Source organism: Flagellimonas iocasae (genome assembly GCF_042682725.1).
Taxonomy (GTDB): Bacteria; Bacteroidota; Bacteroidia; order Flavobacteriales; family Flavobacteriaceae; genus Flagellimonas; species Flagellimonas iocasae.
Window position 1 is genome coordinate 57,672 of sequence record NZ_JBHUHU010000001.1, and the last position, 57,671, is coordinate 115,342.

Here is a 57,671-nt window from a genome sequence, read left to right on the forward strand (position 1 = left end):
GCCACTGGCCGTATTGTATTTACATGTGAGGATGGGCATCTTATCGCCCAAGCCATTCAAAAAACTATTGCCACAGGGGAGGGGCAGACCCTTTGGATGAAATCCGTAGGTATCAATGAAGACGGGTTAGAGGTTTCCACCTTTCATTTCGAATGGACAATTCTATTAAAAAAGTAATGGATAATATCTGTCATTGTCACCCTGAGCGCAGTCGAAGGGTTGAACGGACGGTGAAGGTGAAGGGCTAAGATTATAAAAAGTAAAAATTAGAACTCTCTTTTCTCATATTTCTGTAACAAAACCCCAAACACATCAACATATAAACACTTCAACAAAAAAACGAACAACATGAACGCACACGAAATAGACTACCACATTTACGGCGAGGAAATGCAATATGTGGAGATTGAACTGGACCCGCAAGAAGCTGTTGTGGCCGAGGCCGGCAGTTTTATGATGATGGATTCCGATATAAAAATGGACACCATCTTTGGTGATGGCTCCAATCAAGATTCCGGGGTTTTGGGCAAACTCTTCTCTGCAGGGAAGCGCTTGCTTACAGGAGAGAGCCTTTTTATGACCGCTTTCTTGAATATTGGCCAAGGTAAAAAGCAAGTAAGCTTTGCTTCGCCCTATCCTGGTAAAATTATTCCCATTGACCTTTCAGAAAAAGGTGGGAAGTTCATCTGCCAAAAAGATGCATTTCTCTGTGCCGCCAAAGGCGTTTCCGTGGGGATTGAATTTTCCAAACGTTTGGGTCGCGGATTTTTTGGTGGTGAAGGTTTCATCATGCAAAAACTGGAAGGGGACGGCATGGCCTTTGTGCATGCGGGTGGAACCATGGCAAAAAAAACATTGGCTGCCGGGGAGACGTTGAAAGTGGATACCGGATGTATCATTGGATTTTCACAAACCGTGGATTACAATATTGAATTTGTAGGCGGAATTCGAAATACCGTTTTTGGTGGTGAAGGTTTGTTCTTTGCAACTTTGCGAGGTCCAGGAACCGTTTATATTCAATCGTTGCCCTTTAGCAGATTGGCCAGCAGGGTATGGGCCGCTGCTCCTAAGGGAGGTGGAAAAGATAAGGGTGAAGGCAGTATTTTAGGTGGTTTGGGCGATTTATTGGACGGTGATAATAGATTTTAATTCGCAACCCACAAAATCACTTTTTTGTAAGATCTAGTTAAAAATGTGTACAACACACAATTCATTTGTCCTGACAATTATTAATAGCTATATTGATTGAAAATTAACTTTCATCAAATAGATTAATGGCAAACTTTAACATCGACGCCAAGAAAGACGTAACCTATGATGCCATAGTCATTGGCTCAGGCATCAGTGGCGGATGGGCAGCGAAAGAATTGTGTGAAAAAGGCTTGAAGACCCTTGTCCTTGAACGCGGAAAGATTGTGGAGCATGTTGTGGATTATCCCACCATGAACCTAGACCCGTGGGATATGGAACTCCGTGGTGGACTCACCCCGGAACAAAAAAAGAAACACTACAAAGCCATCCGTTCTGGATGGATTGGAACAGACACCGAGCACTTTTGGGCCGATGATGAGTCGAACCCTTATACAGAGGAGAAACCTTTTTTGTGGCTACGCGGCCATCAAATGGGCGGAAAATCCCTTTTATGGGGAAAACAGACCTATCGGTGGAGTGACTTGGATTTTGAAGCTAACGCCAAAGATGGTCATGGAGTGGACTGGCCTATTCGCTATAAGGATATTGAGCCTTGGTATACCTATGTGGAAAAGTTTGCGGGCATAAGTGGGGAGGCTTTGGGACTTCCACAGTTACCCGACAGCCATTTTCTTCCCCCAATGGAACTCAACTGTGTTGAAAAGCATATAAAATCCAGAATAGAAGAACAATTTAAGGGGCGGAACATGACCATTGGTCGTGTTGCACACCTTACACAGCCTCATAATGGTAGAGGTCAATGTCAATATAGGAATCGATGCAGCAGGGGCTGCCCCTACGGGGCATATTTCAGTAGTAATGCCACTACCTTGCCAGCAGCAAATGCTACTGGAAATTTAACCATCAGGCCCTATTCCATTGTGCAATCGGTAATCTATGATGACCAAAAAGGCAAAGCCACCGGAGTTCGTATTATCGATGCGGAAACCAATGAGGATATTGAATATTCCGCCAAAATCATTTTTGTAAATGCATCGGCATTGAGCACGACCCAAATTTTGATGAACTCCAAATCCAATCGATTTGAAAACGGTTTGGGGAACGATAGTGGAGAGTTGGGTCACAATCTTATGGACCACACCTACAGGGTTGGTGCCCTTGGTAGGGTTGAAGGCTTTGACGATAAATATTACAAAGGCCGACGACCCAACGGAATTTACATTCCCAGATATGTCAACATTGATGAAGCCTCCAAATCGGATAAGTTTGTACGTGGATTTGGCTACCAAGGTGGGGCACATCGCGGTGGTAATCCTGCGAATATTGAAGCATTCGGGGCTGAATACAAGGACAGTATTTTAAAACCGGGCCCATGGGAATTTTTCATCACGGGCTTTGCGGAATGCTTGCCATACCACGAAAATAAAATCACGTTGAACACCGACGTTTTGGACAAATGGGGACAACCTACCTTGTCCATCGATGCGGAATTTAAGGAGAATGAAAAAGCGTTGAACAAACAGATTCAGGAGGATGCCGTGGAAATGCTCGAAGCCGCTGGCGTCAAAGATGTTTTAGGTTTTGATAATGAGCATCCACCGGGCTATGGAGTGCATGAAATGGGGACCGCTCGTATGGGAAGGGACCCAAAAACATCCGTTTTAAACGAATTCAACCAAGTTCACGCTGCCAAGAATGTGTTTGTAACCGATGGAGCCTGCATGACATCATCATCCTGTGTAAACCCGTCTTTGACGTATATGGCACTCACCGCCAGAGCGGCCAATCATGCAGTTTCTGAACTCAAAAAATTAAACCTTTAGGAAATGGATAGGAGAAAAGCGTTACAAAAAACAGGACTATTTGCTGGAGCAACCCTAATGATGCCGACGATGTTATCCATTTTGCAATCCTGCAAAGAGGAGAAGCGGTTGGATTGGCAACCTGAATTTTTCACAGAGGATGAAGCAAAAACAGTTTCACTATTGGTTGATATGATTCTGCCACGTACCGATACGCCCGGAGGACTTGATGTGAAGTCGGACATTTTTATGGACAAGGTCATTGCCCAGACGTACGATGCCGAAGGTCAGGAAAACATGCGTTCCGAAATTACGGCATTCAATGCCAATTGCAAGGAAAAGTACGGCGCAGCTTTTATCGACTTGAAAGAATCGGATAGAATTGCTGTTCTGAAGGAAGCGGAAGCAAATTCAGGCAAATTTAACCCCGGAGTTTGGGGAACCGCAGTGGGGGAATCAGAGCCCATTGGATTTTACAGAGGATTGAAATCCATGGCCATTTGGGCTTATTTCACTTCAGAGGAAATGGGAAAAAATGTACTGAGCTATGACCCCATACCAGGCAGTTATGAGCCCTGCAAACCCGTTTCGGAAGTTGGAAATAAGTGGAGTCTTTAGGTTTCATTAATCAAATTGGGCTAAAAAATTAGACCATGTTTCTATTGCAGAATAAAGGAGCATGGTTTTTTTGATTAAAAAATACACTAGTGGAAAATCATCATATCAAAAACATTAAAAAGGAATTGCTTTCCGACAACTGGTACACCCTCAACAAGTTTTCATTTGAGTATTTGCGTCCTGATGGCACTTGGGAAACCCAGCATCGGGAGGCGTATGATCGCGGAAACGGAGCCGCTATTCTACTCTACAATGAAGAAAAAGGGACGGTAATATTAACTCGTCAATTTCGAATGCCCACCTATGTCAATGGGAACGAAGATGGTATGATGGTGGAGGTCTGTGCTGGAATTTTGGAGAAGGGCAATGCCGAGCAGACGATTAAAATGGAGGTGGAGGAAGAGACCGGCTATCAAATTGATGAGGTTAAAAAGGTATTTGAATCCTATATGTCACCTGGTTCTGTAACCGAAATCCTTTACTTTTTTATCGGCAAGTATGAAGACAACATGAAAGTAGGTGAAGGTGGCGGTGCTGAGGATGAAACTGAAAATATTGAAGTATTGGAGTTGAAGTTTCAAGAAGCCTTAAAAATGATGCAAACTGGAGAAATTCGGGATGCAAAAACCATAATGTTGCTACAATATGCCCAAATCAATAAATTACTGGGTCAATAACGATCGTGTAGCGCTTTCAGCGTTGTATAAATAGTATTTCTAATCTCAGCGGTGGGCACTTTAAAATGGTTGTTCATAAAGCTAAAAATGAGCCATTTTCCTGATTTGGTCTTGAGATAACCGCACAGATTGTAGTTATTTCCCAAAGAACCGGACTTTGCAAAAATGAAGGGCTCAATCGATGGGTCCTTCCATTTTTTTACCGTACCAGATGCATCCCACATGGGCATAAGGGCAAACAAACGTTCCTCTGGAATCTCATCATAGATTTTTTGAAGGATTTGCACAAAGGATTTTGGGGTGAACAGGTTGTAGCGGGATAAACCAGAACCATCAACCCAGCGAGGAGGTTGTTCCAAATCGCTTAAATGGTTTTCCAGCATGTACGCTATCGTTTTTTGGGTGCTTAAGGTGTCTGACAGGGTGGAGGAAGCGACCATCAATAGCTGCTCTGCCAAAAAATTGTCGCTTTCAAAAAGCATGTCCTTAAAGATGGAATCCGTTTCCATGCCATAAAGTGTCTTCTTTTCAACGGAAGGGAAATGCTCCGCTAGTTCCACGGATGTTCCAAGAATGTTTTCCAAAAGTTTTTGTGTTAGCGCGTCACTTGTGATATAGGGAACCTCCAAAGTATCTATCTTTTCGGGGGAGCTGTAAAATTGATTTACCAATTCGTCTCTTTTGAGGGTGGTGTCCTTCACTTCAACTACGGCGGCAAAATAATTGGGTATCACGCTAAGCTCCTCACCTTGGTTAATGGTCACGACATTGCCGTATAGCGGAATTGTACTTTTTTCCGGAGAGAAGTAGCTGTCGTAATCTTCCCAAGCCCAACCTGGTCCAAAACGGGATTCTTCGGAGTTTTCAGTGTAAAGTGCGATGGTTCCCTGTTCTTTTAGCCATTGAATGGCGGTACTGTCGGCCAATCTTGGATGAAGCCAAGAAGGGTCCCCTGTTCCTTCTATAAATAAGGTCTCATTTTGGGAAGCATATTTCAATGTTGGAATGGTATGGGGAAGTAGCTTTGTGCCCGAATAAAATGTGGCAATTTTGGTATTGCTTGCTGGGGTGAAATATCGATTACCATTATAATCAACCACAATTTTTTGTGTTTTTGCATCGACAACAACCAATCCATGAAACGAATTTTCCAAAGAACTGTCTTCAAGTTGGTTCTTTAAAGCCTTTTGTACCGAAGAACATCCGGAAAAAAAGAAAAGGCCTATTATGAATATGATTGTCAGGGAGTTAAATTTTTGAGAATAATAGGGGTGCATAGGGTGGTTCATCGAATTTAACACGAAATTATCCAATTTTTAACTGAGCCACGGTTCAACCAAATAGGTTTTTTGCTAATTTAGAGGACAACCAGTTATCCAATTTAATCAAATTTCTATGCCCAGAGCAATGTTAGATTACACCAAGACCATCCTACAAAAGGTAAGTTTTGATGCTAGACTCTTCTCTAGAGAATTGAAAAAAGCTATTTCCCTGTTATTACCCAGTGAAATTGAAGAACTAAAAATCTGGTTACAATTTTATATTGTAGATAAGCCAGAGTTACAACCTACATTAGTATTATTGAAAGTTTAACCAAAATATAGAGCCGCGAAAGCGGCTCTCTTAATTTTTGGACAACGGGCTAATAATCTTCACATCTTGAAAGGCTATGGCTCCGCGAACAATGCTGGAAATTACTTCCCGTAATGCATCTGTGATTTGTATTTTCAGTTCACTCTTGTGATAAATCAAGCTTATTTCCCGAGCAGGGGAGGGGCTTTTGAAAGGTTTTAAGTTGTGCTTTTTATTGGAATCAAGTTGCAACGTATTCAAATAGGGGAGTAACGTCATACCCATTCCTTCATCTGCCAAACTCACCAAGGTCTCAAAACTACCGCTCTCGATTTTAAACTGTTCCCCCTGAATGTTCTTGCTGGATTTGCAAAGGTTGATAACACCATCCCTAAAGCAATGTCCATCCTGTAAAAGCAAAATGTCGTTGACATCCAAATGCTCAGTGGTTAATAATTCCTCTTTGGACAATCTATGATTTTGGGGCACATACCCCACAAAAGGTTCATAATATAAAGGACGTTCCTTTATAAACTCAATCTCCAATGGTGTTGCAGCAATGGCTGCATCCAAATGACCATCCAAAAGATTCCGAATCAAGGCATCCGTAGGTTGTTCCTTAATGATCAGATTCACTTTGGGGTATTTTTTAATGAAAGTGTTCAAGAACATAGGCAACAACGTGGGCATTACCGTTGGAATGATGCCCAAGGTATAGTCCCCGCCGATAAATCCTTTGTCTTGATCAACGATATCCTTGATACGTTCCGCCTCAGCCACAATATTTTTGGCCTGGTCTACTATCTTTTTGCCCACTTCGGTGATGGTGATGGGCTTTTTGCCGCGATCAAATATTAAAACACCAAGCTCATCCTCCAATTTCTGCACCTGCATACTCAAGGTTGGCTGGGTCACATAGCTCTTTTCGGCGGCCAGCGTAAAGTTCTTATATTCCGCAACAGCCAGAACATACTGTAGTTGGGTAATGGTCATGCACTATAAATTTGAACCATAAAAGTATAAAAACCTATCAGTTTTTCTTATAGAAAAACAACCTAGATGCACTGACTATTCCATTTATCTTTATATTTATTTGATTCAGAACCCTTGAGCACAAGCAATGACCTCAACCGAACGTAATGCATTGTTGGATTTTCTAGCGGAAGTTCCTTTTTTTTCCGAAGTAGAAAGAGCCTCACTGTCGGAGTTGTATGAAAACGCCGAACTGGAACAATTCATCAAGAACAACCGCATTATCGAAAAGGGTGACATCGGCGATGCAATGTATGTTATTGTAGAGGGACAGGTAAAAGTGCATGATAAAGACCATTCCTACGGTATTTTGTCCAAAGGAGATTGCTTTGGAGAATATGCGCTTATTGATGCGGAACCAAGGTCGGTCTCCGTGACCGCTTTGGAAGATACCAATGTACTGAAGATTACCACCGCCCATTTTTCCCAGTTAATGGATTCCGACAAAGGCTTTGTAAAAGGAGTGATGTCGGTATTGATCAAAAGACATCGGGAACTTGATATCATTCAAGAGCAATTGGCCTCCTCAAAAAAGGAAGTGGAGATGGCCAACTCTAAAATGACAGGACTTATTGATGGGGCTATGGACGCCATTGTTATGTTCGATGGGAATTTCAGAATCCTTTTGGCCAACGATTCGGCAAAATCCATTATGGAAAACGATGAGGTACTACAACGAAACATCCTCTTCTTTTTGGATGATGAGGGAGCCGATATGCTGGAGGATTTGGTAAAATCCAAGCAATCCAGTCGAAAACAAAACAAGAATACCTACTTGCCCAAAATTGTAAAAGTCTTTGGTTCCGATGGAAAGGAAACGCTGCACGAAGGTACCCTCAGTTGTTATGGGGATGAAACAGAAGTCTTTTATACCCTTATCCTCAGAAACATTGATGACCGGTTGACTGCTGAACATAAAATTAGTTCGTTGGAAACCCAAACGGAATATCTCCAAGAAGAAATCAAGGAATTGACCAATGACCATGGCATCATTGCCCAACACAAATCCATGAAAAAGGTGTTGGACCTAATTGCACAAGTCGCCCAGACCGAAGCTACTGTTTTAATACACGGAGAAACGGGTACCGGTAAGGAATTGGTAGCACGAGCCATCCATACCGCCAGCAATCGTAGTGAAGGTCCTTTGATTCGTATTAACTGCGGGGCCATTCCAGCCAATTTAATCGAGAGTGAACTCTTCGGGCACGAAAAAGGAGCCTTTACGGGAGCCACTGAGAGTAGAAAAGGTCGATTTTTATTAGCTGACAAAGGAACCATCTTTTTGGATGAGATAGGGGAGCTGCCTTTAGATCTTCAACCCAAATTGTTGCGGGTCATTCAAGAAGGAGAGTTTGACCCTGTGGGAAGTTCTATTACTAAAAAGGTGGATGTACGCATAATTGCGGCTTCGCACCGAGACTTATTGCAATTCTCCAAGGAAGGGAAATTCAGGGAAGACCTTTATTATAGATTGAATGTATTCCCGATAGAAATCCCAGCCCTTCGAGACAGGGGCAATGATGTTTCCTTGATTGCGGATGCCATGGTGGAACATTTTTCCACCAAACTCAATCGTAAAATAAAAAAGCTGAGCCAGGATCAGAAAAAGCTTTTTCAGGAATATGCCTGGCCCGGAAACGTGCGTGAACTCCAAAATTTGGTGGAGCGAGCCGTCATTGTTTCACAAAATGGGGAGATAGATTGGTCATTCATCATTCCAAATTCCAATTCCAGAGCAGCGCAAGGACAAACCGCTATTGAACCAGACCATATCCTAACGTCTCAAGAAATTATCCAATTGGAAAAAGAGAATATCCTAAAAGCCTTGAAGCAGACCCGCTGGAAAATTTCAGGAGAAAAAGGCGCAGCCGCTCTTCTTGGCATGCCACCTACTACATTGACCTCTAAAATTAAGGCATTGGGACTAGTCCGTCCGGTGTAATTTCACGAAATATCGTAATTTTTATAACGAAATCTCGTAAATAAGCGAAATTTCGTCACGAATTACATTTCATAAAATCATTGTAAATAATTGAAATACAAATAGTTATGTTTTTTGGCACGCCAAATGCATCTACTATGGCAAATGTAAATCAATTAATCTTTAAAAATCTAAAAACAATGATTACAACAGCAAACATTAAAAACGGAGTAAACGTAGATCAGTTGGTAGAAACTATCAACCACGTACAACAAGACCCTTCTTTGGCAAAGTTCGAGTTCAGGGCAAAAAACAACTGGATTGACGGGGGTCACTGTGTCACAAGCATCCAAGATTTCTACGGTGTAGGTCAAGAGCACCCAGTTAGAAAAGACAACTTTACTATGGAAGCTGACCACGTTGAGGTTCTTTTGGGCCAAGACCAAGCACCAAACCCTGCAGAGATTGTTTTGCATGCCCTTGGTTCTTGTTTGACTGGAGCTATGGCGTACCATGCTGCTGCAAATGGTATCGAAATTGAAGGAATGGAATCCAGATTGAATGGTGATGTTGACCTTCACGGATTCTTGGGTCTTGACCCAGAAGTTCGCAAAGGTTTCAATGGCATCACTGTAAAATTCAAAGTGAAGTCCGATGCTTCTGAAGAGCAGTTGAGAGCTTTGTCACAATTCTCTCCTGTCTTCGACATTATTACCAATCCAACTCCTGTTACCATCGAGTTCGAAAAGTAAGAAACCTGAAATAAGCCGCTCCAAAAATTGGGGCGGCTTATTCCTTTTCAACCACAACCAATTATTACACACTTCCACCCATGAAAACTCAACAACATATCATTACCAATGCAAATCAGGCCGTTGCGCACATTGCGTATCGCATCAATGATGTGTTTCCTATCTATCCCATTACACCCTCTTCGGAAATGTCCGAATTGGTAGAGGAGTGGAGTGCCCATAATCAAAAAAATATTTTTGGCAATGTTCCTTCTGCATTTGAAATGCAGAGTGAGGCAGGAGTGGCCGGTGCCATGCATGGAGCCCTTCAGACCGGATCATTGACCAGTACTTTTACAGCATCACAGGGATTGTTACTGATGATGCCCAATATGTATAAAATAGCCGCGGAACTGAGCCCGAATGTCATTCATGTGGCCACCCGTTCCATAGCCACCCACGCCCTTTCCGTTTTTGGGGACCATAGCGATGTTATGGCTGTACGTAGTACAGGATATGCCATGCTGGCCTCCGCTTCGGTGCAAGAGGCCATGGATTTCGCGTTGATTTCCCAAGCGGTTTCATTGGAATCGCGAATCCCTTTTGTGCACTTCTTCGATGGATTTAGAACCTCGCACGAAGTGTCCAAGATTGAAAATGTAACTGATGCCACCATCAGTCGCATGCTAAATGCTGATTTGGTCGCAGCACACCGAAATAGAGCTTTAAATCCAAATGCACCAGTGCTACGAGGAACTTCGCAAGCCGCTGATGTCTTCTTTCAAAGTAGGGAAGCGGTGAACAGCTTTTATCAAGCGTGTCCTGACATCGTTCAACAAAAAATGGACGATTTTGCCAAACTCACTGGGCGTAGCTATAAGATTTTTGAATACGTAGGTCATCCCGAAGTCGAGCAAGTCATCATCGCCATGGCATCCGCGACGGAGACCATTGAAGAAACCATTCACCATTTGAATGCCCTAGGCAAAAAAGTAGGGCTTTTAAAGGTTCGATTATATCGACCATTTAGTGCGGAGCATTTTATCAATAGCCTCCCAAAAACTTGCAAGGCCATTGCCGTTTTAGACCGCACCAAAGAACCCGGTTCTTCAGGAGAGCCTTTGTTTTTGGATGTAGTACAAACTGTGGCACAAAGTGGTAGATTTTCGAAGCTTCCTAAAATGGTTGGAGGACGTTATGGATTGAGTTCCAAAGAATTTACCCCGGGAATGGGAAAATCCATTCTGGACAACTTGAAACAATCAAAACTTCAGCACAATTTTACGGTTGGTATTACTGATGATGTGACTCAATTAAGCCTTCCAGAATGCCAATTGGAATTGCAAAAAAAAGGAACCCAGGCGCTTTTTTATGAAATTAAAGGAGACGAAACTGCTGCGCATTTCAATACAATATTAAAATTGATTGGGGAGGAAGATAGCTTTGTGCAGGGCTACCAAGAGTGCGACTATAAAAAGTCCAATTCCCGAAGTGTGACCAACCTTCGTATTGCCAATAAAAGCATTAAGGCACCTTATGTTATTTCTGATGCCGATTTTATTGGCTGTACTGAGGTCGATTTTTTGGAAAAGGACACTGTTTTGCAGCGGGTTAAGCAAGGCGGGAGCCTAATGGTTTTATCCGAAGAAAGTCCAACTCAATTTTGGAATAATCTTTCTTTGGAAACCCAAAAATTGATTCAGGAAAAAGGAGTTTCTCTTTACGTAGTAAACGAGCATAAACTACCACTCCTTGATGCGGCTATTTCTCCATTGCATGCTTGCTTTTTGGCATTGCACCCTGAATTAGCGGAAAATTCCATGTTTGAGGCGTTTGAAAACCAGCTACAAAAAGTAGATACCACAACCACCACAGCACAGAAAGAAGGCGTTTTGTTGGCCGACAAGGATTTCTCCATGACACTTTTAGGTCAGTTGTTGGCCGGGAAAGGAAATGAAGTACCCGTAAGCGCCATGCCCGTAGATGGGACCTATCCCACGAATACATCACAATACAATAAAAGAATACTAGCTGAGGAAACTCCGGAATGGTTACCTGATTTGTGCACACAATGTGGCGCTTGTAGTATGGCTTGCCCGTCTGGAGCGTTGCGCATGAAAGTTTATGATGACAAAACCCTTTTGGAAGCGCCATCGACTTGGAAGGCCATAGAAATTGATACCATTCTGGCGGATGTGGATTTACTCAACTACACCATTCAAGTGAATCCAGACCAGTGCACTTCGTGCAATGCCTGTGTGGATGCTTGCCCGGCAAAAGCCTTGGTGATGGGTAAAACCAAAATCGAAAAGGAGCGTAAAAACTGGGACTACTTCACCAATATTCCAGAAGTGGACCGTAATAGAATTGATAACACCAAGGTAAGTCAGCAACAATTGCAAGAACCCTTGTTCAAATATCCGATGAGTGAGGATGGCTGCGGAGAAGCTCCCTATTTAAAGTTGATGTCCCAATTGTTCGGAGATCGAGCACTGGTAGCCAATGCCACAGGAGCCAGTTCCATTTTTGGAGGAGCGCTACCCACAACGCCATGGTCTCAAAATCAAGAGGGGAGAGGTCCGGCTTGGTCCAACTCCCTTTTTGAGGACAATGCCGAATTTGGATTAGGCTTTCGTTTGTCTTTGGACCAACAGGAAGTTGAAGCCAAGCAATTGCTCCAAAAAATATCAGCCTTCATTGGTGACCGATTGATTCAGGATATTTTGAATGCGAAGCAAACCACTGAGCGTGAAATCAACCAACAAAGAAATCGCGTCGAGGCCTTAAAAGCATTATTGGTGAAAGTCAAAATGCCAGAGGCTCGGAAGTTGTCTAAAATTGCAGACAGTCTAGTCAAAAAAAGCGTATGGATCGTAGGGGGTGATGGTTGGGCCTATGATATTGGCTACGGCGGATTGGACCACGTGCTCGCGTCTGGCAAAAACGTCAATATTTTGGTGTTGGACAATGAGGTGTATTCCAATACAGGAAACCAAGCATCCAAGGCTACACCCTATGGTGCTGCTGCAAAATTTGCCGCTACCGGAAAACGCAAACAGAAAAAAGATTTAGGCGCTTTGGCCATGCATTATGAGGATGTGTATGTGGCTTCGGTGGCTATTGGCGCCGACCAAGAACAGACACTAAAAGCTTTTGTGGAAGCTGAGGCTCACGATGGACCTTCATTGATTATTGCCTATTGCCACAGTCCGGCGCATGGCATTGCTATGAAAACTCCCTCAAAATATCACAAACTGGCGGTGGCATCCGGGCAATGGTTATTGTATAGGCACGACCCAAAACTGATAAAAGAAGGCCGTTTGCCTTTACAATTGGACTCCAAAGCTCCAGAAATCCCAGTATTGGCTTATTTTGAAATGGAAGGGCGGTTTCAAAAAATGCTTGCAGAAGCGCAAATCCAAGATTACGACTGGGTAGCAGAAATTCAAAAAAAGATACACAATAGATATGCGGGTTATCACGCCATGGTAAACAAAAATCAAGAGGAATTGGTACTGGCATAACCCCAATTAAAAGCAAAGATAGACATCAACTTTTAAAATTTATTTATGATGAAAAATGCATATATCGGAACATTGACGCCCTTAAGGGGACTGGCAGCCATTTGGGTGGTCATCTTTCATTTTGATGAGGTCACTTCATTTGCGGGCTTGCCCTATTTACTATCGCGGGATACCAGTATGCTGCTGGGCAAAGGGTATCTTTGGGTCGACTTCTTCTTTATTTTAAGCGGTTTTGTGATTACCCATGTGTATGGCGATAAGTTTAAGGTATCCAGCTTTGACACCATAGTCTCATTTATCAAGGCTCGATTTGCAAGATTATATCCGCTGCACTTGTTGCAGCTTTTTATCCACCTCATTTTCTTTGGGTCATTGCTCGCGTTCGCGCCGAAAACTGCTTCGAACTTTGCCTTTGTTTATCCATCTGAAGGATTTTGGAGGCATCTCGTTTTTGCTGAACCCTTCGGAAATCCAACTGGATTGAGTTGGAACATGCCGGCATGGTCCATAGGAGCGGAATGGTGGACGTATCTGATTATGATACCCGTTTTCGTGTGGTTATTCAGAAAGCGAAAATTTACGCTTACGGTGCTGGCAATAGTGGGTATTATACTGTTGGTACTTATTCCAGGGTGGCATGAAAATGGAGACCTCAATACTACATGGGAATTTGGTCTTTTTAGATGTATCTCGGAATTCTCCATTGGTATATTAGTGTATCAAGCGTTTAGGTCGGAGATTGGGCTAAACTTCTTCAAAAAGGATGTGGTTGGGGTCGGATTTCTTGTTATGGCGGTGGCCTGTATGCATTTTGGGGTCCAAGATATCATTACGGTCGGATTTTTTGCGGCTGTTATATTGAGTTTAGCTCATAATGGAGGTATGCTACATAAATTGGCCTCATATCCTGCTGCACGTTTTTGTGGAGATATTTCCTTCTCACTTTACATGTTTCAAGCCCTTTGGTTGTTTGTTTATTGGATTGGGATGCAATATTGGGTATCGCTGCACCCAGGACAACATCCAGGCATCGTAGTTTTACTGTTATCAATGCTATTGATGTTGGTGCTTAATGGCATCAGTGCATGGCTGTCCTTTAGATATTTTGAACAACCAGCCAGGGAGTGGATAAAATCAATTTCATTTAAACGAATTAAATCCAGACTGTCGTTGGCAAGAAGATGATGCTGGGATGGTCTTCTACCATATTCTCTAATTTTTGGATTGAGTGGAAAGCTTGGGGTAGACCACAAACACATGGGTGTTTCCGTTTGCCCTGAGCCCTCAAAACTCTCGCCAAGGGTTTCAGTATGCACCTATTTTTCGTGCATCACCGTTCCTGATTTCCAATCTTCCGGAGGACCTAAGACAGCATATTTTCGGGCCATATCATGAAAATAATGCGCGACAGAATCGCCGGGATTTTTATACAGAACCCATTCGAAAGCGGTAGAAGCTTCGTTAAACTGACTATCAAAAAACAATTCGATGCCTTGATCATAATGGGTTTTGGTTTCCAGTTTCAAGGAAATACTTTCAATACTATCCCCATCAATACACTCGTAAATTTCCAGTGCTTTTTGCTTGCCCTTCACCCGAACTTTCCCCAAATACCTAAAATTGAATCCTGATGCGTCTTCCATCAATTCTAAACTAGCCCCACTAATAATGATGTTGGCGCCAAAGTGTTTGGTCATCCCTTCAACCCGGGCAGCACTGTTAACGGTATCGGCAATCACGGCGGGGTCGTTTCTTTTTGAATCCCCAATAATCCCCATGATCAATGGACCGGTATGCAACCCAATGCCAACAGACAGGGGTTTGTATCCCTTTTCTTCAACCCTCCTTTTGTTGTAGAGCGTAAGGGTACGTTGCATTTCAATGGCAGCATCCAGTGAATTTTCTGGAGTTTTTGGGAAGAGGGCCATAATGCCATCACCCATATATTGATTCACGAAACCTTCATTTTCTTTGATGATGGGTCCCATTCGACCCACGTAGGCATTGACGAACTTAAAGTTTTGCTCAGGAGTCATACCTTCCGCCAACGTGGTGTAATCTCGGATATCGGAAAATAGAACTGTTACATTTTTTTCGGTATAATCACCAAGCTTGATATCGGTAATGGATTCTTTTCCAACGGATTTCACAAATTCTGAAGGAACGAATCGCGAAGTGGCCCGGTGGATGGTATTCAGGTTGAGATGGGTTTTAATCCGGCTCAAAAGTTCTCCTTTGGAGAAGGGTTTGGTGAGGTAATCATTGGCTCCAGCGTTAAACCCGGTCACCAAATCATTCACGGTATTTTTGGCTGTCAACAGAATAATGGGCAAATCACTTGTGGAATACTGCTCCCTGATTTTTTCGCAAACTTCGTAACCTGACATCCCCGGCATCATAATGTCCAGCAAAATCATGCTGAAATCTGAATCTTCCCCTATGAGTTTTAGGGCTTCCTTTCCATTATTGGCTTCGACAATGTGGTATCCGGCCATGCTCAGGTGATTTTCCAGCACTCTTCGGTTTACCGGCTCATCATCCACAATAAGGATTTTGGGCGCTTCTTCTGAGAGTTGTGGTTTTTCTTTTGGGATAACTCGAACTGGGCCACTACTAATGGTTTGAACGGAAGCCAAGGGTTGTTGCACTTCCATCTTAAGCTCTTTTCGGGTTTTATTACTTAGTGGAAGTGTAAACGTGAAGATGGAGCCCTTGTTTTTTTCTGATGAAACTGAAATGGTTCCGCCATGAAGTTCCACCAGTTGTTTAGTCACTGAAAGACCGAGACCTGTTCCGCCATATTCCCGTTGTACCGAACCGTCTCCTTGCTCAAAGGAATTGAATATGTCACCCATTTTGTCCATAGGAATGCCGATGCCAGTATCGGAAATTGAGATAGCGAGCATATCTTCCTTGACCTCGGCAAAAAGGCTGATGTACCCTTTTTCCGTGAACTTAATGGCATTGCCCACCAGATTGTGCATAATCTGTTGCAATCGATTCTCATCAGCAACTACCAACGGCACATTCTTGGGAATGGAATTGATGAGCTTAAGATGCTTGTCTTTCAGCAACGGTTGGGAGAGTCGCAATACCACATTGGATATCGCAAAAACATCCACAGGAGCACTGGAGAGGACAAGGTCCCGATTTCTCAACTTGGAAAAATCTAGAATATCATTCACTAAATGTGAGAGCCGTTTTCCGCTGTTGGCAATCATTTCTAAGTTTTCGAGTGCTTCTTTCGGGAGTTTTCCGGCCACACCATCTTGTAAAGATTCGGTGAGCCCAACAATGCCTACCAGTGGTGTTCGAAGTTCATGGGAGGTATTGGCCAAAAACTCATCTTTGAGTCTGTCAATTTTTTCGAGCTCGGCAACACGCTGCTTTTCAAGCTCGGTACGTTTGCGTTCTTCCAAAACAGCCCTTTTCTTTTCCTCTTCAGCTTGTTTAGCGCGTTGCTCCTGTTTGTATCGATTGAAGGCAAACCAAAGGAAAACTAGGGCAGCCACAGCGAGGGCAATAATGATATTTCGAAGCGTCTTTTGCTGATTCAGTTTTAGGGTGTTGATTTCGGCATCTTTTTGGAGTGATGCAATGGCATCTTGCTTCTTCTCGGTATCGAAGCGGACTTGGAGTTCCTCAATCTGTTTGGACTTTTCTACATTGAAAAGACTGTCCTTTATGGTGATAAATTGGTTCTTGAAGGTAAGTGCTTTTTCAAAATCGCCTTTTCTTTCATAAATAGAGGAAAGGATGTGGTAATCTTCCTGCAGTTCTGCCCGTGCCCCAATATCCTTGGCTATGGCAATGGCAGAGTTGATATTTTCCTCCGCTTGGCCATAATTTCCCATTTCAAGGTATATGGCCCCTATTTGGGTATAGCTCATTGAAAGTTCCAGCCGTTGCCCCAATTTTTCCCGAAGCGCCAACGCTTTTTTGTGATACTCCAAAGCCTGTGGATATTGCTTTAGCTTTCCATAGACCTTTCCCAAAGCTTCATAATCAAAAGCAATGCCCCAGTCACTATTGGTTTCTTGATCTAGAGCCAGCGCATCGTTGAAATATTGGAGAGCAAGTTCATTATCATTTTGTAACATGTGCGCATCACCGATATTGAACAAACAATTGGCGATTTCAGTTTTATCACCCAAGTCCTGAAAGATTTCCAATGCTCTTTGGTAACGCTCCATGGCTTGGTCCATCTTCCCCGTCTTTTTTAAGATCTCACCCAGGGCATTTAATGTAGTGGCAATGCTGAAAGGATCATTATGGTCTTCATAGATTTTTAAGATGTCGTAGTAGATTTCCAAGCTCTCATCGTAATTCCCCAGATTATCCAAAATGATGGCCTTTTGATATAGTCCATTGGCCAGGGCGAAGGGCTCTTTTTTGGTTTGATCAAAGTTGAGGTACGCATCAATATAGGTCAAGGCCTCACCATAGTTCCCTTTTTGTCGTTCAAGCACTGCGTATTGGTAGTCCGCCATGGAAAATCCCCATGGAATATTCTTCTTTTTGCTTATGACAAGAAAACTATCAATATGCTTTTTGGCCAGTTCGTGATTGCTACGATTATTCAAATATTCCCAAGCAATATCCTTTAGGATACGGATTCGCAATGAGTCAGAAGTTACGGTTTGGTAGCGTTCTTGAAGACTATCAATACGCCCTATTTGACCTTGCAAAGTGTTGACAACAATGCATAGAAAGACCAATATGGAGGCTGCCCGTTTGATGGTTTTGGTTTTGGTTGATGTACAGTTATTTAAATGTAGTGCATTAAAGTGTTACCCACAAAAAATAAACCCGCCTGAGCGGGCTTGTTCAATGTGTTTCTGTAGTTACCTTAGGCTATTGTTGCATTTTCAGATAGTAATCTGCCGAATGCTTTCCGGACCCATACAATGCAAAAAAGATACAACCCAGAAGAATTACTATGGCAGTGATGAGGTTGGGCAAATGCATAACCCCCAAAAAGTTGGTGATGATGGCGCCGAACAGAATAGGTAATTGAGCAATTACCGCCCATCTTGTAAGTAGACCGATGACGATTAAAAATCCACCTACAAAATGTGCAGGGGCCACGTAATGTAAAATAATCATACCGCCCGGCATTTCTTGAAAGGGCCTTACAATCTCGGACATTTGCTCATAATTGGTCATGAACTCAATGCCTTTGATAAAAAGAAATACGCCTAGGGCAACACGTAGAAGGTCCAAAGGATAGTAGGTGTGGGCATTGGCCCATTTGTTCAAGTCTTTAACTGTTCCCATGGTTTCTGAATTTAGAATTATACCATATAAGGTACTCATTTTTAGTGAGGTATGAAAATTCAACCGGTTTTCTGGTAGGGAAACAAGGTAATCTGAATTTGATGGTAAATACAGATTGTCCACTATATGGGAATTAGGTATGGTGAATCAAAGTAGGAGCTCCATCTGAATATCGCTCCGCTCATAGGGAGAAGTGGCACCGACCACCTCTTTGAATCCTAATTTTTCATAAAGGCTCAAGGCTGGTTTTAGAATTCGATTGCTTTCCAGGTATAATTTTTTGGCACCCATGGATTTGGCTTTTTCCAGCATGTGCTGTCCCAATAGTTTTCCGATACCCTTTCCCTGAGCTTTTGGAGAAACCCCCATCTTGGCCAATTCAAAATCATAAGATTCATGTTGACTTGGGATTAGGGCACATACACCTACAGCCTTTTCGTCCAAGAGGGCAACTCCAATATAACCCCCTTTGTCCAAGATGTATTCCTTCGGATGGTTCAAGGAAATATGGTCCATCTCCTCCATTTTAAAATACCTACTGATCCATTCCTCGTTAAGTGATTTAAAGACAGGGGCATAAATATCAGTGTAGGGAACTATGGTCACGGAACTTTCCATGGAATATACATTTGGTTTTACGGCATAAAATTAGTGGGAAAGATTGAGAAAATTTACAGCTAACATGCTCTTTTCTAGAGGGGAAATCCAATTTTTTTCGTGCAATTACGTTGTATTAACGAGTAAGCCTGTTTTTTAACGAAAAAATTAGCTGTTTACCGATAAAATACTTAATGTTGTATATTATTTAAGTAGTAAAACTCTTACAAGCTCCCAAATCTTGCTAATGAGACCAGACCAAAAACATTTGCCTTACCCAAACAGGCACATTAACCTACAAACCTCCATCGGCTATGGATATAAAACTACCTTTATTTTCCAAATACAGGACCCTGCATTCTTTTGACCGGGTTTTTTATTTGATTTTATGCTGCTTTTTACTCGGACCTTTAGGTCATTCACAGGAGAGCAATCCGTACGTTACCTACAACGTGCCATTTCAGAATTTGCTGAAGTTTAACCGATTCTTGATCAATCCGACTTTTTCTTCCGTTCGGGAGGACAAATCCTATATCAACCTGTTCCATAGAAGTCAAAGTGCCGATTTTGACAACAATAACCAAAATTACTTTTTGAGTTATAGCGGTCAGGTGAATGACAGAATCGGGGTAGGTTTCAGTTTGTACAACCAACAGGAAGGCGTAATTTCCAATTTAGGGGTAATGGCCAATTATGCACATGGTATTCGGTTGGGCAGGGAGAGCAGCCTCACTTTTGGAGTGAATATTCCCTATTATGTGAGTAGTTTTGACCCGGACAGGGCGGTAACCGTGGAGGAGGATCCATTGCTGAATGATACCTCAAAGAATTCCATTATTTCGTTTCAGCCTGGTTTGAACCTTTCCATTGGAAAATTTGATTTTGGGGTATTTGCCCATAATTTGTTGGATTATAATGTCAGCTCAGGAAAATCATTGACGGATCTGAGTCAAAAGACGTTTTCCGGACATATTCAATATGCTCAAGATTTTAAAAACGGGGCCGGAATTTTTGAAGATGGTCGGTTGCTGCCTTTGGCACGGATACGGCTTGAAGGAGACGAGAGTCCCATCTTTGGTGGTGGAATCATTCTTGATTTGCCCAAATTGGGATGGATTCAAGGGGGGTACGACCAATTTTATGGTGCCTCCGCAGGTACAGGATTTAATCTTAATAGAAGACTTTCCTTCGGTTATAATTTCGAGAAAAACCTGAACAACGACTTTGTGAATCTCGGTGTTACCCATGAAATTTCCATTGCATATTCCTTTGTGCCCATGATGGCACGGAATATTGTGGTAGACAACGAGGAAGACCCCAAGGCCAGAAAACCCATTGAAGGCGGATTGGTGGCAGACACTAAAAAGGAAAAAGAGGAGAAAACCGGTAAATTGGACGTTGAGACTACGTTGCGCCCCACCAACAAAGAGGATTTGGCTTTCTGGGAAGAGCAAATAGAAACACTCAAGGCACAACAAGAAGACAATTATGCCGTAATCAGTGAATTGATTTTTAAAATGGACTCTTTGGAGGAAAATCGGCAAAGGGATCTTGAAAAACGGTTTGAAATGGTCATGCGAATGGTCAAACGTCAAACGGATGAACAGCGTCCGGATATAGAAGCCGATGCCGAAAAATTGTATTTGGCCAAGAGCGAGGATTTAGATTCCATTTACAATGCCATTGATGACCAACGCTTGGCTGAAAACTCGGTCAATACGAAAAAGGAAGTTCCAGAGAAAAAAGGGACCTTTACCGGCGGCGCTTATAAACCCATTGAGAAATTCATCAATTTGGATGGGGTAGGAAAGGGGCACTACATTGTGGCCAATGTTTTTAAGAATGAGCGATACTTGAAGAGTTTTATGGCCAAGTTAAAGGCACAAGGCTTAAATCCGCAGTACTTTAAGAATCCGGATAATGGCCTTAATTACGTGTATTTGGCCAAGTTTGATCAAGATGATGACGCCTATGCGGCATATCAATCCAAAATGAAAGGAAAATACAGTGATGAAATTTGGATCATGCACGTGGACAATCCGCGTTACTCCAATTGGGCAGATGCCATTTTTCAAGATATTGAATAGGTGACGCTAGTCCTTGCGGTCTTTCATTTCTGAAGCGATGGCTTTGCTGCCCGCATCATCCCGTTCTTGGAGTTCTGAGATGATTTTTGAGTGGTCTTCCAATCGGGTCTGGGAGAGTTTGTAGGTTGCCTGAATGTCACTGATTTCAATCTTAAAACCCACCACACCTTTTACCTGTCGCAATGTTTTGGGCGACATATTCTTCAGTGAAATAGGGTGCTTTGAAGCCTGCTCATATTTATCCACCAACTTGTGCATGGAAGCCATGGTCTCCTCTTCCGAAAGAACCTTTAGCGTGCCATACACATGAACAGCGATGTAGTTCCAAGTAGGGACTTCTTCCTCCTTGTACCATGAAGACGACACATAGCTATAGGGTCCGTTGAAAATACAGAGTACTTCTTGACTCTCCGAAAAATACTTCCACTGGGGATTGGCTCTGGCAATATGTCCCACAAGAATATCCTTGCCATTTTCTATATCCAATTCCAAAGGGATATGGGTGGCCCAAGGTTTGTTGTCCACCGTATTTATTAAGATTCCAAAGCTGTTGTTGACCAAGAAGTCTTTTATTTCATCTAGGTCTTCATTTTTGTAGTGTGGGGGTATGTACATGAAGTAATCGGGTACTGTAATTAGTTATTGTGATGCGATGCGTAATGCTCCTGGATAAGGTCCCTTCCAAAATCACCATCAAAATCCCGCCAAACACTATGGATGTGGTTGGCATTATTCTGCGAATTGTCGAATTCGATTAAAAAGGTCTTTCCTTGGATACAATAATAGTGAGGTTTCCCCAAAGAAGTAGCTCCCGCCCACGCAAAATACATATTTTGGAGTTCTTCTGACTCCAATTTTGCCATTCGTGCCTTGGCGATGTCGTCAGGTACCGCAGCAATGTACTCGTGGATGAGTTTCAGTAAGGCTTCCTGTTGTGGTTTGTCCAATTGGGGAACGGGGATGCCTTCGGGGCTTTCCGCTGAGACACTTACTGAATTTTTGGTGAAGATATCAAAAGGCGCCTCTTCGTTAAAAATGGCTTTTGCTTTTTGCTCTGGAGTCAAGGAATTGATGAGGTCCAGTCCCAAATTTTCTTCCATGGCCAAAGTATGCTCCCCTTTTCGTGGTCCCGATTGCACAATGGCGGGATTGGCACCAAAAAATCGTGGAGTGTATGAAATTTTATCACCCACAACGGTGAAACTCAACAAAATATGGTGTCCTTCAAAAGTCCAACTCCAAACCTTGTCCTTTTCCGGGTCTCCATAAACCGAAATATGGTATTTGTTCTTATCCCGCATGAAGGTATCGCCGGTTTGTTCGGCCAATACATTTTCCAAACTCATAATGTCCATGGTCTTGTTGTACCCAGCTTGACTTAGATGATACTGTAGCATTTTTTGGAACAATTCCTTTTGTTTTTCATTCAATTCCCCCAACTGAATCCCTGTTCTTGGCCACATGGTCGCTGGAAAATAATGCCAGGTTTCCCGTGATACGTCATCAAATTGAAGTCGAGTCTTGCTAAGCTGAGCATCATTGAGTGAATTTAGAAAGTCCAAGACGGGGTCAGTGGCATGCAATTGAAAGGAAAAAAGAAATAGGAGCGCGTACAGGAGTGGATTGTTTGTTTTCATGTGTCTGAGGTCATCAAGCATTATCGCTTGATTTTATGTATGTTAATTGTTTTAAAGATAGTGCAAATTGAAATCAAAGACCGATGAATGAAAAAATATCACAATAAAAAAGCGGGACGTTTGTCCCGCTTCTTCCTATATGTAAATGAAGGATTGTTGTAACTACTCAACCACTTCAGCTTCAGCTTCAGCCTCCAAAACAAAATCCAGTTCGGTTTTGTTTGCAGCTACAATATCAACTTCTACGATTTCACTGTCCACATAGCCATTTAGGGAAGCAAAAACTTTGTAGGTTCCAGCTTCAAGGCCCATAATGGCGTAGTTGCCATCAATATTGCTAACTCCAGATGTGATGGGCTCATCACTGGCGTCCAAGATGGAAATTTGTGCATCTTCCAAAACAACCACTTCTTCTCCATCCATAGTAACAACCGTACCGCTCAAGGTTCCTGCTGTGGAGAGGTTACAGGCTTTGATCACAGGTTTAAAATTAAACCCGTTGATACCATCCACAGAGTTTAAATTTCCTTTAGGAACAAAGGAACGGCTTACATCAAAGTCCAACAATAAATCGCTGGACAGTCCACCTGCCACGGTCAATCCTGGCTCAATGAACACTTTGATTCCGGTTTGCGCTCCACTGGGAACGGTTAAATCAAAACTGCGGTCGTCTGTGAGGACAACATTAATACCTCTAACGTGTACCCTCACCAAATCATAGGTGCCGGCAGGGACTTCCAAATCGGCCAACTCTTCGGTAACACCATTGGTAAGGTCCAATAGGTTCACCGTTATTTCTTCTTCCATCAATGTAACAAAGGAAGATTCATCGGAGTCGTCCATTTCATCATCAGTATCTTTTAACCGTGCATCTACTTTAAAGATGGTAACGTTTGCCTCCGCAACCATATCAAAAGGAAAGGGGGCGTCAGTAAGTTGTACGGTCATTCTGCCTGTTGTGGCACCTAAGTTTCCGGTGTTTTCATCTTCAGAGCAGCCCATGAATGCCAAAACGGCGAGGGTTACTGCATAAAAAAGGATTTTAGTTCTCATAAATCGGGGTTTTATTTATTATTAGTAACTAAAACTAGATACGCAGAAAACCCAATCAAAGACTGATGATACCACAGTTTTTCGATGAACTGCATGGTTTTTTAGCAATTTTGAAGCTAAAATCCTACAAATTACTGACCTCCCCTTGGGGTTACTTCTCCACTGGAACCGCTTAAATCTTTTCTATAAATCCATAGTTCACCCATGTCGCCATTGGTCACTGCTTCCACATCTTTGAGAAAGCCAACAAAGCTGTCTGAGCCATGCACTTCTTCATACCATTGTGGAAATTTATCCTCACGTCCCATCCAGGCCGCATTGTCAAAAAAGTCCACCCAAACGAAATCATGACCATCCATATTTGGCATTTCATTGTAGTATGCGCCCCATTGTTGGTTCGGGTCCTTAGTCTTGAAAACTTTAAAGACCCTGTCCAAAATGGAGTTGAATTCCATCCCTTTAAACCTTTTAATGTCCACCATGAAAATGGATAGATTTTTTAGATTAAAATCCTTTGAAAAATTGGAATGGGCCACATCGTTTTTCCAATATGTAGTTTCCATTTCGGCTAGGGCATTGGCTGCCACATTGGTATTCCAGTCCATGGTGTGTGCATCATCGTAATTGCTCACATCATCCATAGCGGCCCAAGTTGTTGGACCCATACTCCAGATGTATTTTCCAGAATTTTTTCCACTGGCCACCCAAAAGACACTCACGGTACCGGCTCCATCGGCATGGTATTTTTTGTTGTGTGCAGCCAAACCGGCTTCAAAAGCATCAATCCGCTCTGGGTGAGGTGTCATCATTAAATTCATAAAGATGGGTGCTTGCATATCTTGCGCCATTGTAATCAAGGGCAATAGGGCTAAAATAATTAGTAGTCGTTTCATTTTTAGTTGTTTAGTTGGTTGATTGTTATTCTGTTTGTTCTTCTTCCATCATTTTGGATTCGGCTTCAATTTTTTGAAGCTCCAAAACAATTGCTGTGGGATCCCAATACCCATATTCCCTTACAATTTTGCCATCTACAAATTGATAAGTCAAATGGATAGGTATTTCAATTTCTTTTCCATTTGCAGCCAGCGTTCCTTCCCAGTTCAGCCAGCAGTTTACCCAAGTTTCACCATCGTCTGTGACTACCATTTCGTATTCCTGGTTTTCGTCTTTAAAACTTCTTGAAGCGTAATTGCTGTCAGATTGTTTGTGGTAATCCATGGCTTCACTGGCAGACATTGGATTTTCATTGGTGTTGTAATACGTCTTTGACGAATCCGCATACATGCTGGTATCAAAGTTTTTGCTGTCGTAATTGGAGATTAGTTTTTTGACGATGTCAATTTCCGCGGAGTTTTGAGTGTACCGGACAGGGCCTTGTTTGCAGGCCGTTAGAATCAGCACCATACTGGCGCATAAAAAGAGAATCTTTTTTGTTGAGCGTGTTTCCATACTATTGATGTTTAAGGTTGATGTGTTACGAATGTGATGTAGATAGATTCGATTGGGAAAAACAACTTGCCTAATTATCAACTTCGTGAATCACGCTCCGAGCAAGTGGAGGGTCAACTTAGATTTAGTGGGAAACGAAAGAATCGGGAACGGATAATCAACAACCGATTATCCATTAATTAAATATATTAAAAAAATGTTAACAAAATGAGATTATGGTAAAAAATATATCTATAAAATATTATATTTTTAAAAAATAGATATTTTTTCTTACAATATTTAAAACCAAAGCTCTCAAAATAAAGGTTGAAAGTCCTTTAATGAACGAAAAAGTGCCCGGATTTTAAAAAACATCCGGGCACTTTGGGTAAACTTATTCAAAAGTATAGCTAGTCTGTATGGTTTCGGTCACCCGAAAATACCCATAGGCTATATTTTCTGGATTGTCCACATTCACACAATTACCGACCAAAGGAACGGGAGTGGGGCTAAATGGGTTTCCGGCGAACTCATATTGGTCTACCAAAAGGCGGAGGTAGTCGTGGTACTGTTTTGATATCCCATAAAAATCAATGGCAACCCTTTCACCGGGCTGAAATTCCCCAATATCGTCATCTTCATCCTCCGTTTTTTCATAGTAGATGGTAAACTCGTTTCCATCAATAAACTCATCTTTGATATAGTAGAGTTCCGGAAAGGCATCAACTTCACTCTTAAAGCGTAAAAAGTAATAGTTTTCAATATCCGGAGGATCTTGAAATGTAACGTTCACTTCCAGGGCATCTTCATCCTCCCCATCTTCGGTGGACTGGTAGACATCGACAATATCACTGACAGGAACCATGGTTTCGGTTGCTGTATACCGTTCATCATTGTAAATGACCTCCAAAGCATAACTATCTCCGATAACAGGTATAAAGTCAGTGGCGGTGTACTGGCCGTTATTTTGATCCTCAAAAACAAATTCAGCACCTGAATCCTCATTGGTTACCCTAACGGATGCACCAAGAACGGGAGCGATTTTCTGTTCAGCAAAATATGGGGTCGATGTGCTCAGCAGAATAGTCTGGTTGTTTCCGTTAGTGCCGCGTTCCCAGTCCAAGGAGGCTTCAATGGTCAGTCTGGGAGGAGCTTCAGGAACATCAACCTCTATGACATCCGTGCAGGAGGCAAAAACAAGTAAAATGAAGCTAAAAATGATATATAATGGTTTCATGGATTTAGAATTTAAAATTATAGGTTACGGAAGGCACAATGCCAAAAATGGCGGTTCGAGTGGCTTCATTGGCCCCGGTTTCTAAGTTTTGACCAAAGGAAATGGAGGCCGCATTTTTCCGATTGAACCCATTGTAAATGCCAAAGACCCATTCGCCCTTCCATCTTCTGTCAGGTCTTCTGTTAGGTCGATAGGTGGCAGAAACATCCAATCGGTAATAGGCTGGCAATCGGTCTGCGTTACGTTGTGAATAACTGGCAATGGAAATCCCTTCATACTGATATTGTCCGTTGGGGTAGGTAACAGGTCGACCTGTTTGGAAGATGGCGTTGGCGCCAAAACTCCATTTTTCATTCAATTGATAGGCTCCGGTGACAGAAATATCATGCGTACGGTCATGCGGAGTGCTGTACCAATCCCCTTCATTGATTCCAGGTCCACCCGCATCGCCTCCAGGAGTTCGTTGCTCGGATTTGGATAGGGTGTAGGCCACCCATCCCGTAAATGCGCCTTCATTTTTACGTAGTAACAACTCCAAACCATAGGCTCTGGACTCGCCCGAGAGCACTTCGCGCTCAATAGTGTTATTTCCAATTAAATCGGAGCCATCGATGTAATCAATCCGATTATCCACCGTCTTGTAGAAGGTTTCCACCTCCAAGGAATATATGTTGTCCTTAAAATTTCGGAAGTATCCCAACGCATATTGGTCAGAAAGTTGCGGTTTGATGTATTTGCCGCTTGGCGTCCAAACATCAATTGGAGTTACGGCCGAGGTGTTGGACAGCAAATGGATGTACTGTGCCGCTCGGGAGTATCCCGCTTTTATGGATGACAGGTCATTGATTTGATAGGCCAAGGAAACCCGAGGTTCAAAATTGTTGAACGTTTCAATGCTCTCGCTTTTGGAATACACCGTTTCGCCGATAGGGTCTTGTCGCTCGTAAATTTGAAGCGTGCTGTTATACACCAAGGGTCGGTCATCCAGATAATCATTCAAAGGTTGGCCGCCCATTCGGTTAAAATAACTGAACCGAATACCGTATTGAGCCGTGAGGTTATCGGTAAGTTTATGCTCTGCATTCACGTAAGCTGCACTTTCCAATGCACGTTTCTTGTCCAGTTGTAATTCATTTATGGCAGAATTTGGCCCAGTGGGTTTTATCTGTCCGGGATCAAACTCATACTTTATGGTACTCACGCCAAAATCCAACTTAAAGGCATCGTTGAAATAATACTTCAGATCGTACTTGATATTATAGTTTTGGATGGAAGAAACCCAGTCAAACTCAAAATCGTTGATGTTGAGTTCGTAATCATAATTGCTGTAGATCAAGGAAAGATTTGAAAACAACCTTTCGTTGAAGATGTGGTTCCAACGAAGGTTTCCAGATGCATTGCCATAACTGCTGCTAAAAGAGCCGCCAATATCAAAAAGGTCCCGTCCAAAATATCCGGATAAATACAGCCGGTTGTTTTCGTTGAGGTTGTAATTGGTTTTTAGGTTGAGGTCATAGAAGTTGGCACTGTTGTCTTCACCTGCAAGTTTAAGAAAGAGGTGGGCATAGGAACCTCTTCCCGCAACCAAGAACGACCCTTTGTCATTGAACATGGGACCTTCTAGGGCAAGCCTGCTGGAGATGGCACCGATACCTCCGGTCATCTCAAAGTTTTTGCTGTTCCCATCCTTTTGGCGCACATCCAAAACTGAGGACACCCGACCGCCAAATCGTGCAGGAATGCCTCCTTTGTAAAGTTTGAGGTCTTTGACCGCATCAGCATTGAAAACCGAAAAGAAACCCAGCAAATGCGAAGTATTATAAATAATAGCTTCATCCAAAAGGACCAAATTTTGGTCTACTGCACCTCCGCGCACATGGAATCCACTGGACCCTTCACCATTGTTGGTGACCCCAGGAAGAATTTGTAGCGATTTGATAATATCAACTTCACCCAAGACCACGGGCATCTGTTTTACGGTATTGATGTTGAGTTTGGAAACACTCATTTCCGGTTTCTGGAGAACTGCACGCTCCGGTTCTTCGGCAGTGACTTCCACCTCGTCCAGTTGAGTGGATTGCTCAACCAGTTCTATATCCAAGGTGATATTTTGGTCCAAAGTCACGGGTATGCTCACTTCATTGAAACCCATGTAGGAAAAAATAAGCGTGTAGGAACCTGGGGGTGCACTGATGGAATAGAATCCATATTCGTTGGTAATGGCCCCAATATCAGTTCCTTTTAGAAAAATGGAGGTTCCAAAGAGGGTTTCCCCATTGCTTTGGTCTGTCACTTTCCCGTTGATGGTAAAATTGTTTTGGGCATGTAGTATTGATGAGCCCAACAGAAGGCTCAGGAGCATACACCAATGTGCAGCCCTGTTCCCTTTCATTTTTTGTTTCATTTGATGATTTGAATTAAGAATTACGTATTCGTTTTTTGATGTCTTCGTACTATTGACATTTTAAATGTGGAAAGGTTGCATGCGGTTGAAAAAAAAGAAATCAACATAGAACAAAGTGTGTTCGTTTGGGCAGGAACGTTGTTCGTCTAAGTTTCAAGGGTAGGATTAAAAGATTATCTAAATTCCCACATAACATAATTGAAACCCATGAATAGATTCCTTTTAGTGATGGCCATGGTGCTGTCTTTGACTGCATGTACAGAAAAAAATAAGATTCCCGTTTACGCTTGGGTAGGGGGTCCCGGTGAGGCTTCGGACCAAGAATTGACCGAACAATTTTCAGATTTAAAGGAGAAAGGTGTGGACGGATTGATGTACAACGGAGGGCATGACCCAAAAACCTACAAAAGGGTGGGGAAGTTGGCAAAAGAAGTCGGATTGGAGTTCAATACATGGATTCCCACCATGGTGCAGGGGAAAAATCCCAAATTGAAGAAAGAGTGGTATGCCATCAATGGAAAGGGAGAATCCGCTTTTGATAAGCCGGCCTATGTTCCCCATTACACCTTTTTGTGCCCAAGTAAGGAAGGGACCTATAATTTTTTGGCGGAACTCTACGAAAATGTGGCTGATATTGAAGAGGTGGATGGGATTCATTTGGATTACATCCGGTTCCCTGATGTGATTTTGGCGCGAGGCCTTTGGGACAAATACGGTTTGGTGATGGATAGGGAATACCCGCAATTCGATTATTGTTATTGTGATGATTGCACATCGGCATTTAAAGCCAAAACAGGAATTGATATCAAGGAAGTTGAGGACCCATCGCAAGTCGCAGAATGGAAGCAATTTCGATATGACTTGATTACCAGCATCGTGAACCGATTGGCAGATGTGGTACATTCCAAAGGAAAGAAAATAAATGCAGCGGTGTTTCCAGGTCCTTCCATCGCCAAGAAAATAGTCCGCCAAGATTGGGGTCAATGGAACTTGGACGCCATCTACCCCATGAACTACAATGATTTTTATTTGGAAGGGCCCGAATGGGTCGGGGAAATGGTGAATGAGGAAGTGGCCACAGCAAAAAATGATGCTCCCGTTTACAGCGGATTGTTCATTTGTCCAAACCCTGAGAAAAAAGGAAGTGAAAAGGACCCAGAAAATCATGGATTGCTGCCAGAGGAAATAGGAGAGGCCATTCAAGGCTCCATGGAGAACGGTGCGGCCGGAATCTGCCTGTTCACCCCGGGAAGAATGACCGAAGCCCACTGGAAAGCCTTTGAAGAGGCCATCCACAAAGACTACAGTGTTAAATAGTTGTTTAATTAGTAAGTGTTTGCCCGATGGCCTCTTGGTTGTCGGGCTTTTTTTTGTCCACAGTTCATCCTGTCAAAACAACAATTGGGTAACTCTTTCTTTCCAAAAGCCTTTTTTCTGACCATTTTTGAAGCATCAATCAAAAAATCATCAGTCAAGACAATGAAAAGGGCGTTGAAAGTTTTTGCTAATTTTAGCAGTCATACGCCCTTTTTTATTCAATTGTAGGGATTGCAAACCACTCGGAAAATGGAGAAGACCACCAAATATATTGGCAAACTGTTATCCATTGCTATCATCATAGCGTTGGTATTGGCAGTTATATTCATTGGGTTGGAGGCGCTTTCAGGGAGAAAGGTGGCTTTCGATTCCAGTTTAATGCGCGAGGTGGGGTACTATATTTTTTATTCCATTGTACTGACGTTCCTCAACAGTTTTTATTGGGATTACATCAACCATAAGGTCAAGTGGGAGCGTTACGCCAAATATCGCTTGCTGTTGAGTGGCTTTGGAGGAGTCCTGATTACCATGGCGGGTATTCTATGGATTAGAATGGTGTTGGGAATGGGATTTGAAGGAAAAAACTGGGAAACTTTTATTGCCGGAGAAGAACCCGCCTTTTACATTGTGGCTCTATTGATCACCATTGTGGTCTCCATATTTTTCCATGCGGTATATTTTTATAAGAATTGGCAGGAAAAGCGGGTGAAGGAGCAAAAAATCATTGCGGGAACGGCTTCTGCACGATTTGATGCCCTTAAAAACCAACTAGACCCCCATTTTCTGTTCAATAGCTTGAACGTATTGACGAGTCTTATTGAGGAAGACCCAGACCAAGCCCAGCGATTCACAACCTCGCTGTCTAAAGTCTATCGATATGTATTGGAGCAGAAAAACAAGGATCTGGTCACCGTGGATGAAGAACTAAATTTCGCACGTACCTATGTTCGACTTTTAAAAATGCGTTTTGAGGACAGCATTGTTTTTGATATCCCAGACAATAGCAGCATTCCGGATGCTAAAATTGTACCCCTTTCCTTGCAGCTATTATTAGAGAATGCGGTGAAACATAATGTGGTCACTGCATCCAAACCGCTTCACATCAAAGTGTTTGAACAAGACGGAATGTTGGTGGTAAGCAATAACCTTCAGGAAAAACAAGTCGTAAAGAAAAGCAGCGGGGTGGGATTGCAAAATATCAAACAGCGCTATAACATTTTAACCGACCGGGAGGTCGTCATTGAAAAATCCGCTTTGGATTTCAGTGTGGCCATACCCATCCTTACCAAACAGGTATCAACAGCAGCCACTCAGCAGAGCTATATTGAAAAAAAACGATATGCTAAAGCTCGGGAGCATGTAAAGGCGATTAAGGACTTCTATAGTAATTTAATAGCCTACTGCGTTGTAATTCCTTTCCTGTGGTGGATCAATTTCCGGACAACGGATTTTCTTTGGGCTTTTTTCCCGACCATAGGGTGGGGCTTTGGAGTTTTGGCCCATGGAATGGAAGCTTATGGGTATAATCCGCTTTGGGGCAAGCGTTGGCAAGAGCGAAAGATTCAAGAGCTCATGGACAACGAAGATTTTTGATTTTTTTTCAGACCTCAGAAAGCAGCTAATTGAATAGCACCTTTACCCAAAACCCAAAACCCAAAACCCAAAACCCAAAACCCAAAACCCAAAATCCAATACCCAAAACCCAAAATCCAAAATCCAAAATCCAAAACCTTTCATCCAACACCCAACACCAAGAGTCTACCCACAATTCATCCTTCAAAATCAACAGTTCGCGAAACTACTTTTTCCATTGCCCGCAGGTATGCCGAATTTTGAGGTATAATCAAAAAACAAAACCATCGACATGGAAAACTTAAAAGAACACCAATACCTTAAAGCAAAAGAGAAGGTAGAAAAAATCAAATCGTTTTATTCAAGCCTATTGGCTTATTGCATTGTTATCCCAGTTTTGGCCTACATCAATTATAGAACCACCAGCTTTCCTTGGGTGTTTTTTCCCGCGGTAGGTTGGGGAATTGGACTTGTGTTTCTGTGGATGTGCGCTAGAGGTTACAACCCCTTATTCGGAAAGGAATGGGAGGAGCGCAAAATCCAAGAGCTAATGAACGACCAAAAATTTTAACAATACTTATATTTAAGAATTCTATCTAAGGCGATACCAATGGAAAATTTAGATAAAGAAAGCAAATACATACGGGCAAAGGAGCGAGTGGATGAACTTAAAAAGTTCTACGCCAACCTTTGGGCCTATATTCTGGTCATTTCAATTTTGGCCTTGATCAACTTCCTTACCAATAGGTTTAGTTACATGTGGTTTCTTTGGGCGGCTTTTGGTTGGGGCATCGGGGTCTTTTTTCATGCCGTGGGCACCTTTAACCTCAATCCGTTCTTTGGAAAGGGTTGGGAGGAAAGAAAGATAAAGGAGTTTATGAAAGAAGATGAAAAAACGAACAAGTGGAAATAATTATGGAAAATTTAGAACAAGAAAAATATAAAAGGGCCAAAAAACGGGTAGAAGAAATGAAAGGCTTCTACATTCACTTGGCAGTCTATACGGTAATCAACGTGTTCATTTTGGTGAACATTTACCTCCATTCCGATTATTTCTGGCAGTGGCCTCATTTTATTACTCCTTTTGCTTGGGGTATTGGGTTGACGCTTCATGGAGCCAAAGTGTTTGGTTTCAATCTATTATTCGGGAAGGATTGGGAGGAGCGCCAGATTCAAAAGTATATTGACAAGGATAAAAAGGACGCGGACAAATACGTGTAGCTCACCATGGAAAATTTAGAAAACAAATACGACAGAGCTTCAAAGAGAGTTAAAGAATTAAAGGATTTTTATAGGCATTTGAAGATCTTTATAATTGTCAATGCCATTTTCTACCTTTTTAAGTTTGGCGTTTTACAGCCATATCTTCCAAATGGAATAGAGCTAAGGCCTTATTACTTCAATTGGGTGGATATCAACCTAGTGATATGGATTTTAATTTTGGCAATCCATGCCGGCTATCTCTTCCGACATAAATTGCCCTTTCTTCAAAAATGGGAGGAGCGCCAAATCCAGAAATACATGGAACAAGAAGAGCGGGAAACTAACAAGTATAGATAGTACAGCAATAGATAATAGTTAAAAGCAATGAATGTAATCATCATTGAAGATGAAAAACCTGCTGCACGAAGATTGAGCAGGTTGTTGGCCGAACAAGGTGTAGAGGTTTCCACCATGTTGCACTCCGTAAATGAATCCATTGAGTGGTTCAAGAACAACCCGCAACCCGATCTTATTTTTTTGGACATTCAATTATCGGATGGTTTGTCATTTGAAATATTTGATGTCGTCGATGTAAAAAGTGCCATCATTTTCACCACTGCTTTTGATGAATATGCACTCCAAGCATTCAAGTTAAATAGCATAGATTATTTGCTGAAACCCATCGATGATGAGGACCTGGAAAAGGCCGTAAAAAAGTACCAAAATTTCAAGCCGGAAAACCAGAAAATTTCGGTCGATTTTAACGACATAAAAAAGCTCTTGGTCGACCCTTTGGAACGAGAATATAAAAAGCGATTTACGGTGAAGGTCGGGCAGCATTTAAAAATAATAAATGCTGATGATGTGGAATGTTTTTATTCCGAAAACAAGGGAACTTACGCTGCAACTTCAGACGGAAGGAATTATCTTTTGGACACGACCTTGGAGCAGTTGGATGAGGAGTTGTCCCCCAAAATTTTTTTTCGGGTGAGTCGGAAATTTTACGTGAACGTGAGTCATATAAATGACATCATTTCATATACCAATTCCAGGCTTCAAATCAAGATGAAACGCTTTAGCGAGCAAGAAATCATTGTAAGCAGGGAGCGTGTAAAGGACTTTAAGTTATGGTTAGAGTAATTGTATTTAATTAACTGAAAATCAAATTTTAGTATAATTAAAAAAGTCACTATAAATTTTTCTTATAGTGACTTTTTCGCCTAAAATTCACTAGTCTTCCTCTACGCGGTTGTCATCAAAGGCAGAAGGGAGCAATTTGGGAATGAGTTTGATGAAAATAGGCAGAAGAACCGCACCGCCAGGGAGCATAAAAATGGCCAAAGAAGGAATACTTTTAAAAATATCCAGCAACTGATTCTGGACTTTCTTCTTCTCTTCCGCACTCAAATCCTTGACCGTTGATTTGGACAAAAGCGCCAAAAGTTCCCTACTTTCCATCAACTCTTTTTTGAGTCTTTTGCTATTTCTAAGGATGAGTTTACTCACATTTTTGGACATGCCTTCGTAGAATTGAACGGCCAAATTTTTGTCGTTCAAATAGGCGATTTTTTCCTTGTTGTTCTCAAAGAATTTTTTCACAAAATTCAGCTCGGATTGTACCTCGTTTTCCGTCTTTCCCAAGTCCTTTCCAAGACCAAAAATATAGTCCGATTCTGTATAGTCAAGAGACTTGTCTTCCCAGATGGTCAAGCAGGCCATATCCATGAAATAATCCTTTTCAATTTTAGAGAATTTTTGACTCAACAAATCGAGATAGGTGCCATCAAATTTTGCATCATCCAAATTGACATAGGTTAAGGATGAGGCCAAAAGTTGAATGAGTTTGGCATCTTTTTCATTTGTCTCTTTGGCGTTCAAAGCATGGTATGCAATGTTGATGGTAACATATTCCAAAAGTTGGGCATGCTCCATCATAGGTATCTTGCCTTGCAAATAGATTCTAAAAATCAAGATATCCACATACAATAGGGAGTTGGTCAAGCTATTCCCAAAAGCACGGTTGAAGGCATTCCCTCCAAGATAAATGCGTGAATCTATCAATTTCTCCAATTGTGATTCCGTTTTGGAGCCGCTTAGAATTTTACTGATAAAGGAAATCCTTCCAACCTCGAGTGACTGGTAATATTCAAAGACGGTATCCACAAAATGGGTAAAGTTTGGATTCTCTTGTTCAAATTGAAAGGTGAAATAAAGCGCGGTAAGCAGATTGATCTTGGCGATTTCGTCTTCACTCAGGGTATGCTCCACCTCTATAAAGGAAGGTATGTCCAAATGTACACCGTACACGAACCCATTCCTTTTAAGTTCTTGGTACAAGCTCTCAAAATCGGAAAAGATTCGGGTTTCTTTATCAACAAGGTGTCCAAACTTGTTGATCCATCCAGAAGCTGAAGGGTTCATTGACTCAGGTTTGCGCTCCAAAGTAAAGCAAATTATAGGACTTTTTTAGAGCGAAGTCCAAATGCACCATTAAAAAGGCATTAAGATTTTTTTAACAACTAAAAACCAAACCACCCCTCAAAAGGTTCCGTAGGTAGGGGTGTAGGAAACCTTAAAAACAAATAACATGAAAAAAACAACAAAGATTGCAATGGGCCTTGGAGTCCTAACTTTAGGAGCCATTGCGTTGATATCAGCAGACCACATTGACGCACCGTCAACGGCGGGTTCAACTGCTGACATTGCGGATTTTTATGCCTTTGAACCCAGTGAAGGCTCTGACAATACTGTATTTGTGGTAGATGTACAATCCAATGTGCTGCCAGATTTGGCCTATGGCACATTTGATGAAGACGTCCTTACCGAAATCAATATAGATTTGGATGGAGATTTAGTGGAAGACCAAGTCATTCAAGCCATTGCCCGAGATGGAAGAATGTACTTTTTCGGTCCCACAGCGCCTGATCAAACAGGTCTGAGCAGCCAGATACTTGCCGATTATCCTTTAGGAGACGTTGAGATTTCTGGTGCAACTGCCATGGTGGAAACCACATCAGATGGTGTTTCGCTATTTGCGGGGCCAAGACAAGACCCATTCTTTTTTGATTTCTTCCAGTTCAATGCAGTGATTTCACCGGAAACTGACTCGGCTCCGGAAGGATTTCTTCCACCTGAGGAGGCTTCGGACACATTCGATGGCGCAAATACAATGTCCATCATCGTGGAAATCCCCAATAGTATGTTGGGAACTCCAACGGCCACCAATGCCTTGGGACTTACCGTCTACAAAACTTGGGTAACCACAAATAGAAAACAATAAAACATAAAAAATAGCAACATGAGACTAAAACAGATAACATATTTACTCGCTTTAATGCTAACCTTTAGCTTGGTATGGGCATGCAGCAATGATGATGGATCTCCAGATTATATGGGAATGGATGATGACATGATGATGGATGATGACATGATGATGGGAGTGGACTTTAGCGGCACCTTTGCCCAAGTGGACCATTTGGGTCGTCCTGGAATCAACACCACGTTGAGTTATGACATGGAAGGAGAGGCCAGTGTGAAAGATGCACATAATACTACTATTCCCTCGGAAATGGCGGCTGCCTTTCAGACAGGTTTTCAGGCGAGATTGGAACAATACCATGATGTGTATGCCCTTAAATTGGGTCTTGATCCGGCTGATGTGAACTACGAGAACAACATTTTAGGACTGGATGCCGCAACACTCACCACTGTTCTGGCCGCTGATGTTCTGGAAGTAGCTCCCGATTTGCCCACAACTTATTTTAACCCAGGGACCGATTTTGACAATGATGGCAGAATCCTGGTTCCGGATGGTGATGAAGTGGCCTTGACTGGAAGACATCCGAATGACGATATTATTGATGTATCCCTGATTTTGTTCTTCGGTGGAGCCGAAGGAGACCGTTTCAGCGGGCAGGATTTGGATGATGACGGCATGGCCGATTTACCAAGGCTTACCTCAGATGGTGTAGCCCTTACAGCAGATATAACAACAATGTTCCCCTATTTGGGAAATCCTGAGTAATTGCTATGAAAAGGAGGGGGAGAGGCTTGTCCTCTCCCTTTTTTAAATTAAAACAACAACACCATGCAGAAATTTAAATACATACTACCACTTTTGATGACAATGGCTATGTTGTCATGCAACAAAGAAGAGGGTTTTAGAACTGATAGAAAGGATTATGACCGCTACTTGGCTGAAAAACCCATAAAAACTACATCCAAGTATTTTGAACTATGGGACAACAAGATAAAAACGGATAGTTTACAACTGTTGAGCCTTGGAAATGTGGCTGGGGAATACAATCGATTCTTTCAGGGAACTGGGGATATCAAATATTTAAAAATGGCTGAGCAATCACTGCAAAAGGCAGTGGATATCGCTGCGGTTGGAAAAGCCTCATACTTTAGGGCGCTGGCCCGTAATTATATTTCCCAACATCGATTTAAAGAGGCATTGACCTTGGCGCAACAGGCTGAAAAAATGGGAAGTGGGGTCAATGACACCCAAGCCTTGTTCTTTGATGTTCACATGGAACTGGGCAATTATGAAATCGCAAACTCTTATTTAGATAGCATCAGCAACATGTCTGATTTTGGCTATCTAATCCGATTGGCAAAATGGAACGATCATAAGGGAGATTTAGAGACTGCCATCCGATTTATGGAAAAAGCTAGAGCAAAGGCAGAATCTTCAAAAAATAATGGTATGCTCTTGTGGTCCTATACCAACTTGGCGGATTTTTATGGCCATGCAGGTCGTATTGAAGAATCATATCGCCTGTATTTAAAAGCGCTTCAGTTGGATCCCAAAAATGCATATGCCAAAAAGGGGATAGCATGGATTGTGTATTCCCATGAACGCAATGGAACTGAAGCTTTACGGATTTTGGATTCCATTCTTAAAAAACACCAATCACCCGAGTATTATTTATTAAAAGCTGAAATCGCTGAATTTTTAGGGAATGAAATGCTCAAACTTGAGTCTTTGGATGACTATTACAAGAAGGTGCAAAACTTTGCATATGGAGACATGTACAATGCCTATAATGTGGATTTTTACATCAACATGAAAGTAGAGGAAAAAGCAATGAAATTGGCGAAAAAGGAAGTCGAAAACAGGCCAACACCAGAATCATATGGGCTACTGGCATACAGCTATCTCAAAAAAGGGGAAAACAAGAAGGCGCTGGAAATTGTAAAAAACCATATTGAAGGAAAGACCTTTGAGCCAGCCGTGCTTTCCCAAGCCGCTGAAATTTATAAAGCCAGCGGAAACCACGGCAAGGTGGAAGAACTAAAAAAGGAACTAATGGGTGCCATCTACGAACTTGGCCCACTAAAAGAGACTCAAATACTTAGCCTATAAGACCCATTTGACAATAAAGAAAAGTGGTGGTTCATGCTATTGCTTGGTTGTTGTTTTGGATACGCCATGGTTCCCCCGTGGCGTATTTCATTTAGTCAACAGCGTCCTCTTTCTCGGCCTCGTGTTCCGTTTCAATATCTTCATGCTTAAGGATTTCTATTCCTTTTTGAATGACCAAATTGGTAGGAATGGTAATTCTTCGACCATCATCGGTTCGCATAAAAAGATAAAACCCGCTGATATCTTCCACTTTTCCGGTCCAGTCAAAATCCTTATCCATCACCCGAATCCGGTCACCCAAGCGCAATGGATGGCTAAAAAATAAAATGACACTGGCCGTTAAATTGGAGAGTATGGACCATTGAGCCACAAAACCAATACCTACAATGGCCAATACCGAGGAGAGAAACAGGGAAAAGTCTTTAAGATTAACGCCCCAAATCAAGGAAATGCCCACAAAGGCAAGCAGATAAAAGAAAAGATTACTTAGATAAAAAATAATCTTTCGGCTGTTCATGTCTATGGAGCTGGTCTTTCCAAACTTGCGTATTGCCCTTTTGCTGAACGAACTAAGCGTAATGGTCACCACCAATAGGATTACGGTGACCAAAATTTCGGTTTTAAAGGACATTGGGTCTAACATGGACATTACTTAGTAAATTTGATTAACTTATTATTTTAAACTACAAATTACGCACATACTTTTATTTCGATGGTAACGGATTTTGAAAATAATACATGGGTCATCAATTACTCGGTGGATGACTATTACAATAGGAAGTTTTCCTTGGCTGAAGATTGCAATCTTTCCAAAAAGGATAAGACCATTACTTGGGTCAATACGTACGGGTTAGGCTACATGGATGAATTCAGGTCCATGGTGCTCAGTAACGAGCTGGATGATTTTCTACTCAGATTGTTTGCCAATCAGAATCTGGGCAACAAGGTTATAGAGTTGGAAGAGCAGTTGTTTATCGCCGTTAGGATTCTAAAGACCGAAAACCATAATTTGGATTCTGAACAGATGTTTTTTGTGGCAGGCAAAGACTTTATTTGGTGTATCCAGGAAAAGCGTGGTGATCATTTTGATTGGATTCGCAATCGTATTTTTGACAATAAGGGCATCATCAGAAAAAAGCGGGCCGATTATCTGCTCTATTTTATTTTAGAGACCATCATCACAAATTACAAGGAGAAGTACGAAGAGGTTGTACTCATGGAAAATATGCTGGACAAAGCAACCAAATTGGAGCCTACCCCAGAGTTTATGTTCGAAGTGGAACAAAAGAAAGCCATGATCCATCAGTTTAAAAAAGCCTCCCACGGACTTCGTGATATTGCAGTCCGCTTGGAAAGGGTGCAGGTAAAAGGATTCCATACCAAGTATTTTAGTGAACTTCGGGAGCAAATCAATGGACTCACCAACGACATTGATTCAGATATTCAGGAATTGGAAAGTCAAATCAATCTCTTTTTCAGTATCCAAGGACATCGATTAAACGAAGTCATGAAGACGCTCACCATTTTCTCGGTTATTTTCATCCCCTTGACATTTTTGGCTGGTATCTACGGAATGAATTTTGAAAATATCCCGGAACTCAATTGGCATTACGGTTATTTCATCCTTTTAGGGTTGATGCTTTTAGTCACCTTAATTTCCATCATTATTTTTAGACGAAAGAAATGGTTTTAAGGGCTTTCTTTTTCGAGTAGGCTTGCATTTAAATCAAAAAACGCAATGTAGCATCATCCCTGATTATTGGAAGTTTAGCACCACAAACAAATTTCCAATGATAAACATCATATTCTTGGAAACCCTTGCAAGGTAGTTTTGCTCAATCTTAAAATTTAAAGAAATGAGAAAAACAGCACTTTTTGCAATGGTAGTGTTAATGGGGATGATGAACAGCGTAATGGCCCAGGATTCTTCGTCGAGCAGTAGTGGGAGCCCTTGGCAGTTCCGTCTTCGGGGAATTGTGGTTACCCCGGATGAGAGTGCGGACATTGAAGCGATAGGAGGGGACGCATCCATTTCAACTGCAGTTGTGCCTGAGTTTGATATCTCGTATTTCTTTGATGAAAATTGGTCACTGGAATTGATTTTGGCCACTACAAAACACGATGTTGAGGCTGTAGGGACCGCTGCTGGCGATATAGATTTGGGACACGTTTGGCTACTTCCTCCAACGTTGACAGGTCAATACCACTTTACCGGAGGCGATTTTGTGCCCTACTTGGGAGCTGGTCTAAATCTTACCCTGTTCTATGGGGTGGATGAAGGTCCGGTGGCAGATGATGTGGAATATGATACCGCGGTGGGCTATGCCTTGCAGGGAGGTTTCGATTTTATGCTTAACGATAAATGGTTCCTCAACCTTGATGTTAAAAAATTGTTCCTGAACACGGATGCCACGGTAAATGCAACTACAGCATTGGGCGCCACAGTGGTTGCGGATGTAGATATCAACCCATGGATTTTTGGATTTGGAGTGGGGGTAAAACTTTAAGTTGACGGTTTTTAGTACGTTAATTGATTCGGGAAGACAGCTTGGCATTGCCAAGCTGTTTTTGTTTATTGCTACAGTTTTAATCGGAATCCATAAACCTGAAGGTCTCCTTGTTTGAAATTCAAATCCGTTGACCCAACAAACCCGAGTTTCTCGTACATTTTCCAAGCAACTTTCATATAAGCCGTACTATGGATGATTAGTTGGGTATGCCCTTTTTTTCTGGCTTTTTCAATACAAGCAATGCTTAGAGCCTTTCCTATGCCCAAACCTCTTGCTGATGGGTCAACGGCCAAAAACCGAAAACCAGAGGCATTTTTTTCTTTCGTCGCAATGCCCCCAGAACCATATTGTTGCATATCCTCGAAATAAAGTAGCGCGCCCAGAATTTTTCCATCATCGGATACCGCAATCAAAAGATCTACACCGGGTTTTTGGGTCATATCACCAATATTAGCCAAGGTTTCATAGTATTGAGGCTGTTCGTTGGCCCTAGGAAATCCTTCCAATCCAGCATATACTTCCACCATCAATGCACCAATGGCCTTAAACTCGGATGGCTTTGCATTTCGAATGGTGTAGCGGTTTTTTCCAAATCGCTTTTGATAACGTTCCTTAAATCCTACAGTGTCAAAATCTTGCTCTAACTGATTCAGGTTTTCTAGAAATACGTCGCTTACAAACTCTTTCAAAACCAGTTGAACCCGGTTCCATTCCTCCTCAAAAGCAGGTAAGGAGTCACTTCCTTGTTTGGAGAGTTGAATGAAGGTTTTTCTGCCATCATCTGGGTCTTTAAAACTTTCCAGATAGCCGCTATCCTTCATTTTTCGCGTAATCTTGATCATGGCAGGATGCGAGAATCCCAAAGCACTGGCAATCTCGGTCACGGTAAGTTTTCCTTTTTCCTTCAGTAATAAAAAGATAACGTGCCAATTGGGTTCAATACCCATGTTTAGACCGGAATAGTGTTCCAAGGTACTCGATACAATTTTTTCATTGAGTCTTTTGATGCGGGCGGTAAAACCTAAATGTTGGATTTCTTGTAAAAAGTCGGCTTCCATAAAAATACGTAACTGGTTACGCAAATATATGGAATATATGTAACTGGTTACATAAATATTCTCAAAAATGCATTGATTATGGGCCTACTGCACCCAAAGTATATAATTGCTCTAGGGTAGGAGTCTCGCTTCCGCCCTCTGGCTCAAGTGTAATACCGAATGCTTCGGATGCATTTGGATTTTCAAGCGTGAACAACTTGGAGTCTTCTGAAACAAAATCATCCAATAGACCAATACTTGTTGGGGTCAAGGGCTCCAACTTTAAAGACCAAACTTGATAGGTGAATCCGGGTGGGGGCTCGGGAAGTCCTTGGGCATCGATGATGACTTTTTGTTCTTCTCGGTTCCAATAAGCTTTGGCATAGGAGTTTGGCGAAACGGCCTGTCCTCCCAAAGCGATTACGGTCACATTTTTATCACGTAGTTCTCGTAAAAGGCTTTCTTTGTCTGCGACCTCTTCACGCGTAGTTGAAATAATTTCTTCAAGACTTTCCTTTTCTTGGTTAGTGACTTCAATATCAGATTTTAATGTGGTGTTCTGCAGATACATCCAAATCGTACTCGCTGCAAACAATACAGCTGCGGCCCAACCTAAATAACTGGACCATGGGGTTTTCTTCTCTGATGATGAAGGCATAAATGGAATAACATCATCCAATTCAGTCTTTATTTTGGCAAAGGCATCATTGGGCATTTTAGCTGATGTGGTCCGGGTAAGCTCCAATAGGGCAGCTTCAATGGCTTCAATTTCCTTTTTTATTTCAGGGTATTGAATAGCATAGTGCTGTACCTCCAAGTTTTCCTCGGGGCTTAGGGCTCCAGCAACGTAGAGCTCTAAAATTCCGGATGCTATGTACTTTTCAACGTCCATTTTGTTATGCCATGTTTTTCCGAATCTCGGAAATACAGCTTCTAATTCTAGTTTTTATAGTGCCAACAGGTGTTTTAAGCTCCTTGGCCGCTTCTTTTTGGGTATATCCCTTAAAATAAAGCAGATCTATCAACAAGATACATTTGTCTTTCAAACCTTTTAAAAGGGATTGTAGACCAATGGTATCTATTTTTCCATTTAGATCTTCGCTATTTTCATAGATACCTACGAGAGAATCAACAGGTAGGTTTTTCTTTTGGTTTTTATGGTCTTTTGAGCGCAGTTCATCGATAGCCGTATTGCGGGCTATGTTCAATATCCAGGTGAAAAATCGACCTTTTGAGGTATCATATTGATGGGACTTGTTCCAAATTTTCACAAATACATCTTGACAAAGTTCTTGGGAACGCTCGGGGTCTTTGAGGATTACATTGATGACCCCACAAATATTTTCCGCATACATATTATACAACGTTTCAAACGCGACCTTATCTTTCTTTTGGAATTGTTGTATGAGGTTATCTAGATGCATAGCAATTCTGCTAAAGATATAAAAAATAGTGTTGGTTCTTCGATATTCTGAAGCTCCACCAAAGAGAAACGGACTATTGCGGATTTTTGGACTTGATACTTGCAATGGCCATAAAAGTGAGGAAGGCCAGGCCTAAGTACCCGACCAACCGATAGGACCCAAAGGTTGAAAAGAAAAAACTGAAAATGGGTGGGGCCAGAGCGCTTGCCAATACCAAAAAACTCATCACCTTGCCGGTAATCGCACCCAAATGGTCACGCCCATAAAAGCGGGGCCAAGCAATGGCATTCAAAACGGCAAAAAAGCCGCCAAGGGTTCCGAAACCAACTACTAAAAACGGGATTCCAAATGGATAGGCTAGAAATAGGAAGCCTGTTGCAGCCAAGACACCCCCTGCAAGCATTAAATAGAGATACAATTTTAGCGGGAGGTAATCACTCAACCAATTGAATACGGTTGATACGGTGACAGCAACCACGGAGCCTGGAAGGAAAATGGAAATGGCGTCTTCTTTCGGAAATCCTTCACTTGCAAAAATGGAGATTACATGAAACGTTAATCCAGTAATGAAAAAACTGTTGAAAGCCAGCATAAAGGCATACATCCAAAAGGCACGGGTTGCCATCGCTTCCTTCAGATTGAATTGTTTGTAACCAATTTGAGGGGTTTTGTCGTCGGTTTCGGTATCCTTTTTATGTCCATCAGGGACAAGCCCATGGTCTTCTGGTTTGTTCTTGTAAAACAGAAATATCAAAACACTAAAAATGAGCAAACCCAAAGCTAAATAGCGCCATGCATGCTGCCAGCCATAACCATCAATTAAGGCACTGACCCAGAGTGGGGAAGAGGAAAAGCCAAAGGATAGGGCCACACTGCTGAACATATTTACCTTTCCACGGTTTTTATCGAACCAAATCATGATCATGTTTCGGGAGGCCATGGTCAGTATACCTTGTCCTGCGAAACGTAGCAAGAAGAATAGACAGGTAATCAATACAAATGGGATAACCCATGTTTCTTGATTCAAAACCTGCTGGATAAATTCACTCATTTGGGCCGAAAATGAACAAAGCAAAAGTGTAAGGGCCAATACCAGAGTGGCAAAGAAAGCCACATAACGTGCCCCGTATTTGTCGAACCAAACGCCACCACGACTTATGAACAGGGAACTCATAATGGTGCCCAGCATGTAGGCATTGCTGAACTGGTTCCGGTTCAACCCAAGAGCATCTTTTACAGGGTCGGTAAACACCGAAACACCTATGGTTTGCCCCGGTATACTGCAGTAAACGCCAAGCGTACCCATAAAAAGAATCACGTAGCCATAGAAAAATGGACTTTTGGCCGGATTGATGGTAAGGGCATTCTGGAATTTGGACATGCTTGGTTGTAAGCTGACAAAAGTAGGAGTTTTGTCAACAGGAAAAGTCTGAATAAGCGAGATTATTCAATGTTGATACCCTTCATCACCAATTCTTTCCACTCTGGATGTCGTTTTAAGTAGAGTGCTACAAAAGGGCAGAGGGGAATCAAGGTCCAATCTTGGGCTTTGATGTGTTCCAAGGTTTGTTTGATCAACGCCGAACCAATTCCTTTTCCTTCATAGGAAGTTGGGACTTCGGTATGGGTGAGGTAAATTTTTTCTTTGGCTTTGATGTATTCAATTTTCGCGATGGCATCACCCAAATCAAACTGAAATTGTTTGGCCTCCGCATTGTCAACGAGCTTATATTCCTTTTCCATAAAGCTAGGCGTTGTTTTCAGTATAAGTCAATGCCCCAGAAGGACACTTGGAAATCTGTTCTTTCAATTGCTGGGTGGTTGCATTTTCAACCTTAATCCATGGTCTTTCCTTTGGATTATAGACCTGTGGTAACATTTTCACACAAACTCCAGCATGTTGGCAAAGTTCGGCTTTCCAGATAACGGTGATTTCACCATTGGAATAGGTTTTATCGCTCATAATATCCCTATTGAGGTAAGTGATACATAAAAAAAGCTGCCCACTGGGCAGCTTTTCAATATTAATTTATTGGATAATTCCAGTACAGGATACCCGGGCACCAGCGGCTCCACTGGGTTGTGAGGTATAATCATCCACTCCTTGGTGAACTATCACAGCCTTGCCCAAAATGTTTTTGGTTTCGTCATCACAACCAATGCACCATTCATCAGTTTCGAACTCAACAGTTGCATTTCCATCGGCATCTGCAGTGAAGTTGCCAATATCTCCTTTGTGATATCCTTCAACAGCTCCCCATTTTCCATGCGGTTGGAACGTTGGGTTCCAGTGACCACCGGTTGAAGTACCATCGGCTGCGGAACAGTCTGCTTTTTCGTGAAGGTGGATGGCGTGTTCGCCTTCGGTAAGTCCTGTAAATATGGCTTTCATCATAACTTTACCATCATCTTCGGTAAAAGTTACCTCGCCAGTTACACCACTATCGCTTTTCGGCTCCATTTTAAAAGTGATGACGGTTGGCTCCATTTTTTCGGCCATTTGGTCAACAGCTTCCTCTATCTCATCGGAGGTTTCCTCCGCTTCTTTTTTTACTTGCTTACAGCTAAATGCGGTCACAAGGACCAACCCCAGCGCAAGCGTTTGTAATTTTTTCATTGTGAGTAATTTTAGGTTTAACATCTAAGGTACTTAATAATTGGGGGCATGTCAACAATTTTCGCAACCAATCCTTCTTTTTGATTTTTATTTAAGACAATACGAATTTTCTGGTTGAATCGTTATAAAAATAGAGCCGATACCTTGACCTTAAAAATTTAAAAATTGACGCATTTAGCTTTTAATTATATCAACTTCGTGATTTATTGCAAAAAGAGAAAATCGTTTTGCAAAGGCTATCGTCGATTGAAGGAAAATAAGCTCAAAGGTTCCATTGACCAAAAGGACTACGTTAGATCTTTACGCAAAATATACAATGCCACCATTGAGTTGGAATTGGATTATTTTGATATCCGACACATGCGACTCTAAGGTTTAGTCACTATCATCGCTCTTTTTGAACAGCCCCCTTAAATCTGGATTATAAAAGAATCCCAATTGTAACCGGTCGTAGACCGCATTGCTAAATTGATTCCTCAAATAGCCGAGTTGCACACTGCTATTTCCTGAAATATGAATCCCCACCGCCCCATACAATCTATTTTGACCAAAAAGGTCATCCTGAAGATTGATGAACAACTCATCGTAAAAGTTGAGGAAAAAAGTGTCGCTCAACGGCAAGGTAATTTGAATTCGGTACCGTGCCCGATGTTGTGTATCAGTCACATCCCCAAAATCCAGAAAGCGTTGCTCCAACCGATACCGATGTTCAAAAAGAAATTCCCAGACCTTATTTTTCAATATAAATTGTTCAAAGATTCGGTGTTCCTTGCTGTTGGTTTCATTGGGGAACTCTTCGAAAGTTCCATCGGTGGAAATAAAACCATACCCCCCAGTGGCAATAGCATTGGGGTTGATGTGGTAGTTGAGCCCCGTACGAAGCAAAAGCTGGTTGAAATTACTGGTGGTCTCGTAAAACCGGAACTGCGCCTCAGTGTGAATGCTGAACCGCTCGGCAATTTTATTGGTGCCAAAGTACATGTACCAGGCACCCATTTTGTCTTCACCGGGTTCTTGTCCATTAACAGCAATTATTGTCATTAACGCCACCAGAATGGTCGATACACTCCTCAAATTCTTCGTCATTAATCTAAGCTAAAGGTTTCCGTTTCTTTGAAAGGTGACAAATCCAATGATTCTATGGAAGCTCGATACGGTTTCCATTTTTCAGTAAAGAAGGCATTGGTTTTGTCCAAGGCGGACTTTAATTCCTCTTCCGCAAATTGAACCAATCTAGTTTCTGTGCTGGTAATGCCTGTTTTTCTGGAATTGACATAGGATTCAGCGGTATTTAAGCGCAAAACTACCGAAGGCTCTGGGTTTCGGGTAATCCCTTGACGCTTGTCTTCTTTTCCAAGATACAAGGCGATTACCGAATCGATTTGTTTTTGAATGGCTTCGGATGCTTCAATTTGATCCTTGAACTTATCCTTGTCCAATTCCTTGAGCTCTTTTTGATATTTGTCTGCCAGATTTTTGCTTTCAACCAGTTGTTTTACGGCATCGGCAGCTGTTTGAGTGTATCCTTCCAGTTTTTTGCCCAAGGCATACACCTCATTTATCGAGCCTAACGAAACGTCGAGTCTGGGGTCGGTTTTTACCGTCACCGAAGTGGAATCGGAGGTTTCTCCATAGTTGACCTTCACCTTGTAGGTTCCCGGTTTCACGGTAATTCCACCTGATTCTCTCTTTCGTTTTGAAATGGTTCTTGATGGTGAATCTGGTCCTTTTTCATCCATATTCCAATAAATCCTATGGAAACCGGCTTTTTCCGGGGTCTTGTATGTTAGGGTTCGAATCAATCTATCCCCATCATAAAATTCAAAGAAGATGGAATCCTTGGTTTTTTCCTTGGGTTTATCTTCAGCTTTAGAAGCTTCATCACCTTCCTCTTTCTTGTCAGCTGTTTTGTCCTTTTTGTTTCCTTCTTTTAAATAGTATGTAATCATGGCACCTGATGCCCGATTTTCTGCATTGTAGATGGCATCACCACCAAAGCGACTTCCTGTGGGTTGTTGGTAAGCAGCCAAATACGCATCTGGACTTTTGAAAAGTGCAACCTCTTTATTCAAGATTGATGTGTTTCCCGCCAATGCCCGTAGCGGACGAATATCGTCAAGCACCCAAGCGGCCCTTCCAAAGGTCCCAATGACCAAATCCTGCTCTCTGGGGTGGATGGCCAAATCCTTGGTGGATACCGTGGGGAAACTTTTGTTCCATTTTTTCCACTGGTTTCCTGCATCCAACGAAATATAAAGCCCGTCATCCGTACCCAAAAACATCAAATTTGGATTTTCTGGGTCTTCAATAATAGATAAGGTATAGCTTTCCACATCACTTTGGTCCACGATACGGGTCCATGTTTTTCCATAATCCTTGGTTCTGTAGGCATAGGGAGCGTAGTTGAATCTCCTGTAGTCATTCGCAATCAATAGGGCTTCACCTTTGTTATTGTGCGACGCTTTTATCTGGGGAATCCAGCTGCCTTTAGGCAGTCCTTTTATATTGTTAGTGACTTCGGTCCAAGAACCGCCACCATTTTGGGTAAAATGTACGCGGCCGTCATCAGTTCCCACCCAAAGCATGTCCTTCTCAACAGGAGACGGTTCAATGACAATGATAGTGGTATGATTTTCAGCACCAGTGGCATCCATGGTAAGGCCACCGCTTTCGCTCTGCTTTTGTTTTTCAGGGTCATTGGTGGTCAAATCTGGCGAAATTACTTCCCATGTCTGGCCTTTATTGGTAGATTTATGCACAAACTGACTTCCAAAATAGACCGTGCTATTATCAAATGGGTCCTGACCAATAGCGGCATTCCAATTAAAGCGGAGCAGGGTCTCCGGGTCTGGTGGAGTAGGGCGGACCGAATAATTGTTTCCAGTAATCCAATCGTATCGACTTACAAAACCCTGTTGACTCATGGCGTAGCCATATTGACTATTATCTTTATCGGGAACAACATCAAAGCCATCGCCAAAAGCAATTTCTTGCCAATAACTGTTTCGAATGCCCTGCTCTTTCCAAACATAAGCGGGTCCACGCCAAGAACCATTGTCCTGCATTCCACCATACACATTGTACGGAAATTCATTGTCCATATTGATGTGATAGAATTGGGCCACGGGTAAGTTTCCGATAAATCGCCAGGTTTTACCCCCGTTTTTAGTGATGTTCACTCCACCATCATTACCATCCATCATAAATTGACCATTTTCTGGATGAATCCACCAGGCGTGGTGGTCTGGATGAACGCCATTGCTCACCCCATAGGATGGCATTAGCTGGGTAAAGTTCTTACCACCATCTTCCGAAACATTGATATAGGTAAACACAGAGTACACCCTATTTTCATTTTGAGGGTCGACATAAATTTCAGAATAGTAGAATGGACGGTTTCCAATATCGTCTTTGTCATTGATTTTCTCCCATTTAAATCCACCGTCAGTTGATTTGTAAAGGGCATTTTTCTTGGCTTCCACCAAGGCATAGACAATATTGGGTTTGTTTCGGGCAATGGCGATACCGATTCGCCCCAGTTCCCCTTTAGGTAGTCCATCTTCATCGGTGATTTCTTTCCAGGTTGCACCACCATCATGGGTCATGTATAAACCGCTGCCTTCTCCACCAGATTTAAAAAACCATGGCTCACGCTTGTGTTCCCACATGGCCGCAATCAATTTGTTGGGATTGGTAGGGTCCATAACTAAATCAGCTATCCCTGTTCTGTTGTTGACGAACAACACCTTTTCCCAGGTTTTTCCACCATCCGTGGTTTTATAGACGCCACGTTCTGGATGTTCTCCCCAAGGGGAACCAATTGCGCCAACATAGACAATATCTGGATTTGTTGGGTCGATAATAACTCTGTGAATGTGTCTGGTTTTTTCCAATCCCATGGATGTCCAGGTTTTACCTCCATCCAAGGATTTATAGACACCATAACCGCCATTGAGGCTATTTCTGGGATTTCCTTCACCTGTTCCTACCCAAATAACAGAGGGGTTGGATTGTTGAATGGCCACAGCCCCAATGGATGCGGTGACTTGATCATCAAAAATAGGTTCCCATTGAATGCCCCCAGAAGTCGATTTCCACAAACCACCTGAGGCGGTACCCACGTACATGACATCGGGGTTGGAAGTTAGAACATCAATGGCAGTAACCCGACCGCTCATCCCTGCAGGGCCAATGTTTCGCGGTTTTATGCCTTCCAGCAAATCGATTGAAAATTCTTGGGAAAATAGGGATACGGATGCCAGAAGCATCACAAGGAGTAGAGGCTTTTTCATTGTCAGCGTTAATTAGTCGCCTAAAGATACCAAAAACCCAAAGTGGATTTCTTAAAGGGATGTTAACGAAAGGGCTATTCGTTTTTGTAGATTACTCCATCCTTCATCACAAATTTTACCTGACGCATTTGCTTAATATTTTCAACAGGATTGCCGTCCACAGCAATCATATCGGCCAAAAATCCAGTTTGAATCCTTCCCAAATCATCTAGGTGGAATATGTGGGCATTCCCGGAGGTCGCGGATTTTAAAACGTTTTGGGATTGCATCCCATATTCTACCATAAGTTCCATTTCCCGATAATTTTCACCGTGGGTGAATACCCCTACGTCCCCTCCAAAAACTATATCCACCCCAGAATCCAAGGCCAGCTTGAAGGATTTCTTCTTTTTGGCAATTCTATCAGGGTCGGGCTCTTTGCCCTTCTGCCATCCTTTATATTGTTCAATGGCATCACCCGCAGCTAAAGTAGGGCATAGCGCAACGTTGCGGTCTTTCATCAGCTTGAAAATCTCCGAAGTACCGCCATCGCCATGCTCAATTGTCTCCACACCACCTAAAATGGCGCGTTTCATTCCTTCCGGGGTACTGGCGTGTGCCACCACATATCGACCTGCAGTTGTGGCGGCAGCTACCATGGCATCAATTTCTTCCTGCAGAAAAGTGGCTTGGGAAGGTTCATCCTTGCCCCAACGATAATCGGCGTAAATTTTAATGAGATTGGCTCCCTGTCCCATTTGATTACGCACTTCTTTGATTGCTTCGGCTTCCCCGCTCACTGGAACAGCGCCGAGTGGAACAGTAACACCTTCATGGAATCCTTTTGGGCCATAGGCACCCGTGGCCACAATGGCCGGACCAGCCACCAACAATCGAGGGCCAGGTATGATACCATCATCAATGGTTTTCTTAACATATACATCGGTATAACCTGCTCCTTCCGAGCCCAAATCCCGCATGGTGGTTACTCCTGCCATCAGCGAATTTTTGGCATGAACGGTTGCTCTAACCGCCCGTTCCGCAGCGGATTCCTTTAAAACCTGATCATTCCATTCCGTTTCATTGTACGGATGCAGAAGAATATGTGAATGACCTTCAATAATGCCCGGTAACAGGGTCTTGCCTTTTAATTCGTACCGCTGATAGGATTTTGTGCGTTGCAATCCAGATTCTGGACCAGTGTAGACAATTTTGTTTTCATTCACGGCCACAACCCAACCAGAATGCATTTCTTCCCCATCAAAAACCCGATCAGGAACCAGAAGCTGTTGTCCGTATATGGAAATGGTCAGGGAAAAGAATAAGATAAAGCTCCAGTAGTTGGTCTTATTTCGATTTTTGGAAGTGGCTGCGTCTGACATCATATTATTTTAATCCATTACTGCGCTGTCCGAGAGGTCTTCAAGCTGCTCTTTGCTGAACACTTGGGTACCTTTGAGCACGGCATAAATATTTTGGGTTTGTTCAATGTTTTCTAGCGGATTACCATCCAAAAGCACCAAATCAGAAACTTTTCCTTCGGAAATGGTACCGTATGCGTCCGTTTTATGTAAAAATGCAGCACCATTGTAGGCTGATGTTCGAAGAGCATCCAAAGGAGAAATCCCTTTTGCTACCATGGCAGCCAATTCTTTATGTAATGAAACTCCCGGATAGATATAGGAGTTGAATGCCCCGCAGTCTGAACCTGCCAAAAGTCCAACTTCGGCGGTATTGAGAAATTTTGCCAATTGACCAAAAAAGGTATCCAATTCCTTTCTGTTTTTTCGAGCTTCTTCGGAAGCACGCATAGCACTTTGCACTCGACCTTCATAGGTTTTAATAATGCCAGCTCCCATATATTTTAAGTAGGGGTCGTTTGTATGGTCTACTTCATCCACGTAACTTAAGGTATTCCCGATATAAAGGGTGGGCACCACAAAGACTCCTTTTTGCTTCAATTTCTGAAATGTGGCTTGGGCGGTACTATCCGTGTATCCTTCCATCAAAGAAGGCATGGCACCCCAAAAGCCCATTTCGCCACTTTTTACTTTTTCAGTGATTTCTTTTTCATTGGCGGCACATCCTTTCAACACATAGTATAAATGTTCAATGGCATCCATTCCGGCATCCACCGTTTCATTGAATGTGGCGCTAAAGGGCATATGTCCTGAAACAATCAATCCTCTTTTTTCCGTTTCTTTAATAGTTTTAAGATAAAGTTCACCTGAAAATTGACTGTCGTACAACTTTACAAAATCAACATTCAGCGCCTGCAACGAATCCAACGCCACAGGGATATCTTCTTCTTTATCCACAACAAGGGAACCCGCCCACATGGAGTTGGGGCCATCAATCTTTGGACCGGCGGTGAAAATGGTGGGTCCCACCAAATCTTCATTGGCAATCTGCCCTTTCCATTCCATCACGGAACTGGTCAAGTCACCTCCGGCATCCCTCACGGTGGTTACGCCGTTGGCAATAAAAAGCTTTAGGAAGTTCTTGTTGTTGGCAATCAGCGAATCTCCGCCTCGTAAATGGATATGGTTGTCCCAAAAACCGGGTAGGACATATTTTCCGGTAGCGTCAATCAATGAATCTGCTTTATAAGGATTCTCCGCATTTGTTTCCAGTAAAGCTTTGATCTCACCATTGGTGATGTATATATTTTTGATTGTGGTTTTGCCAGATTCAAGGTCAATGACATGGGCGTTTAGAATGGCCAGATCCACTGGTTCTGTTTTTTTGTCCTGACACGCCGAGAAGACTAACAGGAACACTAGCAATTTTGCTGCTTTGAGGGAATTTTTCATCTTTGGTTTCGGTATTTTACGTTTTGGGCCACTAGGGCCACAATTTCTTGGATGCGCTTCTGACGGGTTTCTTCCCGTTTGGCATCGTTGAGCCAGTACAGGTAACTTTTGCGCTGTCCCGCAGTGAAGTTATGAAAGTTCTCCAATGCTTCCCTGTCTTTTTCCAATGCTTTTTGAAGATCACTGGGGACCACTCCATTCTCCACATCATCCAAAGCGGTCCAAGAACCGTTCTTTTTGGCCACTTTTATCGCTTCCAGTCCACTTTGACGCATTAATCCATTGGATTTCAGTTCTTTGATATGATTTTTATTGACCTTGCTCCAAACGCTTTTGGGTTTTCTGGGGCAGAAATATTGTCGTCGTTTTCCATCACCCAGACTTTTAACGGTGCTGTCAATCCAACCGAAGCATAAGGCCACCCGGACAGCTTCTTCCCATCGCATACTTTCCTTGTGGTGCTCCACTTTATAGAAAATAAGGTGGATTCCGGTTGAGGTATTATGGTTTTCGTGGAGCCACTCCCGCCATTCCCCATCATTTTTAAAGTAGTGTTCAGGAAGATGGTCCAAATTAGATTTTTTTGGTTTCGTGAATGGTTTCCCCAAATTCGAGGTCGATGACGTTGGCATTCATGATTGCCAAATCCGCTGGCTGTAGCTCCGTATTTTGGCCTGCAGTTAGGATTGGTGGATAGGTTAAGAATTGCTGTGCGTAAAGGGGATTTTTCATTTTTGGTTTGGCATTTTTGGTTTTGTACCCTAAAGCTACGATTTCTTGCATTCTTTTTACAGTTATGCATTCCAAAGCATGGTTTTGAAGCCCAATTCTTTAGCTACGTTTCCTGAAGATCTTAAAATTTTCTTAAAATCCTGTTTTGGATATACCATCAAAAACAACAAATGTTACATACGAACACAAGATTTAAATTATGTATTTGGCACAGTGATACATATATATGTATTTTTAAGCGCATTTAAATTAACTTTAATGAAAAACGTATTGGTATTGACCGCTGCAGTACTCGTGTTGGGTCTAACGAGTTGCAGCAAGAAGAGAAGTGGCCCACCCAAAGTATTGGTCTTTTCAAAAACAATGGGATATAAACATGCTTCAATCCCGACTGGAATTGCGGCACTTCAAAAAATGGGCCAAGAGAACGGCTTTGAAGTTGATACTACCAAAAATGCCGAATTGTTTACTGAAGAAAATTTGGCACAGTATTCCACCATTATCTTTTTAAGTACAACAGGAGATGTGCTCAACGCACGCCAAGAAGCTGCATTTGAGCGCTACATGCAGTCAGGCGGTGGATTTGTTGGAATCCACGCTGCTACGGACGCCGAATATGACTGGGGCTGGTACAACAAATTGGTAGGCGCCCAATTTTTAAGTCATCCTAGGGGCACGCCAGAAGCGGATTTTATCATTAAAGATAAAGGTCATCCTTCCACTGAATTTTTCACTGATAGCATTTGGCATCGAACGGATGAGCTGTATAATTTTAAAAATCTTAATGATGATGTTCATGTGTTGGTCACTGTGGATGAGTCTACTTATGAAGGAGGGCAGAATGGAGATTACCACCCCATGGCTTGGTACCACGAATTTGATGGAGGTCGCGCTTTTTACACGGCTGCAGGTCATACCGATGAAAGCTATTCCGAAGCGTTGTTTTTAAAGCATTTGTTGGGAGGAATCAACTATGCTATTGGAAAAAATTTGGAATTGGATTATACCAAGGCCAAATCCCAATTTCCACCTGAAGCTGACCGTTTCAGCAAGGTTGTTCTATCCACAGGCCAATTTTTTGAGCCTACGGAAATGACAGTGCTACCCAACAACGATGTGCTGATTGCGCAGCGTAGGGGGGAAGTTCTGCTATTTTCTGACGAAACACAGACTTTGAGTCAAGTGGCCCTTTTGGATGTGTATTACAAAACTCTGGAAACACCTGGCGTAAATGCTGAGGAAGGTCTAATGGGACTTCAAAAAGACCCTAATTTTGAGGAAAACCACTGGATATACCTTTATTATTCGCCAACCGGTGACAAATGGGTGAATCGACTTTCCCGTTTTAAATATATGGATGGCAATTTTGATTTGGGTTCTGAGCAGATTATCCTTGAAGTGGACAGTCAGCGCGAGATTTGTTGCCATACGGGCGGTTCCATTACTTTTGGGCCAGACAATCTTCTGTATCTATCCACCGGAGATAACTCCACACCTTTTGATGAGCGTGGAGCGAAGTATGTCAACCATGGCTATGCACCTCTAAATGATTTGCCTGGAAAAGAACAATATGATGCGCGACGTTCCTCTGCCAACACCAATGACTTGCGAGGAAAGATTCTTCGAATCAAAGTCAATGAAGACGGTAGTTATGATATTCCAGAAGGGAATCTATTTCCTGAAGGAACCGAGGGAGCCCGACCAGAAATCTACACAATGGGTCATCGAAACCCTTACAGAATTTCTGTGGATATAAAACGAGGATACCTATACTGGGGTGATGTTGGACCCGATGCCCGTGTTGATAGTCTTCAGACCCGTGGGCCTCGTGGATATGATGAAATGAACCAAGCCCGTGAAGCAGGAAATTACGGCTGGCCCATGTTCATTGGAAACAATTTCGCCTACAATCGATATAACTATGAAACAGGTGAGTCTGGACGATTTTTTAATCCCGAAAAGCCCATAAACGACTCTAGAAACAATACGGGACTTAAGGAATTGCCGCCTGCCAAGCCTGCCTTTGCGTATTACCATTATGGCGATACCGAGCAATTCCCGCAGTTTGGAGCTGGAGCAAGAAATGCAATGGCTGGACCTACGTATTGGTCGGATTTATACCCTAATGGTGGTGGATTACCAGCGTACTATGACGGTAAAGTAATTATCTATGAATGGATGAGAGGTTGGATGAAAGCCGTTCATCTTTTTGAAGATGGCTCTATTAATAAAATGGAACCGTTTGCTTCGGACATTGAGCTCCACAATCTAATTGATATGGAAATGAGTCCTGATGGACGTGTATACCTTTTGGAATACGGTAGCGGTTGGTTCTCAGCCAACCCCGATAGTGGATTGGGCTATATTGAGTTCAATGGAGGTAATCGTCCTCCGGTAGTTGACAACTTTGCAGTGAATACCGATTCAGGTGCTCTTCCACTTTCAGTTACAGCAACTGTTGAAGCTCATGACAGAGAAGGGGATAGTATGACCTACCTCTGGGATTTAGGGGATGGCACCACGAAGGAGACCACGGAACCTACATTGACCTATACTTATGAAAAGGCGGGGTCCTACAAGTTCAACGTAACCGCCAAGGATGCCGAGGGAGAAGCAGCTACGAGCGCAGACCAAACTATTATTGCAGGTAACGAGCGCCCAGTGGTTACTATCGATATGGAGCAGACCAACAAATCATTCTATATTCCAGGGCAACCTATAGCGTATAAAGTTTCCGTTTCTGATGCGGATGGTGATGTTGACAAGAACAATGTGTACGTATCTGTTGAATATCGTTCGGGTATGGATGAAGTCAATATGAATTTGGGACATCAACAAGTATCTGGAGCTGTAATGGGCAAGGCATTGACCCAAAGTTTGGATTGTAAATCCTGTCACAAGGAAAAAGAAGCATCTATTGGACCAAACTACTATGCGGTTTCCGAAAAGTATAAGGACAGTCGTGGCGCTACCAATTATTTAATGGCAAAAGTCATTGGCGGAGGTTCTGGTGTTTGGGGCGAGGTAGTTATGCCAGCACACCCCAATGTGACCCAAATTGAAGCGAGACAGATTGCACAATACATCCAGTCGTTGACCGGTGATGACAATAAACAGCCATCACTTCCACTTGAAGGAACGGTGCGTCCAGAGGACAAGGAAAGTGGTGAGGTGTTCTTGTTAACAGCCAGCTATACGGATCAAGGTACGGAAGATGCACTTCCTTTAACAGGTTCTAAAACTGTGGCTCTCGCAAGCAACAAGATGACCTTTCCTGAAGGTACGGCATCAGAAGGGGTACAGACAATGACGTTTAACGGCATGCAACTGCAACTTCTTAATGCTGCTGAAGGATGGTTAAAGATTGAGGATGTGGATTTAACAGGAGTTTCCTCCGTCACTGCAATCCTTGGCTGGCAAGCACCTCCTAGTACGCCATATACCTTGGAACTTAGAGCAGGCACCCCAGATGGAAAAGTTTTGGGTTCGGGTAAATTGATTCCAAGTGGGTTAAGTGGTCAAAGTGGAAGTGTGGTATTACCCATTGAGAAAACCGAAGGGATTCAACCAGAACTCTATTTAACCTACAAAGCGGAAGGCGAACCAAGTACGTTTGCCTTGACGCAGGTGCAGTTTAAATAGTAGTTGAAATTTGATAGTATGCAAAAGGGCCCCACTAAAAGCGGGGCCCTTTTTTTATCTTGAAAATAGTAGGACTAAAGTTGTTCTGTTTCGATGTAGAAATTCTTGTCGAACACAAATTTGTTTCCATCCAATGGTTCTGTTTTCCATTCAGCATTGGGGAAAAGCCAGTGTTCTTTGCTTCCCACAAAAATGCGAATGGGCATATCAAATTCCTCCACAATATCCACATAACGATACGTTATGGAGTCGCCCTCCAACTTATATTCCAATTTGGGAATCATGGTGGTGCGTAAATATTGGTTGAAAAAAGCATAGAGGTCTTTCCCTGTTTTTTCACTGATATAATCCTCTATCTGTTTTGTGGTAACGGTTTGATGATAAAAGTCGGCATTCAATCCCCGGAGGATGTTTCG

Annotated in this window: 52 protein-coding genes (2 of these 52 cut by a window edge); 24 read left to right on the top strand and 28 right to left on the bottom strand. The window is 42.4% G+C overall.

Going from position 1 to position 57,671, the window contains the following annotated elements; translation table 11 throughout:
* From ACFSJE_RS00255 to nudK, 5 genes are all read left to right on the top strand, one after another.
* A protein-coding gene (locus ACFSJE_RS00255; protein WP_379828914.1) for a DUF4442 domain-containing protein crosses the window boundary here: on the top strand, positions 1-177 show its 3' portion. Its footprint begins 279 nt before the window's first position; 177 of the gene's 456 nt are visible here — the last part of the coding sequence; the start codon falls outside the window, past its left edge; its stop codon occupies positions 175-177.
* Between the two features lie 171 nt (positions 178-348).
* On the top strand, positions 349-1,149 hold the full coding sequence (locus tag ACFSJE_RS00260; protein WP_379828916.1) for a TIGR00266 family protein: 801 nt from the start codon (positions 349-351) through the stop codon (positions 1,147-1,149).
* A gap of 125 nt (positions 1,150-1,274) precedes the next feature.
* Entirely contained in the window at positions 1,275-2,975 is a 1,701-nt protein-coding gene (locus tag ACFSJE_RS00265) for a GMC oxidoreductase (RefSeq protein ID WP_379828918.1), read from the top strand.
* A gap of 3 nt (positions 2,976-2,978) precedes the next feature.
* A complete protein-coding gene (locus ACFSJE_RS00270; RefSeq protein ID WP_379828919.1) occupies positions 2,979-3,572 on the top strand; it encodes a gluconate 2-dehydrogenase subunit 3 family protein in 594 nt (197 codons plus the stop codon).
* A gap of 89 nt (positions 3,573-3,661) precedes the next feature.
* A complete protein-coding gene (gene nudK / locus ACFSJE_RS00275) occupies positions 3,662-4,249 on the top strand; it encodes a GDP-mannose pyrophosphatase NudK (RefSeq protein ID WP_379828920.1) in 588 nt (195 codons plus the stop codon).
* Here the strand turns inward: nudK and ACFSJE_RS00280 are convergent.
* Both ACFSJE_RS00280 and ACFSJE_RS00285 read right to left on the bottom strand, forming a co-directional pair.
* On the bottom strand, positions 4,243-5,538 hold the full coding sequence (locus ACFSJE_RS00280; RefSeq protein WP_379828922.1) for a D-alanyl-D-alanine carboxypeptidase: 1,296 nt from the start codon (positions 5,536-5,538) through the stop codon (positions 4,243-4,245). The genes nudK and ACFSJE_RS00280 overlap by 7 nt on opposite strands.
* 334 nt (positions 5,539-5,872) lie before the next feature.
* Positions 5,873-6,814: a LysR substrate-binding domain-containing protein gene (locus tag ACFSJE_RS00285; protein WP_379828924.1), complete on the bottom strand. Its 942-nt coding sequence runs from the start codon at positions 6,812-6,814 to the stop codon at positions 5,873-5,875.
* Positions 6,815-6,941: 127 nt separating this feature from the next.
* Between ACFSJE_RS00285 and ACFSJE_RS00290 the strand changes: the two genes are divergently transcribed.
* The 4 genes from ACFSJE_RS00290 to ACFSJE_RS00305 all read left to right on the top strand — a co-directional run bounded on the left by ACFSJE_RS00290 (position 6,942) and on the right by ACFSJE_RS00305 (position 14,214).
* Positions 6,942-8,795, top strand: a complete 1,854-nt coding sequence (locus ACFSJE_RS00290) for a sigma 54-interacting transcriptional regulator (RefSeq protein WP_379828926.1) — start codon at positions 6,942-6,944, stop codon at positions 8,793-8,795.
* A 179-nt stretch (positions 8,796-8,974) separates the two neighbouring features.
* Positions 8,975-9,526 (top strand): OsmC family protein, encoded by a 552-nt coding sequence (locus ACFSJE_RS00295; RefSeq protein ID WP_379828927.1) that lies wholly within the window; start codon positions 8,975-8,977, stop codon positions 9,524-9,526.
* Between the two features lie 80 nt (positions 9,527-9,606).
* Positions 9,607-13,029 (top strand): 4Fe-4S binding protein, encoded by a 3,423-nt coding sequence (locus ACFSJE_RS00300; RefSeq protein WP_379828929.1) that lies wholly within the window; start codon positions 9,607-9,609, stop codon positions 13,027-13,029.
* A gap of 45 nt (positions 13,030-13,074) precedes the next feature.
* Positions 13,075-14,214, top strand: coding sequence for an acyltransferase family protein (locus ACFSJE_RS00305; RefSeq protein WP_379828931.1), 1,140 nt, complete (start codon positions 13,075-13,077; stop codon positions 14,212-14,214).
* Positions 14,215-14,345: 131 nt separating this feature from the next.
* On the opposite strand, the gene ACFSJE_RS00310 is transcribed toward ACFSJE_RS00305, so the two are convergent.
* The 3 genes from ACFSJE_RS00310 to ACFSJE_RS00320 form a co-directional block, all read right to left on the bottom strand.
* The gene (locus ACFSJE_RS00310; RefSeq protein ID WP_379828933.1) at positions 14,346-17,747 is read right to left on the bottom strand and encodes a tetratricopeptide repeat protein; all 3,402 of its coding nucleotides are present in this window, start codon (positions 17,745-17,747) and stop codon (positions 14,346-14,348) included.
* A 136-nt stretch (positions 17,748-17,883) separates the two neighbouring features.
* Positions 17,884-18,306: a DoxX family protein gene (locus ACFSJE_RS00315; protein WP_379828934.1), complete on the bottom strand. Its 423-nt coding sequence runs from the start codon at positions 18,304-18,306 to the stop codon at positions 17,884-17,886.
* A 147-nt stretch (positions 18,307-18,453) separates the two neighbouring features.
* The gene (locus ACFSJE_RS00320; RefSeq protein ID WP_379828935.1) at positions 18,454-18,924 is read right to left on the bottom strand and encodes a GNAT family N-acetyltransferase; all 471 of its coding nucleotides are present in this window, start codon (positions 18,922-18,924) and stop codon (positions 18,454-18,456) included.
* 293 nt (positions 18,925-19,217) lie between these two features.
* On the opposite strand from ACFSJE_RS00320, the gene ACFSJE_RS00325 reads away from it, so the two are divergent.
* Complete coding sequence (locus ACFSJE_RS00325; RefSeq protein ID WP_379828937.1) at positions 19,218-20,990, top strand: PorP/SprF family type IX secretion system membrane protein; 1,773 nt, start codon at positions 19,218-19,220, stop codon at positions 20,988-20,990.
* A 6-nt stretch (positions 20,991-20,996) separates the two neighbouring features.
* On the opposite strand, the gene ACFSJE_RS00330 is transcribed toward ACFSJE_RS00325, so the two are convergent.
* From ACFSJE_RS00330 to ACFSJE_RS00360, 7 genes are all read right to left on the bottom strand, one after another.
* Positions 20,997-21,605, bottom strand: coding sequence for an FMN-binding negative transcriptional regulator (locus tag ACFSJE_RS00330; protein WP_379828938.1), 609 nt, complete (start codon positions 21,603-21,605; stop codon positions 20,997-20,999).
* A 20-nt stretch (positions 21,606-21,625) separates the two neighbouring features.
* Positions 21,626-22,627, bottom strand: coding sequence for a DUF3500 domain-containing protein (locus ACFSJE_RS00335; RefSeq protein WP_379828939.1), 1,002 nt, complete (start codon positions 22,625-22,627; stop codon positions 21,626-21,628).
* 162 nt (positions 22,628-22,789) lie between these two features.
* Entirely contained in the window at positions 22,790-23,680 is an 891-nt protein-coding gene (locus ACFSJE_RS00340) for a DUF4382 domain-containing protein (RefSeq protein WP_379828941.1), read from the bottom strand.
* Positions 23,681-23,811: 131 nt separating this feature from the next.
* Positions 23,812-24,573 carry a hypothetical protein gene (locus tag ACFSJE_RS00345; protein ID WP_379828943.1) on the bottom strand — a complete coding sequence of 254 codons (762 nt, stop codon included), beginning with the start codon at positions 24,571-24,573 and terminating at the stop codon, positions 23,812-23,814.
* A gap of 25 nt (positions 24,574-24,598) precedes the next feature.
* Positions 24,599-25,129: a nuclear transport factor 2 family protein gene (locus tag ACFSJE_RS00350; RefSeq protein ID WP_379828944.1), complete on the bottom strand. Its 531-nt coding sequence runs from the start codon at positions 25,127-25,129 to the stop codon at positions 24,599-24,601.
* 373 nt (positions 25,130-25,502) lie between these two features.
* Entirely contained in the window at positions 25,503-26,345 is an 843-nt protein-coding gene (locus ACFSJE_RS00355; protein WP_379828945.1) for a DUF4249 domain-containing protein, read from the bottom strand.
* 4 nt (positions 26,346-26,349) lie between these two features.
* A complete protein-coding gene (locus ACFSJE_RS00360) occupies positions 26,350-28,749 on the bottom strand; it encodes a TonB-dependent receptor (RefSeq protein WP_379828946.1) in 2,400 nt (799 codons plus the stop codon).
* Between the two features lie 207 nt (positions 28,750-28,956).
* Here ACFSJE_RS00360 and ACFSJE_RS00365 point away from each other — a divergent pair, with 207 nt between their 5' ends.
* The 7 genes from ACFSJE_RS00365 (at position 28,957) to ACFSJE_RS00395 (ending at position 33,981) form a co-directional block, all read left to right on the top strand.
* Positions 28,957-30,066 carry a glycoside hydrolase family protein gene (locus ACFSJE_RS00365; protein ID WP_379828948.1) on the top strand — a complete coding sequence of 370 codons (1,110 nt, stop codon included), beginning with the start codon at positions 28,957-28,959 and terminating at the stop codon, positions 30,064-30,066.
* 249 nt (positions 30,067-30,315) lie between these two features.
* Positions 30,316-31,659 (top strand): 2TM domain-containing protein, encoded by a 1,344-nt coding sequence (locus ACFSJE_RS00370; RefSeq protein WP_379828949.1) that lies wholly within the window; start codon positions 30,316-30,318, stop codon positions 31,657-31,659.
* 271 nt (positions 31,660-31,930) lie between these two features.
* The gene (locus ACFSJE_RS00375; protein ID WP_379828950.1) at positions 31,931-32,209 is read left to right on the top strand and encodes a 2TM domain-containing protein; all 279 of its coding nucleotides are present in this window, start codon (positions 31,931-31,933) and stop codon (positions 32,207-32,209) included.
* Between the two features lie 39 nt (positions 32,210-32,248).
* Positions 32,249-32,551: a 2TM domain-containing protein gene (locus ACFSJE_RS00380; protein WP_379828951.1), complete on the top strand. Its 303-nt coding sequence runs from the start codon at positions 32,249-32,251 to the stop codon at positions 32,549-32,551.
* 2 nt (positions 32,552-32,553) lie between these two features.
* Positions 32,554-32,859 (top strand): 2TM domain-containing protein, encoded by a 306-nt coding sequence (locus ACFSJE_RS00385; RefSeq protein WP_379828952.1) that lies wholly within the window; start codon positions 32,554-32,556, stop codon positions 32,857-32,859.
* A 6-nt stretch (positions 32,860-32,865) separates the two neighbouring features.
* Positions 32,866-33,198: a 2TM domain-containing protein gene (locus ACFSJE_RS00390; protein ID WP_379828953.1), complete on the top strand. Its 333-nt coding sequence runs from the start codon at positions 32,866-32,868 to the stop codon at positions 33,196-33,198.
* A 27-nt stretch (positions 33,199-33,225) separates the two neighbouring features.
* A complete protein-coding gene (locus tag ACFSJE_RS00395) occupies positions 33,226-33,981 on the top strand; it encodes a LytR/AlgR family response regulator transcription factor (protein WP_379828954.1) in 756 nt (251 codons plus the stop codon).
* 90 nt (positions 33,982-34,071) lie between these two features.
* On the opposite strand, the gene ACFSJE_RS00400 is transcribed toward ACFSJE_RS00395, so the two are convergent.
* Positions 34,072-35,262 (bottom strand): LETM1-related biofilm-associated protein, encoded by a 1,191-nt coding sequence (locus ACFSJE_RS00400; RefSeq protein ID WP_379828955.1) that lies wholly within the window; start codon positions 35,260-35,262, stop codon positions 34,072-34,074.
* Between the two features lie 166 nt (positions 35,263-35,428).
* On the opposite strand from ACFSJE_RS00400, the gene ACFSJE_RS00405 reads away from it, so the two are divergent.
* From ACFSJE_RS00405 to ACFSJE_RS00415, 3 genes are all read left to right on the top strand, one after another.
* Positions 35,429-36,121: a DUF4331 family protein gene (locus ACFSJE_RS00405; protein ID WP_379828956.1), complete on the top strand. Its 693-nt coding sequence runs from the start codon at positions 35,429-35,431 to the stop codon at positions 36,119-36,121.
* An 18-nt stretch (positions 36,122-36,139) separates the two neighbouring features.
* A complete protein-coding gene (locus ACFSJE_RS00410) occupies positions 36,140-36,865 on the top strand; it encodes a hypothetical protein (RefSeq protein ID WP_379828958.1) in 726 nt (241 codons plus the stop codon).
* A gap of 63 nt (positions 36,866-36,928) precedes the next feature.
* On the top strand, positions 36,929-38,209 hold the full coding sequence (locus ACFSJE_RS00415; RefSeq protein ID WP_379828959.1) for a tetratricopeptide repeat protein: 1,281 nt from the start codon (positions 36,929-36,931) through the stop codon (positions 38,207-38,209).
* Positions 38,210-38,300: 91 nt separating this feature from the next.
* On the opposite strand, the gene ACFSJE_RS00420 is transcribed toward ACFSJE_RS00415, so the two are convergent.
* The gene (locus ACFSJE_RS00420) at positions 38,301-38,858 is read right to left on the bottom strand and encodes a mechanosensitive ion channel family protein (RefSeq protein ID WP_379828961.1); all 558 of its coding nucleotides are present in this window, start codon (positions 38,856-38,858) and stop codon (positions 38,301-38,303) included.
* 63 nt (positions 38,859-38,921) lie between these two features.
* Here ACFSJE_RS00420 and ACFSJE_RS00425 point away from each other — a divergent pair, with 63 nt between their 5' ends.
* Together ACFSJE_RS00425 and ACFSJE_RS00430 are read left to right on the top strand one after the other, a co-directional pair.
* Positions 38,922-39,902: a CorA family divalent cation transporter gene (locus ACFSJE_RS00425; RefSeq protein ID WP_379828962.1), complete on the top strand. Its 981-nt coding sequence runs from the start codon at positions 38,922-38,924 to the stop codon at positions 39,900-39,902.
* Between the two features lie 163 nt (positions 39,903-40,065).
* Positions 40,066-40,716, top strand: a complete 651-nt coding sequence (locus tag ACFSJE_RS00430; protein WP_379828964.1) for an OmpW/AlkL family protein — start codon at positions 40,066-40,068, stop codon at positions 40,714-40,716.
* Between the two features lie 71 nt (positions 40,717-40,787).
* Here ACFSJE_RS00430 and ACFSJE_RS00435 read toward each other — a convergent pair whose 3' ends face one another.
* From ACFSJE_RS00435 to ACFSJE_RS00465, 7 genes are all read right to left on the bottom strand, one after another.
* The gene (locus ACFSJE_RS00435; protein ID WP_379828965.1) at positions 40,788-41,777 is read right to left on the bottom strand and encodes a GNAT family N-acetyltransferase; all 990 of its coding nucleotides are present in this window, start codon (positions 41,775-41,777) and stop codon (positions 40,788-40,790) included.
* A gap of 76 nt (positions 41,778-41,853) precedes the next feature.
* Positions 41,854-42,648, bottom strand: a complete 795-nt coding sequence (locus ACFSJE_RS00440; RefSeq protein WP_379828966.1) for an anti-sigma factor — start codon at positions 42,646-42,648, stop codon at positions 41,854-41,856.
* Between the two features lie 4 nt (positions 42,649-42,652).
* Positions 42,653-43,180, bottom strand: coding sequence for an RNA polymerase sigma factor (locus tag ACFSJE_RS00445; RefSeq protein WP_379828968.1), 528 nt, complete (start codon positions 43,178-43,180; stop codon positions 42,653-42,655).
* 73 nt (positions 43,181-43,253) lie between these two features.
* Positions 43,254-44,561, bottom strand: coding sequence for an MFS transporter (locus ACFSJE_RS00450; protein WP_379828969.1), 1,308 nt, complete (start codon positions 44,559-44,561; stop codon positions 43,254-43,256).
* A 62-nt stretch (positions 44,562-44,623) separates the two neighbouring features.
* Positions 44,624-44,923, bottom strand: a complete 300-nt coding sequence (locus ACFSJE_RS00455) for a GNAT family N-acetyltransferase (protein WP_379828971.1) — start codon at positions 44,921-44,923, stop codon at positions 44,624-44,626.
* Between the two features lie 4 nt (positions 44,924-44,927).
* On the bottom strand, positions 44,928-45,143 hold the full coding sequence (locus ACFSJE_RS00460) for a (4Fe-4S)-binding protein (protein WP_379828973.1): 216 nt from the start codon (positions 45,141-45,143) through the stop codon (positions 44,928-44,930).
* Positions 45,144-45,209: 66 nt separating this feature from the next.
* Positions 45,210-45,797 (bottom strand): superoxide dismutase family protein, encoded by a 588-nt coding sequence (locus ACFSJE_RS00465; RefSeq protein ID WP_379828974.1) that lies wholly within the window; start codon positions 45,795-45,797, stop codon positions 45,210-45,212.
* Between the two features lie 246 nt (positions 45,798-46,043).
* Between ACFSJE_RS00465 and ACFSJE_RS00470 the strand changes: the two genes are divergently transcribed.
* Complete coding sequence (locus tag ACFSJE_RS00470; RefSeq protein WP_379828975.1) at positions 46,044-46,169, top strand: hypothetical protein; 126 nt, start codon at positions 46,044-46,046, stop codon at positions 46,167-46,169.
* Positions 46,170-46,172: 3 nt separating this feature from the next.
* On the opposite strand, the gene ACFSJE_RS00475 is transcribed toward ACFSJE_RS00470, so the two are convergent.
* From ACFSJE_RS00475 to ACFSJE_RS00500, 6 genes are all read right to left on the bottom strand, one after another.
* Positions 46,173-46,883 (bottom strand): DUF2490 domain-containing protein, encoded by a 711-nt coding sequence (locus ACFSJE_RS00475; protein ID WP_379828977.1) that lies wholly within the window; start codon positions 46,881-46,883, stop codon positions 46,173-46,175.
* A complete protein-coding gene (locus tag ACFSJE_RS00480; protein WP_379828979.1) occupies positions 46,883-50,089 on the bottom strand; it encodes a WD40/YVTN/BNR-like repeat-containing protein in 3,207 nt (1,068 codons plus the stop codon). Before ACFSJE_RS00480 ends, ACFSJE_RS00475 begins: the two co-directional genes overlap by 1 nt.
* Before the next feature lie 74 nt (positions 50,090-50,163).
* Positions 50,164-51,453, bottom strand: coding sequence for a metal-dependent hydrolase family protein (locus ACFSJE_RS00485; protein ID WP_379828981.1), 1,290 nt, complete (start codon positions 51,451-51,453; stop codon positions 50,164-50,166).
* A gap of 6 nt (positions 51,454-51,459) precedes the next feature.
* Entirely contained in the window at positions 51,460-52,881 is a 1,422-nt protein-coding gene (locus ACFSJE_RS00490; protein ID WP_379828983.1) for an amidohydrolase family protein, read from the bottom strand.
* Positions 52,878-53,453 carry a YdeI/OmpD-associated family protein gene (locus ACFSJE_RS00495; protein ID WP_379828985.1) on the bottom strand — a complete coding sequence of 192 codons (576 nt, stop codon included), beginning with the start codon at positions 53,451-53,453 and terminating at the stop codon, positions 52,878-52,880. The genes ACFSJE_RS00490 and ACFSJE_RS00495 overlap by 4 nt, the downstream gene beginning before the upstream one ends.
* A gap of 1 nt (position 53,454) precedes the next feature.
* Complete coding sequence (locus ACFSJE_RS00500; protein WP_379828987.1) at positions 53,455-53,613, bottom strand: hypothetical protein; 159 nt, start codon at positions 53,611-53,613, stop codon at positions 53,455-53,457.
* Between the two features lie 258 nt (positions 53,614-53,871).
* Here ACFSJE_RS00500 and ACFSJE_RS00505 point away from each other — a divergent pair, with 258 nt between their 5' ends.
* Positions 53,872-57,255, top strand: coding sequence for a ThuA domain-containing protein (locus ACFSJE_RS00505; protein WP_379828989.1), 3,384 nt, complete (start codon positions 53,872-53,874; stop codon positions 57,253-57,255).
* Between the two features lie 74 nt (positions 57,256-57,329).
* Here the strand turns inward: ACFSJE_RS00505 and ACFSJE_RS00510 are convergent, their stop codons facing one another.
* Positions 57,330-57,671 carry the final stretch of a M1 family metallopeptidase gene (locus tag ACFSJE_RS00510; RefSeq protein WP_379828991.1) on the bottom strand. The gene runs 1,275 nt beyond the window's last position, so only the last 342 of its 1,617 coding nucleotides appear in the window; its start codon lies off the right edge, out of view; the stop codon is at positions 57,330-57,332.

What these genes read in the sequence shown, in the direction of transcription:
- ACFSJE_RS00345 (WP_379828943.1), bottom strand. Translation starts at nt 24,573, where the DNA reads ATGAAACGACTACTAATTATTTTAGCCCTATTGCCCTTGATTACAATG.
- ACFSJE_RS00280 (WP_379828922.1), bottom strand. Translation starts at nt 5,538, where the DNA reads ATGAACCACCCTATGCACCCCTATTATTCTCAAAAATTTAACTCCCTG.
- ACFSJE_RS00400 (WP_379828955.1), bottom strand. Translation starts at nt 35,262, where the DNA reads ATGAACCCTTCAGCTTCTGGATGGATCAACAAGTTTGGACACCTTGTT.
- ACFSJE_RS00390 (WP_379828953.1), top strand. Translation starts at nt 32,866, where the DNA reads ATGGAAAATTTAGAAAACAAATACGACAGAGCTTCAAAGAGAGTTAAA.
- ACFSJE_RS00415 (WP_379828959.1), top strand. Translation starts at nt 36,929, where the DNA reads ATGCAGAAATTTAAATACATACTACCACTTTTGATGACAATGGCTATG.
- ACFSJE_RS00360 (WP_379828946.1), bottom strand. Translation starts at nt 28,749, where the DNA reads ATGAAACAAAAAATGAAAGGGAACAGGGCTGCACATTGGTGTATGCTC.
- ACFSJE_RS00305 (WP_379828931.1), top strand. Translation starts at nt 13,075, where the DNA reads ATGATGAAAAATGCATATATCGGAACATTGACGCCCTTAAGGGGACTG.
- ACFSJE_RS00290 (WP_379828926.1), top strand. Translation starts at nt 6,942, where the DNA reads ATGACCTCAACCGAACGTAATGCATTGTTGGATTTTCTAGCGGAAGTT.
- ACFSJE_RS00455 (WP_379828971.1), bottom strand. Translation starts at nt 44,923, where the DNA reads ATGGAAAAGGAATATAAGCTCGTTGACAATGCGGAGGCCAAACAATTT.
- ACFSJE_RS00285 (WP_379828924.1), bottom strand. Translation starts at nt 6,814, where the DNA reads ATGACCATTACCCAACTACAGTATGTTCTGGCTGTTGCGGAATATAAG.
- ACFSJE_RS00475 (WP_379828977.1), bottom strand. Translation starts at nt 46,883, where the DNA reads ATGACGAAGAATTTGAGGAGTGTATCGACCATTCTGGTGGCGTTAATG.
- ACFSJE_RS00315 (WP_379828934.1), bottom strand. Translation starts at nt 18,306, where the DNA reads ATGGGAACAGTTAAAGACTTGAACAAATGGGCCAATGCCCACACCTAC.
- ACFSJE_RS00300 (WP_379828929.1), top strand. Translation starts at nt 9,607, where the DNA reads ATGAAAACTCAACAACATATCATTACCAATGCAAATCAGGCCGTTGCG.
- ACFSJE_RS00340 (WP_379828941.1), bottom strand. Translation starts at nt 23,680, where the DNA reads ATGAGAACTAAAATCCTTTTTTATGCAGTAACCCTCGCCGTTTTGGCA.
- ACFSJE_RS00330 (WP_379828938.1), bottom strand. Translation starts at nt 21,605, where the DNA reads ATGTACATACCCCCACACTACAAAAATGAAGACCTAGATGAAATAAAA.
- ACFSJE_RS00395 (WP_379828954.1), top strand. Translation starts at nt 33,226, where the DNA reads ATGAATGTAATCATCATTGAAGATGAAAAACCTGCTGCACGAAGATTG.
- ACFSJE_RS00320 (WP_379828935.1), bottom strand. Translation starts at nt 18,924, where the DNA reads ATGGAAAGTTCCGTGACCATAGTTCCCTACACTGATATTTATGCCCCT.
- ACFSJE_RS00325 (WP_379828937.1), top strand. Translation starts at nt 19,218, where the DNA reads ATGGATATAAAACTACCTTTATTTTCCAAATACAGGACCCTGCATTCT.
- ACFSJE_RS00500 (WP_379828987.1), bottom strand. Translation starts at nt 53,613, where the DNA reads ATGAAAAATCCCCTTTACGCACAGCAATTCTTAACCTATCCACCAATC.
- ACFSJE_RS00465 (WP_379828974.1), bottom strand. Translation starts at nt 45,797, where the DNA reads ATGAAAAAATTACAAACGCTTGCGCTGGGGTTGGTCCTTGTGACCGCA.
- ACFSJE_RS00380 (WP_379828951.1), top strand. Translation starts at nt 32,249, where the DNA reads ATGGAAAATTTAGATAAAGAAAGCAAATACATACGGGCAAAGGAGCGA.
- ACFSJE_RS00335 (WP_379828939.1), bottom strand. Translation starts at nt 22,627, where the DNA reads ATGAAAACAAACAATCCACTCCTGTACGCGCTCCTATTTCTTTTTTCC.
- ACFSJE_RS00450 (WP_379828969.1), bottom strand. Translation starts at nt 44,561, where the DNA reads ATGTCCAAATTCCAGAATGCCCTTACCATCAATCCGGCCAAAAGTCCA.
- ACFSJE_RS00410 (WP_379828958.1), top strand. Translation starts at nt 36,140, where the DNA reads ATGAGACTAAAACAGATAACATATTTACTCGCTTTAATGCTAACCTTT.
- ACFSJE_RS00430 (WP_379828964.1), top strand. Translation starts at nt 40,066, where the DNA reads ATGAGAAAAACAGCACTTTTTGCAATGGTAGTGTTAATGGGGATGATG.
- ACFSJE_RS00480 (WP_379828979.1), bottom strand. Translation starts at nt 50,089, where the DNA reads ATGAAAAAGCCTCTACTCCTTGTGATGCTTCTGGCATCCGTATCCCTA.
- ACFSJE_RS00265 (WP_379828918.1), top strand. Translation starts at nt 1,275, where the DNA reads ATGGCAAACTTTAACATCGACGCCAAGAAAGACGTAACCTATGATGCC.
- ACFSJE_RS00485 (WP_379828981.1), bottom strand. Translation starts at nt 51,453, where the DNA reads ATGATGTCAGACGCAGCCACTTCCAAAAATCGAAATAAGACCAACTAC.
- ACFSJE_RS00435 (WP_379828965.1), bottom strand. Translation starts at nt 41,777, where the DNA reads ATGGAAGCCGACTTTTTACAAGAAATCCAACATTTAGGTTTTACCGCC.
- ACFSJE_RS00370 (WP_379828949.1), top strand. Translation starts at nt 30,316, where the DNA reads ATGGAGAAGACCACCAAATATATTGGCAAACTGTTATCCATTGCTATC.
- ACFSJE_RS00350 (WP_379828944.1), bottom strand. Translation starts at nt 25,129, where the DNA reads ATGGAAACACGCTCAACAAAAAAGATTCTCTTTTTATGCGCCAGTATG.
- ACFSJE_RS00440 (WP_379828966.1), bottom strand. Translation starts at nt 42,648, where the DNA reads ATGGACGTTGAAAAGTACATAGCATCCGGAATTTTAGAGCTCTACGTT.
- ACFSJE_RS00260 (WP_379828916.1), top strand. Translation starts at nt 349, where the DNA reads ATGAACGCACACGAAATAGACTACCACATTTACGGCGAGGAAATGCAA.
- ACFSJE_RS00460 (WP_379828973.1), bottom strand. Translation starts at nt 45,143, where the DNA reads ATGAGCGATAAAACCTATTCCAATGGTGAAATCACCGTTATCTGGAAA.
- ACFSJE_RS00375 (WP_379828950.1), top strand. Translation starts at nt 31,931, where the DNA reads ATGGAAAACTTAAAAGAACACCAATACCTTAAAGCAAAAGAGAAGGTA.
- ACFSJE_RS00295 (WP_379828927.1), top strand. Translation starts at nt 8,975, where the DNA reads ATGATTACAACAGCAAACATTAAAAACGGAGTAAACGTAGATCAGTTG.
- ACFSJE_RS00420 (WP_379828961.1), bottom strand. Translation starts at nt 38,858, where the DNA reads ATGTCCATGTTAGACCCAATGTCCTTTAAAACCGAAATTTTGGTCACC.
- ACFSJE_RS00385 (WP_379828952.1), top strand. Translation starts at nt 32,554, where the DNA reads ATGGAAAATTTAGAACAAGAAAAATATAAAAGGGCCAAAAAACGGGTA.
- ACFSJE_RS00405 (WP_379828956.1), top strand. Translation starts at nt 35,429, where the DNA reads ATGAAAAAAACAACAAAGATTGCAATGGGCCTTGGAGTCCTAACTTTA.
- ACFSJE_RS00270 (WP_379828919.1), top strand. Translation starts at nt 2,979, where the DNA reads ATGGATAGGAGAAAAGCGTTACAAAAAACAGGACTATTTGCTGGAGCA.
- ACFSJE_RS00425 (WP_379828962.1), top strand. Translation starts at nt 38,922, where the DNA reads ATGGTAACGGATTTTGAAAATAATACATGGGTCATCAATTACTCGGTG.
- ACFSJE_RS00445 (WP_379828968.1), bottom strand. Translation starts at nt 43,180, where the DNA reads ATGCATCTAGATAACCTCATACAACAATTCCAAAAGAAAGATAAGGTC.
- ACFSJE_RS00365 (WP_379828948.1), top strand. Translation starts at nt 28,957, where the DNA reads ATGAATAGATTCCTTTTAGTGATGGCCATGGTGCTGTCTTTGACTGCA.
- ACFSJE_RS00490 (WP_379828983.1), bottom strand. Translation starts at nt 52,881, where the DNA reads ATGAAAAATTCCCTCAAAGCAGCAAAATTGCTAGTGTTCCTGTTAGTC.
- ACFSJE_RS00355 (WP_379828945.1), bottom strand. Translation starts at nt 26,345, where the DNA reads ATGAAACCATTATATATCATTTTTAGCTTCATTTTACTTGTTTTTGCC.
- ACFSJE_RS00505 (WP_379828989.1), top strand. Translation starts at nt 53,872, where the DNA reads ATGAAAAACGTATTGGTATTGACCGCTGCAGTACTCGTGTTGGGTCTA.